This window comes from Acinetobacter sp. 826659 (assembly GCF_000588515.1).
Taxonomy (GTDB): domain Bacteria; phylum Pseudomonadota; class Gammaproteobacteria; order Pseudomonadales; family Moraxellaceae; genus Acinetobacter; species Acinetobacter pittii.
Window position 1 is genome coordinate 865068 of sequence record NZ_JFYD01000001.1, and the last position, 57671, is coordinate 922738.

48 protein-coding genes, 1 tRNA gene and 1 pseudogene (2 of these 50 cut by a window edge) are annotated in these 57671 nt (G+C 38.0%); 15 read left to right on the top strand and 35 right to left on the bottom strand.

Annotation, left to right across the window (positions count from 1 at the left end):
* Both J663_RS04045 and J663_RS04050 read right to left on the bottom strand, forming a co-directional pair.
* On the bottom strand, positions 1 to 296 hold the beginning of the coding sequence (locus tag J663_RS04045; RefSeq protein WP_017399231.1) for a DMT family transporter. 613 nt of this gene lie to the left of the window's left edge; only the first 296 of its 909 coding nucleotides appear in the window; the start codon lies at positions 294 to 296; the stop codon falls past the left edge of the window.
* A 7-nt stretch (positions 297 to 303) separates the two neighbouring features.
* Positions 304 to 792, bottom strand: a complete 489-nt coding sequence (locus J663_RS04050; RefSeq protein WP_078210287.1) for a YaiI/YqxD family protein — start codon at positions 790 to 792, stop codon at positions 304 to 306.
* A 246-nt stretch (positions 793 to 1038) separates the two neighbouring features.
* Here J663_RS04050 and J663_RS04055 point away from each other — a divergent pair, with 246 nt between their 5' ends.
* Positions 1039 to 1980, top strand: a complete 942-nt coding sequence (locus tag J663_RS04055) for a hypothetical protein (protein WP_002118998.1) — start codon at positions 1039 to 1041, stop codon at positions 1978 to 1980.
* A 238-nt stretch (positions 1981 to 2218) separates the two neighbouring features.
* On the opposite strand, the gene serC is transcribed toward J663_RS04055, so the two are convergent.
* Positions 2219 to 3298 carry a 3-phosphoserine/phosphohydroxythreonine transaminase gene (serC, locus tag J663_RS04060; protein ID WP_005067728.1) on the bottom strand — a complete coding sequence of 360 codons (1080 nt, stop codon included), beginning with the start codon at positions 3296 to 3298 and terminating at the stop codon, positions 2219 to 2221.
* 385 nt (positions 3299 to 3683) lie between these two features.
* Here serC and J663_RS04065 point away from each other — a divergent pair, with 385 nt between their 5' ends.
* From J663_RS04065 to J663_RS04080, 4 genes are read left to right on the top strand one after another with little or no spacing between them, the layout of a single operon-like run.
* The gene (locus J663_RS04065; RefSeq protein ID WP_033847910.1) at positions 3684 to 5171 is read left to right on the top strand and encodes a TolC family protein; all 1488 of its coding nucleotides are present in this window, start codon (positions 3684 to 3686) and stop codon (positions 5169 to 5171) included.
* 12 nt (positions 5172 to 5183) lie between these two features.
* Entirely contained in the window at positions 5184 to 6305 is a 1122-nt protein-coding gene (locus J663_RS04070; protein WP_033847912.1) for an HlyD family secretion protein, read from the top strand.
* 3 nt (positions 6306 to 6308) lie between these two features.
* Positions 6309 to 7439 (top strand): ABC transporter permease, encoded by a 1131-nt coding sequence (locus tag J663_RS04075; protein ID WP_212771398.1) that lies wholly within the window; start codon positions 6309 to 6311, stop codon positions 7437 to 7439.
* Entirely contained in the window at positions 7436 to 8533 is a 1098-nt protein-coding gene (locus J663_RS04080; RefSeq protein ID WP_033847916.1) for an ABC transporter permease, read from the top strand. The genes J663_RS04075 and J663_RS04080 overlap by 4 nt, the downstream gene beginning before the upstream one ends.
* 44 nt (positions 8534 to 8577) lie before the next feature.
* Here the strand turns inward: J663_RS04080 and gyrA are convergent, their stop codons facing one another.
* The 4 genes from gyrA to xerA form a co-directional block, all read right to left on the bottom strand.
* Complete coding sequence (gene gyrA, locus J663_RS04085; protein WP_032007057.1) at positions 8578 to 11292, bottom strand: DNA gyrase subunit A; 2715 nt, start codon at positions 11290 to 11292, stop codon at positions 8578 to 8580.
* A gap of 365 nt (positions 11293 to 11657) precedes the next feature.
* The gene (locus tag J663_RS04090) at positions 11658 to 12590 is read right to left on the bottom strand and encodes an electron transfer flavoprotein subunit alpha/FixB family protein (RefSeq protein WP_002118921.1); all 933 of its coding nucleotides are present in this window, start codon (positions 12588 to 12590) and stop codon (positions 11658 to 11660) included.
* A gap of 17 nt (positions 12591 to 12607) precedes the next feature.
* Positions 12608 to 13357, bottom strand: coding sequence for an electron transfer flavoprotein subunit beta/FixA family protein (locus J663_RS04095; protein ID WP_033847918.1), 750 nt, complete (start codon positions 13355 to 13357; stop codon positions 12608 to 12610).
* 461 nt (positions 13358 to 13818) lie between these two features.
* A complete protein-coding gene (gene xerA / locus J663_RS04100; protein ID WP_080973505.1) occupies positions 13819 to 14706 on the bottom strand; it encodes a site-specific tyrosine recombinase/integron integrase in 888 nt (295 codons plus the stop codon).
* Between the two features lie 165 nt (positions 14707 to 14871).
* Between xerA and J663_RS04105 the strand changes: the two genes are divergently transcribed.
* Positions 14872 to 15495 carry a LysE family translocator gene (locus tag J663_RS04105; protein WP_033847920.1) on the top strand — a complete coding sequence of 208 codons (624 nt, stop codon included), beginning with the start codon at positions 14872 to 14874 and terminating at the stop codon, positions 15493 to 15495.
* 45 nt (positions 15496 to 15540) lie between these two features.
* Here the strand turns inward: J663_RS04105 and J663_RS04110 are convergent, their stop codons facing one another.
* From J663_RS04110 to J663_RS04135, 6 genes are all read right to left on the bottom strand, one after another.
* Positions 15541 to 16146, bottom strand: a complete 606-nt coding sequence (locus J663_RS04110) for an alpha/beta fold hydrolase (protein WP_024433499.1) — start codon at positions 16144 to 16146, stop codon at positions 15541 to 15543.
* Between the two features lie 93 nt (positions 16147 to 16239).
* Positions 16240 to 17085, bottom strand: coding sequence for a diaminopimelate epimerase (gene dapF, locus J663_RS04115; protein WP_002118553.1), 846 nt, complete (start codon positions 17083 to 17085; stop codon positions 16240 to 16242).
* 5 nt (positions 17086 to 17090) lie between these two features.
* Positions 17091 to 18341, bottom strand: a complete 1251-nt coding sequence (lysA, locus tag J663_RS04120) for a diaminopimelate decarboxylase (RefSeq protein ID WP_005067709.1) — start codon at positions 18339 to 18341, stop codon at positions 17091 to 17093.
* Positions 18342 to 18363: 22 nt separating this feature from the next.
* On the bottom strand, positions 18364 to 18585 hold the full coding sequence (gene lptM, locus J663_RS04125) for an LPS translocon maturation chaperone LptM (protein ID WP_002118887.1): 222 nt from the start codon (positions 18583 to 18585) through the stop codon (positions 18364 to 18366).
* Positions 18586 to 18725: 140 nt separating this feature from the next.
* On the bottom strand, positions 18726 to 20132 hold the full coding sequence (locus J663_RS04130) for an amino acid permease (protein ID WP_031944988.1): 1407 nt from the start codon (positions 20130 to 20132) through the stop codon (positions 18726 to 18728).
* Between the two features lie 299 nt (positions 20133 to 20431).
* Complete coding sequence (locus J663_RS04135) at positions 20432 to 21955, bottom strand: alanine/glycine:cation symporter family protein (RefSeq protein ID WP_032036024.1); 1524 nt, start codon at positions 21953 to 21955, stop codon at positions 20432 to 20434.
* 344 nt (positions 21956 to 22299) lie between these two features.
* Between J663_RS04135 and radA the strand changes: the two genes are divergently transcribed.
* Together radA and J663_RS04145 are read left to right on the top strand one after the other, a co-directional pair.
* Positions 22300 to 23688: a DNA repair protein RadA gene (radA, locus tag J663_RS04140; protein ID WP_005073053.1), complete on the top strand. Its 1389-nt coding sequence runs from the start codon at positions 22300 to 22302 to the stop codon at positions 23686 to 23688.
* Between the two features lie 82 nt (positions 23689 to 23770).
* Entirely contained in the window at positions 23771 to 24742 is a 972-nt protein-coding gene (locus J663_RS04145; protein ID WP_033847923.1) for a Tim44 domain-containing protein, read from the top strand.
* A gap of 56 nt (positions 24743 to 24798) precedes the next feature.
* On the opposite strand, the gene epmA is transcribed toward J663_RS04145, so the two are convergent.
* From epmA to J663_RS04170, 5 genes are all read right to left on the bottom strand, one after another.
* Positions 24799 to 25773, bottom strand: coding sequence for an EF-P lysine aminoacylase EpmA (epmA, locus tag J663_RS04150; RefSeq protein ID WP_032036026.1), 975 nt, complete (start codon positions 25771 to 25773; stop codon positions 24799 to 24801).
* Positions 25770 to 26837: a 4-phosphoerythronate dehydrogenase gene (locus J663_RS04155; protein WP_033847925.1), complete on the bottom strand. Its 1068-nt coding sequence runs from the start codon at positions 26835 to 26837 to the stop codon at positions 25770 to 25772. Before J663_RS04155 ends, epmA begins: the two co-directional genes overlap by 4 nt.
* A gap of 106 nt (positions 26838 to 26943) precedes the next feature.
* Complete coding sequence (locus J663_RS04160) at positions 26944 to 27336, bottom strand: YkvA family protein (RefSeq protein WP_033847928.1); 393 nt, start codon at positions 27334 to 27336, stop codon at positions 26944 to 26946.
* A 119-nt stretch (positions 27337 to 27455) separates the two neighbouring features.
* A complete protein-coding gene (gene fdhD / locus J663_RS04165) occupies positions 27456 to 28247 on the bottom strand; it encodes a formate dehydrogenase accessory sulfurtransferase FdhD (RefSeq protein WP_033847932.1) in 792 nt (263 codons plus the stop codon).
* Between the two features lie 78 nt (positions 28248 to 28325).
* Positions 28326 to 30734 (bottom strand): FdhF/YdeP family oxidoreductase, encoded by a 2409-nt coding sequence (locus J663_RS04170; RefSeq protein ID WP_033847933.1) that lies wholly within the window; start codon positions 30732 to 30734, stop codon positions 28326 to 28328.
* A 400-nt stretch (positions 30735 to 31134) separates the two neighbouring features.
* On the opposite strand from J663_RS04170, the gene J663_RS04175 reads away from it, so the two are divergent.
* Entirely contained in the window at positions 31135 to 32292 is a 1158-nt protein-coding gene (locus J663_RS04175; RefSeq protein ID WP_033847934.1) for a glycerate kinase, read from the top strand.
* Here the strand turns inward: J663_RS04175 and J663_RS04180 are convergent.
* Entirely contained in the window at positions 32289 to 32855 is a 567-nt protein-coding gene (locus tag J663_RS04180; RefSeq protein WP_033847936.1) for a TetR/AcrR family transcriptional regulator, read from the bottom strand. The genes J663_RS04175 and J663_RS04180 overlap by 4 nt on opposite strands.
* A 122-nt stretch (positions 32856 to 32977) precedes the next feature.
* Between J663_RS04180 and J663_RS04185 the strand changes: the two genes are divergently transcribed.
* Together J663_RS04185 and J663_RS04190 are read left to right on the top strand one after the other, a co-directional pair.
* Positions 32978 to 33760, top strand: coding sequence for an SDR family NAD(P)-dependent oxidoreductase (locus J663_RS04185; protein WP_033847938.1), 783 nt, complete (start codon positions 32978 to 32980; stop codon positions 33758 to 33760).
* Between the two features lie 37 nt (positions 33761 to 33797).
* Positions 33798 to 34403, top strand: a complete 606-nt coding sequence (locus J663_RS04190) for a nitroreductase family protein (protein WP_033847941.1) — start codon at positions 33798 to 33800, stop codon at positions 34401 to 34403.
* A gap of 100 nt (positions 34404 to 34503) precedes the next feature.
* On the opposite strand, the gene J663_RS04195 is transcribed toward J663_RS04190, so the two are convergent.
* From J663_RS04195 to greB, 11 genes are all read right to left on the bottom strand, one after another.
* Complete coding sequence (locus tag J663_RS04195) at positions 34504 to 35058, bottom strand: TetR/AcrR family transcriptional regulator (RefSeq protein ID WP_033847943.1); 555 nt, start codon at positions 35056 to 35058, stop codon at positions 34504 to 34506.
* Between the two features lie 710 nt (positions 35059 to 35768).
* Complete coding sequence (locus J663_RS04205) at positions 35769 to 38231, bottom strand: S8 family peptidase (RefSeq protein WP_050598801.1); 2463 nt, start codon at positions 38229 to 38231, stop codon at positions 35769 to 35771.
* 3 nt (positions 38232 to 38234) lie between these two features.
* Positions 38235 to 39215: an AAA family ATPase gene (locus tag J663_RS04210; protein ID WP_033847944.1), complete on the bottom strand. Its 981-nt coding sequence runs from the start codon at positions 39213 to 39215 to the stop codon at positions 38235 to 38237.
* A gap of 210 nt (positions 39216 to 39425) precedes the next feature.
* Positions 39426 to 39788 carry a DUF2513 domain-containing protein gene (locus tag J663_RS04215; protein ID WP_033847945.1) on the bottom strand — a complete coding sequence of 121 codons (363 nt, stop codon included), beginning with the start codon at positions 39786 to 39788 and terminating at the stop codon, positions 39426 to 39428.
* Positions 39789 to 40256: 468 nt separating this feature from the next.
* The gene (locus J663_RS04220) at positions 40257 to 41045 is read right to left on the bottom strand and encodes a hypothetical protein (protein ID WP_033847948.1); all 789 of its coding nucleotides are present in this window, start codon (positions 41043 to 41045) and stop codon (positions 40257 to 40259) included.
* Positions 41046 to 41132: 87 nt separating this feature from the next.
* Complete coding sequence (locus tag J663_RS04225) at positions 41133 to 41471, bottom strand: hypothetical protein (RefSeq protein ID WP_081404620.1); 339 nt, start codon at positions 41469 to 41471, stop codon at positions 41133 to 41135.
* A gap of 454 nt (positions 41472 to 41925) precedes the next feature.
* Complete coding sequence (locus J663_RS04230) at positions 41926 to 42639, bottom strand: DUF4882 family protein (protein ID WP_033847949.1); 714 nt, start codon at positions 42637 to 42639, stop codon at positions 41926 to 41928.
* Between the two features lie 210 nt (positions 42640 to 42849).
* On the bottom strand, positions 42850 to 43770 hold the full coding sequence (locus J663_RS04235) for an aminoglycoside phosphotransferase family protein (RefSeq protein ID WP_033847950.1): 921 nt from the start codon (positions 43768 to 43770) through the stop codon (positions 42850 to 42852).
* 170 nt (positions 43771 to 43940) lie between these two features.
* On the bottom strand, positions 43941 to 44819 hold the full coding sequence (locus tag J663_RS04240) for a MetQ/NlpA family ABC transporter substrate-binding protein (protein ID WP_033847952.1): 879 nt from the start codon (positions 44817 to 44819) through the stop codon (positions 43941 to 43943).
* Positions 44820 to 45264: 445 nt separating this feature from the next.
* A tRNA-Ser gene (locus tag J663_RS04245) sits at positions 45265 to 45354 on the bottom strand.
* 89 nt (positions 45355 to 45443) lie between these two features.
* The gene (greB, locus tag J663_RS04250) at positions 45444 to 45938 is read right to left on the bottom strand and encodes a transcription elongation factor GreB (protein WP_033847954.1); all 495 of its coding nucleotides are present in this window, start codon (positions 45936 to 45938) and stop codon (positions 45444 to 45446) included.
* A gap of 372 nt (positions 45939 to 46310) precedes the next feature.
* On the opposite strand from greB, the gene J663_RS04255 reads away from it, so the two are divergent.
* Positions 46311 to 47423, top strand: coding sequence for a transglycosylase SLT domain-containing protein (locus J663_RS04255; protein WP_014207441.1), 1113 nt, complete (start codon positions 46311 to 46313; stop codon positions 47421 to 47423).
* 90 nt (positions 47424 to 47513) lie between these two features.
* On the opposite strand, the gene J663_RS04260 is transcribed toward J663_RS04255, so the two are convergent.
* On the bottom strand, positions 47514 to 47897 hold the full coding sequence (locus J663_RS04260) for an SCP2 sterol-binding domain-containing protein (protein ID WP_002118641.1): 384 nt from the start codon (positions 47895 to 47897) through the stop codon (positions 47514 to 47516).
* A gap of 204 nt (positions 47898 to 48101) precedes the next feature.
* The gene (ttcA, locus tag J663_RS04265; protein ID WP_016146199.1) at positions 48102 to 49007 is read right to left on the bottom strand and encodes a tRNA 2-thiocytidine(32) synthetase TtcA; all 906 of its coding nucleotides are present in this window, start codon (positions 49005 to 49007) and stop codon (positions 48102 to 48104) included.
* Positions 49008 to 49581: 574 nt separating this feature from the next.
* Between ttcA and J663_RS04270 the strand changes: the two are divergent.
* Positions 49582 to 50373, top strand: a pseudogene (locus J663_RS04270) (lytic transglycosylase domain-containing protein); the annotation flags it as partial.
* A 258-nt stretch (positions 50374 to 50631) separates the two neighbouring features.
* Positions 50632 to 51537 carry a protease HtpX gene (htpX, locus tag J663_RS04275; protein ID WP_002118851.1) on the top strand — a complete coding sequence of 302 codons (906 nt, stop codon included), beginning with the start codon at positions 50632 to 50634 and terminating at the stop codon, positions 51535 to 51537.
* 47 nt (positions 51538 to 51584) lie between these two features.
* Here htpX and J663_RS04280 read toward each other — a convergent pair whose 3' ends face one another.
* Both J663_RS04280 and J663_RS04285 read right to left on the bottom strand, forming a co-directional pair.
* On the bottom strand, positions 51585 to 52160 hold the full coding sequence (locus tag J663_RS04280; RefSeq protein ID WP_033847959.1) for a DUF4112 domain-containing protein: 576 nt from the start codon (positions 52158 to 52160) through the stop codon (positions 51585 to 51587).
* 72 nt (positions 52161 to 52232) lie between these two features.
* Entirely contained in the window at positions 52233 to 55328 is a 3096-nt protein-coding gene (locus J663_RS04285) for a multidrug efflux RND transporter permease subunit (protein WP_033847961.1), read from the bottom strand.
* Between the two features lie 263 nt (positions 55329 to 55591).
* On the opposite strand from J663_RS04285, the gene J663_RS04290 reads away from it, so the two are divergent.
* Positions 55592 to 56734 carry a glycerophosphodiester phosphodiesterase gene (locus J663_RS04290; RefSeq protein WP_033847963.1) on the top strand — a complete coding sequence of 381 codons (1143 nt, stop codon included), beginning with the start codon at positions 55592 to 55594 and terminating at the stop codon, positions 56732 to 56734.
* A gap of 44 nt (positions 56735 to 56778) precedes the next feature.
* Here the strand turns inward: J663_RS04290 and J663_RS04295 are convergent, their stop codons facing one another.
* Positions 56779 to 57671, bottom strand: partial view of an MBL fold metallo-hydrolase gene (locus J663_RS04295; RefSeq protein ID WP_033847964.1) — the 3' portion only. The gene runs 70 nt beyond the window's last position; the window shows 893 of its 963 coding nt (coding positions 71-963); the start codon falls outside the window, past its right edge — the gene reads right to left on this strand; the stop codon is at positions 56779 to 56781.

Consider the following 57671-nt stretch of genomic DNA (forward strand, 5'->3'; position numbering starts at 1 on the left):
ATAAGTGCAATCATGCCGGAACTTAAATATTGGGTCGCGGCATAAGTGAAAATTTGAGAACCAATTAAGCTAAAAGATCCGGCAATATAGCTATGAACTGCTTGTCGATGCGTCGGAAAAGGTGTTCTCAAAATTAGTAATATGATGACAGCCAAAGGCAATGCAATAAAAAAGCGTAATAACAATGCCCACATCAGATGTAGATCAGACACACTCCAGACAATTGCCAACGGAGTTGTTGCCCAGATAAACACTAACAAGGCATAGGTTAGAGCCAAATTGGTTTGCGATGGCATGCGATGCTCACTTAGCTGTTTTACGTTTTTGCTTTAAAATCGTTTGATCTAATGAACTTGAAAATTCACGTTTATCTCGTTCGGAAATAGGAGGCGGTCCGCCAGTTTGCACACCCGCACCACGAAGCGTATCCATGAAATCACGTAGATGTAAACGCGCTTTAACATTCGCCGTTGTATAGACTTCACCACGGGGATGAATAGCAACTCCACCTTTCTCGATCACCTGAGCTGCCAGTGGAATATCCTGCGTAATGACAATGTCATTTTCAACCATACGATCAACTATTTCTTTATCTGCCTGATCGGCACCACTTAAAACCTGTATTGATTTAATACGAACAGAAGGCGTAATCCCAACATTTTGATTGGCTACAAAAATGACTTCTAATTGATAACGATCTGATGCACGTAAAATCACTTCACGTAAAATTTTCGGTAAGGCGTCTGCGTCTACCCATAGCTTAAATGGCAGCACGTTATTCTCTATTTCCACTAAAAATATTAGTCTAACAGATGCTTTTCTAAGGTGAGTAAAAATAACGATTAAACTGATTTTTAATTTCAACATTTAAATTTTTTATAAGTTAAACGTACTTTTAACTTATAAATAGAAACGTTGCTTCCCCTTAAATGACTAAATACGCGCTTTTACAAGAGAATTTACATATGGTGACTTGAAAAATAGCAAACACCCTCGATTTAATATAACAAGTAATGTGAACCCAACAGCATCGTGCTTATGAAAAATCAAAACAGTCCAGAAGTTATTAAAGTAAATGACCAAAATTTTGGTAGTCATGGAGAACATTGGAATCTATTGACGTCCCATCCCGAAACAGATGTACCAAAATGGTTAGGACTGGCACTTGATGCACCTGTAATGCCAATGGGTTTGTGTGAACATGAAGAAGACATGGATCAATCTTTTTGGCTCATTCAAGGTCCACAAGACCAAAAAGTTACCATCAATCAAATTATTGCTGTTGAAAATCAAAAACCTCGTGCGCTTAAAACAGCCTTCCCAAGTTTTGAAAGTCCGTACCAATATAATGCAAAAATTGAACGCATCATTACTTGTGACTCTGCAACACAAGCCGTGTTAAGTTTAAGACTAAATAAAAATACAACTGTTTATGCATTTGATAATTTATTTAGTGTTAACTACTGTCAATATGACAAAAATCAAAACTATCAAGTCCAATTTAATGCATGGGCTTATGAATTAGAACCTGTTCCAGCAGGCGAAAAAATTATTGTTGATGACCCAGCTTCGATTAAACATCACCGTGCATTAAATGCAATTTTAACTGAACATAATGGTGTTGCTCCTGAAAACTTACAGGAACTCATTAATGAATGGCAACCAAAAACTCCAGAAGATCAAGAACCTGTAACCGTTGATTTTTCTAAAATGGTCGCCTATTTATATGGTGAAAATCTTGGTCAAGAAGATGAAGCATGGTTCCAAGGTAATATTGTTGGTAAAACTTCTATGACATTTATGGGGGCAGAATATACTCTTTATGATGTCACTTTGGTTTTAGAAGATGATCTTCCTGCCATATTAGTGCGCATTGCGACCAAAAACGATTTGTATAAAAACTTTAATATTGGCGAATATATTCGCGGTAATATCTGGATTCAGGCGACTATTTGTGCTAAAAAGGGTGAAACTAATTGAATTTCACTAATATTTTAATAATTAGGTTATTGAATGAAGATTATACCCGAACAAACTACCAGCCTCATTCAATCCAGTAGCCTGCGCGTAAAGGTCGATACTGGTGCGTTTTGCTTTTTTGTCTTGGGTATGTTCTTAGCTGCCATATTCATGCACCAGTTTGGTTTAGTGCCTTTTTAATTTATAACTTATTCAATAAATAAAGCCCTCATTTGAGGGCTTTATTTATTTGATTTGCTTAACCATTACGCTTTGCAAAATCATCCATAAAGTTGATTAAAGCCTGTACGCCTTCTAATGGTACGGCATTATAAATACTTGCACGCATACCGCCGACAGAACGGTGGCCAGCTAAATTCAACAAGTGATTAGCTTCCGCTTCTTTTAAGAATTGCTTTTCTAAAGCTTCATCTGCCAAGGTAAACGGTACATTCATAATTGAACGGTTTGGAATTGCGATCGGGTTATTGTAGAAATCGCTTGAGTCGATATAACCATAGAGCAATTGAGCTTTTTCAAGGTTCACTTTATGGATCGCCTCTACCCCACCCTGCTCTAGCAACCACTCAAATACCAAACCAGACAAGTACCAAGCGTAAGTCGATGGCGTATTTACCATAGAACCATTTTTGGCTTGGTCACCATATTTTAAAATACTTGGAATTTCTGGTTTAGCTTGATCAAGTAAGTCATCACGAATAATGACAATTGTTAAACCAGCAGGACCAATATTTTTTTGTGCGCCAGCATAGATTAAACCAAACTTGGTCACATCTAATGGAGCAGATAAAATACTTGATGAATAGTCACAAACAAGTGGAGCCTTTACATCAGGAATTCCTGCGAACTGTAAGCCACCAATCGTTTCATTATCCGCATAATGTACATATGCTGCATCGTCAGATAAATTCCATTCACTTTGTTCAGAAATTGCGAACTTGCCATCTACTTTAATGCCAGCTTCTACAACATTAATATCGCCATAACGTTTTGCTTCTTTTAATGCTTTTTCAGACCAGATGCCGGTGTGAATATAATCGGCTTTACTGTTCTTACCTAAAAGGTTTAAAGGAATCGCAGAAAATTGTAATGACGCACCGCCTTGTAAAAACAGTACTTTATAGTTTTCTGGAATATTCATTAACTTGCGTAAATCTGCTTCAGCTTTTTCAGCCACAGCAACATAGTCAGCACTACGGTGACTCATTTCCATGATGGATAGACCTTTACCTTGCCAATCCAACAATTCTTGTTGAGCTTTTTCTAAAACGGCAGTAGGTAATGCAGCAGGACCAGCACAGAAATTGTACGCGCGCATGATTTTTCCCTTGTATAAAGTCAAACACAATAAAAATGGCATTTAACCACAGATTGCTTAAGCTTGCAGCAGCTTCTCAAGTAAATATTTCAATGCTGGACTGTATTTAGCTTTATTTTTTCAATTATTGTTGTCGTTATTTCTTTAGTTTTAATGACCAGCTTCCTCATTTAAAAAAATTTTTAAGCAAAAAGATCAACTTGACTTGTGATTATCATTTCACATACCTTGATAGCTATTACAAAAATATTGGCTTAGTAAATTCAATAATTAAAGGAGCTAAAAACCACCATGTTTTTATACAAATGTATAATAAACAAGATGATAATTGAATTTAATAACAAGAAATTTAAACTATAAGGGATGCCAAAAATTGTTATTTAAAATGCCAACACATCGATATAGACATTCTATTTTTCCCTTTTCATTTAAACCAAAACATCTTGCTTTGGCTTTAGGCTTTTTTTTCACTAATCATTTATATGCCGGAAGCTTAAGTTATGCTGAAGCAGAACAACAAGCTTTGAAAAGTTCATATAGTACTCAAGCCAACCAAGCATTACAGCAAGCATCTCAATTAGAAGCTGAAGCAGTAAAGGGCCTCGGATTACCTAGAGTTGATTTAAATGTCAGAGCCTACGCTTTTCATAGTGAAACAGATGTTCCCCTTGGTTCTTTTAAACAAAAACTTGAGAATGATTTAAGCCAAGGGCTAAACGATAAACTTTCACAGTGGAACAATGTCATTCCATCAGATGTGCTGGGACAAGTTCAAGAAGGCGCAAACCAAACCATACATGATGGTATAAATCGCTTTCCTGATTATGCGAATCTAACTATCGAAGATCAGGTTGTACGCCCTTCTATTTCGGTCGTTATGCCACTTTATACAGGCGGCTTAACCAGCAGCGCTAAAAAAATAGCTAATATACAAGCACAGCGCTCTGAGCTTTCAAGCCAACAACAACAAGATATACAGCGATTTGAAGTAGTACAAAGTTACTTTAATGTGCAATTACAGCAGCAGCTGGTAGCAAGTAGCCTATTTAACTTTAATGCGATGCAAAAACATTACAACAATGCCCTAAAGCTGGAACAACAAGGATTTATTAGTAAAGGGCAACGCATGCAGTTTGAAGTAGCTCGTAATAATGCGGAACGTACTTTACAAAATGCTCAAGCTAACTTAAATGCCAGCCGCTTTAGCCTTAATAATCTTTTACATCAACAAAATAATGTCGATTTAAGTACCCCTTTATTTGTAAACAACACCCCAAGCCAGTCTCTAGAATCACTTTTAACCAGTTATTCACAACAATCTAGCCTTGTACAAAAAATGCAGATGGATACTCAACTGGCTAATGTCAATATTCAAGCTCAACAAGCAGCAAAAAAACCAAGTCTATTTGCATTTGGTGAATATGCGCTTGATGAAAATGAAAACTGGATTGTCGGTGTAATGGCAAAATACAACCTATTTTCAGGTGTAGATAAAAATAAGAATATTCACGCTGCCGAATTGAAGCGCTATGCCTCTGAACTCATGACTGAACGCACTAAACAAGAGATCGAAGGTCTTTTGAATAAGTCATATAACGAACTCAACTCTGCTCAGCAAAGTCATCAGCTCTTACAAAGAAACGTAAATGCCGCTCAAGAGAACTTACGTATTCAAGAACTTTCTTTCCGTGAAGGAATGGGTACAGCAACCCAAGTAATTGATGCACAAAATGCATTAAGCGCGTTAAAAACTGAAATGGCTTTAAATGCTTATAAATATGTCATGTCACTCGCGACTTTACTTCAAAGTCACGGCTCAATTGATGAGTTTAAAGCATACGTTAATCAACCACATACCGACTATATTCGTTAAGGGGAGTATAAAATGAATCAAGACTCAGCTCATTCAGAACAAGATGCTCCTGTTGCGGATACAGCAGAAACCAACCAAGTTCAAAAAGATGATCAAGCGAGTGATCAGCAAGAATCAAGCACAAATAAAGATGATTCAAAACCACCTAAAAATTCAAAAATTAAACTGATTATTGGTGTAATCATTATTGCCCTATTGGGTTTAATTATTTTTGGTTTGTGGAAAAGTTATCAGCCAAAGCCTATTGAACTACAAGGCCGAGTTGAAGCCGAAACTATTCACGTAAGTACAAAAGTTCCGAGTCGTATTGAAAAAATTTATGTACAAGAAGGCCAGAAAATTTCCAAAGGCCAGCCACTTGTTCGTTTAGTTAGCCCGGAAATAGAAGCTAAAAAGCAACAAGCTTTGGCTACCTTACAATCTGCTTTAGCATTTCAATCTACGGTAGATCGTGGTTCTCAACAAGAGAATATCGATACACTTTATGCCAACTGGCAAAGCACAAAAGCACAAGCAAACCTTGCAAAAACCACTTACCAACGTGGTGAAAATTTATATAGACAAGGTGTCATTTCACGTCAAAGACGAGATGAAATGCTCGCAGCACAAACTTCTGCCCAAGAGTTAAGTGAAGCCTCTTATCAACAATATGCTCGTGCAAAACGTGGCAGTACGAGCCAACAAAAATCTACCGCAGATGCACAGGTTGAAATTGCAAAAGCAGCTGTAGGTGAAGCAAAAGCACTAGAGGAAGAAACACGTTTACTCTCTCCTATTTCAGGTACGGTTTCAAAAACTTACGGTAAACCTTCTGAATTAGTCGCTATGGGTGTACCTGTTGTCAGCATTTTAGAAGATGATGATTTATGGGTAAGTTTAAACGTCGGTGAAAATCAATATGCCTCTGTTTATAAAAATAAAACCCTTGAAGGATTCATTCCAGCACTTAATCAGAATGTGAATTTTAAAATTAAGAATATAGATGCTGAAGGTGAATTTGCCACCATAAAAACGACTCGCCAAACTGGAGGCTATGATATTCGTAGCTTTAAATTGCATCTGGTGCCTGAACGTCCTGTCAAAGATTTAAAGGTTGGTATGAGTGTTCTATTTAAAATTAAAGAAGAAAAATAAAGCATGTTGGCCAGTATATTACGGGAACTAAACTATCTAAAAAGCAATAAATGGGATTTGTGTATGGTGACACTTATCCCTGCTTTTATCATTTTCATGTTTAGCAGCATGTTTTACGCAGGTAAAGCTGAACACTTACCAATTGCGATTATTGATCAAGACCAAAGTGAACTCAGCCGTAATATTGAAAAGTATCTTTCGTTGAATCATACAGTAGAGATTAAAACAATTACGGCAAGCTCTACAGAAGCGGAGCAACTACTCAATGAAACCAAAATATGGGGCTATGTTTTCATTCCAGACGGCGCTGAAAAACGCTTTGTGAAAGCACAAGATGCTCAAATCAGCATTGCATTTAACCAGTCTTTTTTTAGTGTCGGAAATACCATTTCTTCAGCAATGCTGGTCAGTACCCTCAATGCTTTAGCAGACTACGCAGGCCAGAGTTATTTAGCAAATAATATCCCCTATTTAGATGTTCCTACAGCTGATGTAAAAATCTCAACGCTTTATAATCCAAGCATGAGCTATGAGTTTTATTTAGAACCCTTCATGGTTCCTGCTGTATTGCACTTATTGCTGTGTTGCTGTGTTGCCTTTGCTATTGGACAAGAACTTAAACGTGGCACATTAACAGCATGGGTAAACCGAGAAAGTTTTATTCAAGGCTTATTGGCCAAAAATCTGCTTTATAGCCTTATATTTTGTGCATGGACATGGGTATGGATGTTTTGGCTAGTCGAAATCCGGGGCTGGTTCGTAGCAGGTTCTCTTAGTTTATTGTTATGCGCACAGTTTTTACTGTATTTTGCCTATGCTTTGATTAGTAGTACCGTCATTCTTGCAACCAAAAATTTAAGTAAAACTTTTGGTTTTATCGCGGTATATGGCGGGTCTTCTTTAAGTTTCGCTGGCGTTACGCTACCTTTAAATAATGCCCCTATTTTTACCAAATTTTGGTCACTCATTATTCCGTATACTCCTTATGCCAAGCTTCAAACCGAACAATGGGTGATCGGCAGTCCAATTTTCATTTCAATGATTCCTTTTTTAATACTCATCGGTTATTGCCTGATTTACTTCTTTTTAAGTTGTCTATTGCTTAAAAAATTAGTTCAAGGGGCAACACAATGAAAGAATTCTTTAAGGCTTATGGGCAAACATTTAAAGACATTGTAAGTAATAGCTCAGTTTTCACAACGCTAGTTTTATCGGTGATTCTTTATAGTTTTTTTTATCCTACCGCCTATAAAGCTGAGCGTGCAGAATCTATTCCAATTGTGATTGTTGATGAAGAACAAAGCCTCTTAACTTCTCAATTGATTGGACAAAGTGCAAATAGCCCCCATGTTCATATCGTTACAGTTACCAGCAATTTTTTACAAGCTGAACAAATGGTCCGTGAGCAAAAAGCCGATGGTATTTTACTTTTACCAAATAACTTAACCCAAAGCCTACGCCGCGGAGAAACAGGTGGAATCGGCTTATACTTAAGCACAACCAACTTTTTAAAAACTAAAGAAATTGGTTTAGGTCTAGCAACCTCAATTGAAACCACATTAAAAGAATACATTGAGAAATTTGGACAACGTACGCATTTCCAGCCAGCGCTTTCTATTCATCAAGTGCCTTTATTTAACCCCCTTTCAGGCTATGGAAGTTATATTTTTCCGGCTGTTGCCTCTTTAATTATCCATCAAACTATTGTGTTAGGTTTAGCGATGCTGATTGCAAGCTACCGTGAGCAACACCAAAAAATTACAGCTGTTCGCTTCACTGGAATTTTCGCAAGTATATTTACCATTGGTTGTTTAAGTAGTTTTTATCTTTTTGGTTTTACGCTGTGGTTCAATGACTATCCACACGGTGGAAATTTTATAGGTCTCCTCATTGCCGTTCCAATTTTTATTAGTTGTATTATTGGACTAGGCATGTTGATCGGTTCACTTTTAGATATGCCGGAACGTGCCGGACATATTATTGTGTTTAGCTCTGTACCTTTATTTTTACTAACTGGAGCTGCTTGGCCTCATCAAGCAATGCCTGAATGGCTACAATGGTTTGCGTGGTGTTTACCCTCAACACATGCGGTACAAATGTTTGTGCAACTTAATCAGATGGGTGTTCCATTAGCCACGGTTGTACCAAAGCTGATATTTCTTGGGACCCTTGGATTAATATTGGTGAGTTTATCTTATTATCGGCTTGTTAAAAAATCTTCTTCATAAAATAAAAAAGGAAGCTTATGCTTCCTTTTTTATTAAAGTTTTACTTAGTCTTCAGAAGCATCTTCATTATTTGATACAGCTTCTTCGCTATCAGTTTCAGTAGTATCTACTTCGCCTTCGAGAAACTCTTCTTCATCTTCGACAGCTTCAATAGACACAACGCCTACTAGAGTTTCTTCTTCGCTTAAGCGAATTAGACGTACACCTTGTGCATTACGACCAGTCATTGCAACTTCTGCTGCACGGGTACGAACTAATGTACCGCCATCAGAAATAAGTAACAATTCTTTGGTTTCGTCAATAGACACTGCACCAACAAGCTCACCGTTACGTTCGCTTGTCTTAATCGCAATGACACCCTTACCGCCACGTTTCTTAGTCGGGAAGTCATTTACTGGAGTACGTTTACCATAACCGTTGGCACTTGCACACAGTACTTCACCTGTTTCAGGTACAACTACAAGCGATACGATACGGCTTACTAAATTTGAATCTGCTGAATCGTCATTGTCATCTGATTCATCATTTTCAACATCTGCATCTTCTTCACTTAAAGTACTGCTTGCAAAGCTCACGCGCATACCACGAACACCTTTCGCAGTACGACCCATTGCACGTACGTCAGTTTCAGCAAAACGGATTGCCTTACCTTCGTTCGAGAACAACATGATTTGCTGATTACCATCAGTAATCGCAACACCAATTAAGGTATCTTCTTCATTGAGCTCAATTGCACGTAAACCATTTGAACGGATATTAGCGAATTGCTCTAAATCAACACGTTTAACCGTACCTGATGCTGTCGCCATAAATACGTAATGGTTTTCTGGGAACTCAGTCAACGGCAAGATAGCTGTTACTGTTTCATTCGCATCTAAAGGTAACAAGTTCACAATCGGACGGCCTTTGGCACCACGTGATGCTTGAGGCACTTCAAACACACGAAGGCGATATACTTTACCTACGTTGGTAAAGCACAGCACAGTCGCATGGTTTGAAGCTACAATCAGATGTTGAATAAAGTCATCATCTTTCATTGAAGTTGCAGACTTACCACGTCCACCACGGCGCTGAGCCTGATAATCTGAAAGTGGTTGAGTTTTTGCATAACCTGTTTGTGAAACCGTTAATACAACTTGCTCTTCAGGAATTAAATCTTCACGGCTAAAATCAATACGTGATTCAATAATTTCAGTGCGACGTCCATCACCATACTGTTGTAGTACCAGTGCCAACTCTTCGCGAATTACAGCCATCAATAAATTGAAATCATTCAAAATCGCAGTAAGTTCAGCGATTTGACCTAAGATCTCAGTATATTCTGCATGTAATTTGTCTTGTTCAAGACCTGTTAAACGATGTAAACGTAATTCTAAAATTGCGCCTACTTGTGTTGGTGATAAACGGTAAATCGATTCAGTTAAACCAAACGGACGATTTGGATCTTCACCTTCGATTTCATCTGGACGAACAGAAATTGCGCCAGCTTTTTCAAGCAATGAAACGACACCACCACCTGCCCACTCACCTGCAAGTAAACGCTCACGCGCTTCAGCAGGGTTAGCAGAAGTTTTAATCGTCTCGATAATTTCATCGATATTGGCTAAAGCGACTGTTAAGCCTTCTAAGATATGACCACGTTCACGTGCTTTACGCAGTTCGAACATGGTACGGCGTGTCACAACTTCTTGGCGGTGACGGATAAATGCCGCAATAATATCTTTCAGATTCATCAATTTTGGTTGTCCGTTATCAAGACAAACCATGTTGATGCTGAATGAGTTCTCAAGCTGGGTATTTAAGAATAAGTTATTTACAACGACTTCAGCGTTTTCACCACGCTTTAAATCAATTGCAATACGCATACCTTCTTTGTCAGACTCATCGCGAAGTTCTGAAATACCTTCAAGTTTTTTCTCTTTCACTAACTCGGCAATACGTTCAATAACTCTTGCTTTGTTTACTTGATATGGAATTTCAGTAAAGACAATCGTTGTACGGCCTGTCTTTTCATCTTCTTCGAAATGGTACTTACCACGAATATGTAAGCGGCCCTTACCTGTACGGTAAGCATCAACAATACCTGATTTACCGTAAATAATACCGCCTGTAGGGAAGTCAGGACCGGTAATATATTCCATCAATCCTTCAATCGAGATGTTCGGATTGTCAGCATAGGCTAAGCACGCATTCACAACTTCTGTCATGTTATGCGGTGCCATGTTGGTTGCCATACCTACGGCAATACCAGCAGCACCATTAATTAACAAGTTAGGAACACGTGTCGGAAGTACTTCAGGAATACGCTCAGATCCGTCGTAGTTATCTTCCCAGTCAACCGTGTCTTTTTCTAGATCTGCAAGAAGCTCGTGTGCAAGCTTGGTCATACGGACTTCGGTATAACGCATCGCAGCTGCGCTATCACCATCAATCGAACCGAAGTTACCCTGACCATCTACCAATAAATAACGTAAGCTAAAGTCCTGAGCCATACGTACAATGGTTTCATAAACAGCTGAGTCACCATGAGGGTGATATTTACCGATTACGTCCCCAACAACACGCGCAGATTTCTTGTAGGCTTTGTTATAGTCATTGCCCAATTCGTGCATAGCATAAAGCACACGACGGTGAACAGGTTTAAGACCGTCTCTCACATCCGGCAATGCACGAGATACGATTACACTCATCGCGTAATCTAAATATGAATGCTTGAGTTCGTCCTCAATGGCAATCGGTCGGATTTCCGATACGCTCATGCATACTCCTTCTTACAGATAGAAATTTCCATCTGCTTATATGTCTTGATCTTGCAAAAAATTTAGTTCCGGAAACTGAACTAAAATCGAAAAAAATATAGCTGTATACTATAGCATAAAAGCACTTTGTAATGTGCGGAATCTACACCGCTAATCTGGTGATATTTGTATAATTTAATTGCATATTATTCTTATCATATCGTTATAACGAGCACGTTCTATTCTTAATAAAACTATGTGATTTTTATTCTATAAAAATCAAACCTCAAATGAGATAAAAGTCTCAGTTATACATTTCAGATCACTATTCATAATAAAAAACCCCTAGTAAAAACTAGGGGTTTTTTAGCTTTAATCGGTAAAGATTAAAGTTTAGATACCAATTCAGGTACTACAGTGTTCAAATCACCAACTAACCAGTAGTCAGCAACACTGTTGATTGGCGCTTCTTCGTCTTTGTTGATCGCAACAATAACTTTAGAATCTTTCATACCAGCTAAATGCTGGATCGCACCAGAAATACCTACAGCAACGTAAAGCTCAGGTGCAACGATTTTACCAGTTTGACCAACTTGGAAATCGTTAGGTACAAAGCCCGCATCAACTGCTGCACGTGAAGCACCTTGTGCTGCACCAAGCTTGTCAGCTAATGGATCAAGTACTTTATGGTAGTTCTCACCAGAACCTACACCACGACCACCAGAAACTACGATGCGAGCCGCAGTTAATTCTGGACGATCAAGCTTAACGATTTCTTCAGATACGAAGTGAGAAATACCCGCATCTTTTACTTCGCCAACTGTTTCAACAGCAGCTGAACCACCTTCCGCAGCAACTGGATCAAATGCTGTACCACGAACAGTACCAACAATGATTGCTTCGTCAGATTGAACAGTTGCAATCGCGTTACCAGCGTAGATAGGACGCTTGAATGTGTTCGCAGATTCAACAGAAATGATATCTGTGATCATGCTTACATCAAGAAGAGCAGCAACACGTGGAAGAATGTTCTTACCAGTCGTTGTAGAAGCAGCTAAAACGTATTTGTAACCTTTAGCCAAGTCAGCAACTAGGCCAGCTACGTTTTCAGCTAATTGGTTTGCATAAGCAGCGTTGTCAGCAAGTAAAACTTTGCTTACACCAGCAACTTTAGCAGCAGCATCAGCAACTGCTTGAGCACCAGAACCAGCAACTAATACAGTAATATCACCACCGATTTTTTGTGCTGCAGCAACAACGTTTAAAGTAGCACCGTTAAGTACTTGGTTGTTGTGGTCAGCGATAACTAAAATACTCATGATTTTATCCTTCCGTATTAGATCACTTTCGCTTCATTTTTCAATTTTTCAACAAGCTCATCTACAGATTTCACTTGTACGCCAGCTTTACGTTCTGCTGGAGCTTCAACTTTAACAGTTTTAAGCTTAGTACCAGCTGTAACGCCATAATCAGCAGGAGATTTAGTATCAAGTGGCTTCTTACGAGCTTTCATGATGTTAGGCAATGCTGCATAACGTGGCTCGTTCAGACGCAAGTCAGTCGTGATGATTGCAGGAAGTGTAAGTTCAACAGTTTGTAAACCACCGTCAACTTCACGAGTCACCTGTACTTTACCGCCATCAACTTTCACTTCAGAAGCGAATGTACCTTGACCAGCACCTAATAATGCACCAAGCATTTGACCTACTTGGTTAGAGTCATCATCAATTGCTTGTTTACCAAGAAGGATAAGTTCTGGTTTTTCAGCTTCAACAACACCTTTTAAAATTTTAGCAACTTCTAAAGCGCCAATTTCATCAGTAGTTTCAACCAAAATACCACGGTCTGCGCCTAGAGCCATTGCAGAACGGATTTGTTCTTGAGCTTCTTTAGGACCAACAGAAACAACAACGATTTCTGATACTGTTCCTTTTTCTTTTAAGCGAATCGCTTCTTCCACTGCGATTTCACAAAATGGGTTAATTGACATTTTTACGTTGGTAAGGTCAACCCCACTATTGTCCGGCTTAACACGAACTTTAACGTTGGCATCAACCACGCGTTTTACAGCAACAAGAGCCTTCATGTAATCCTCGGCTGTTCTAGCAAAAGTAAATGTTGAGAAAAGTATATTAACTCTTCAATTAAAATTTTTTAGGTACCCTATCTTGCAATGTGTTTGGCATTTCGGTCAAGTCACAATTTTCTAGAACAGCACAAAAAAAATGAAATCATCAGTTCATAAAAAAATTTTATACTGCTATGAGGGCCTATTTTATTCTTTTTAAACTCTATTTTATACATTGATTTTTATTATCTTTTTATCTTATTTAGCATATTAGCTAGAAACATAACATTACTTTTAAAAACCTTAAATTTGAGGTTTTTTAGACCCAGTCGTCCACAAAATACCCAAAGATCAAAATGGTCAATTTGGCTGTTTTGACTATTTCTCTTAAACAAATTTGTAAAAAAATACAAATGATCTCTACATTCACCTAAAACTTCTCAATTTAATTATCTATTTATTGAGTCTATTTTTAAATTTTAGTTTTTATGAGCCCTTGGATGAGCTTGATCATATACTTGTGCTAAATGATCAAAATCAATATGCGTATAAATTTGTGTCGTAGATAAATTACTATGGCCTAGCATTTCTTGTACTGAACGCAAATCACCGCTACTCGATAGCATATGGCTAGCAAAACAATGTCTGAGTAAATGCGGATGTAAATCGACATTTACACCTGCCCTTTGTGCTTGAAGCTTCACACGTTTTTCAATTTGCCTTGGAGTGAGCGCCCCTCCTCGTAAGGAAATAAAGACAGAATCATTTTGATCAAAATGTCCTTTCCAAATTTTGTAAACTTTCAACCAGTTCAATAGGCTTTCTTTTGCTTTTTTCCCAAATGGTACTATACGTGTTTTATTTCCTTTACCTGTAATACGAACAAGTTGGCGATTAAAATCTACATCTTTAACAGTTAATCCCTGCAATTCAGCCAGACGTAAACCACTTGAGTAAAGTAACTCGAGCATCGCTTTGTCTCTTAACCAAAGCTGCTGATCAATTGGTTTTTCAGGCATAGGTTGATCTAAAATTTGATTAACTGTTTCTATGTCGATCATGCCTGGTAAAGGTCTAGGTTGGCGTTTTAACTTAAAATCGTCAGTAGGATTAATTTCTAGATATTTGCCTTGTTCAGCCCACTTCATAAACTGGCGAATTGAAGTGAGATGGCGTTGCATACTACTTGAACTTAACTGGTCCTGTTCGACACGCTGCGCTAAGTACTCTCTTAAATCTGAAGCTTCAATATTTCTCAAATCTAGTTGTTTGTGCTCGCAGAACTCAAGAAAGCTTTTAACATCTCGTTCATAAGCAGTAATCGTGTGCTCAGATTGATTCTGTATTTTTCTTTCTTTTAACCACATTGAGAGCAGTTGTAATGCAAAATCCAAATTGCTCTCCATTTATTTGCTCATTTTTTTGAGTGTATCAAAAACTATGTGATCATGAAAATTTGATACCGCACAACCTAATACTGATCTAATTTATATATTACAATTTAAACCAAGTATTCATTGGACCTTGCTGCCATGACCACCATACTTATCCCTTATTTAATTGCCATTACATTACTTACACTTACCCCGGGTTTAGATACGACTTTAATTATTCGTACAGCAACACTTGAAGGTAAATCGAAAGCGTTTCAAGCCGCTGTAGGCATTTGTCTTGGTTGTATTGTATGGGGAATTGTGGTTGCCTGTGGTCTAGGTGCTTTGCTCATGGCATCTGATCTCGCTTTTAATATTCTAAAATGGATGGGAGCAGCTTATCTAGCATGGTTAGGTTTAAATATGATTTTAAAACCACGTAGCCAACTTGCAGATATTCAAGAGAATAGTTCAAATACCTCTCCTTCACAAAATTGGTTTATTAAAGGCTTTTTGGGTAATTTACTTAATCCCAAAGTTGGTATTTTTTATATTTCATTTCTTCCACAGTTTATTCCACCACAAGCATCGGCCGTTACTTGGGTGATGGGACTGGTAATGATTCATGTGGTGATTGGAATATTATGGTCAACTTTATTAATTTTAGCTATGCAGCCACTGTCACGTTATCTTAAGCAACCCAAATTTGTGAAATATATGGACCGAATTACAGGCAGTATTTTTGTGTTATTTGCTTTGAAATTAGCTTTGAGTAAAAGATAAATTTAAAAAAAAGCGTGCTAACACATAGCACGCTTTTTAAAAGACTTACCTCATCTTTTTTAAATAATCTTTAATTTGTGTGGCCACTTCATCAGCATGTTTTTCTGCCAACTGATGATCTCCACCTTTAACAATATGCAGCCTTGAATTTTTAAATATCTGATTTAAGTATGTTCCCACTTCAACTGGACTCACTGGATCGTTATCACCCCAGATTAATAAGATTTCGACATTTATGTCTGACAGAAACTCTTCATAGTTGGCATTCGTCGTAATAAACCAATCTGGATATTTTAAAAATGCTTGGCGATATGCTTCACGCCAGTCTTGCACATTAAATCGCTTAAGGTTAATTCCACCAGAAGTTGCAATCAAAACCAGCCCTTTCACCAGTTGAGGTTTTTGTAACGCTGCGGCAACGGCAAAAATCCCACCCATTGATTGAGCAATAATTACAGACTCATCATGAATTTGATCGACCACATAATTTGTTAGGTCTTCAAAACTCTTCACTTCAAGGGATTCTGGTGTATCGCCAAAACCGGGGTAACCAATAATTTTTGTACGATACTGCTGAGGTAATTTTTCAATTAAGGGATGCCAAAATGTCGTACTGCCTGATGCACCGGGTAAGAAAATTAAATTATTCATATTTTTATAAAGTTATAAAATTATTCTACATATAAAAGAAAGTCTCTTTTATCATTTTAGATAATAAAAGAGACTTCTATTTTGGTAATGCGATTAGCCTTGGAAATAACGTAAATCCAAACGCCCATCATATACATGAGTTGTTGGACCAGTCATCCAAACCACATCGCCTTCTTGCCATTCAATTTGTAACTTACCGCCAGCAAGTTCAACTTCAACTGAGTTCGCAAGTAAGCCACGGCGCATACCACTTACCGCAGCCGCACAAGCTCCTGTACCACAAGCTAATGTTTCACCAACACCACGTTCAAATACACGTAAACGCACATGTTTTTCATCAATTACTTGCATAAAGCCAGCATTAACACGTTCAGGGAAACGTTTATGTGACTCGACTTGTGGACCAATGCCAGCAACATCTGCAGTTAATACATCTGGAACAATCGTTACGGCGTGAGGATTGCCCATATTGACCACATCAATATTAATGTTCTGGTCGTTAGCTAACTCAAGTGTATATAAAGCTTCTGGTTGTTCTGCAATGAATGGAATTTCATTCGGCAAGAACTTCGGGTACCCCATATTGACGCGAACCCAACCATTTTGTCCCAATTCAGGTTTTACAATACCTGCTTTGGTTTGGACAGTAATACTTGTTTTGGTCGTTAAATGGCGCTCATGTACAAAACGAGCAAAACAGCGTACACCATTACCACATTGTTCAACTTCAGAACCATCAGCATTAAAAATACGATATTTAAAATCTGCTTCCGGTAAATCTGGTGGTTCAACAATTAAAAGCTGATCAAAACCAATACCGAAATGACGATCGGCTAAGCGTTGAATTGTTTCTGTATCCAAATAGGCACGTTGGCTGATTAGATCAACCACCATAAAGTCGTTACCTAGGCCATGCATTTTAGTAAATTCTAACAACATTTCATTTACTCCTCAGGCAACAAGCGTTCATTTTCCCACAGAGATTCAACCGTTTCACGCTCACGAATCAAATGGGCTTTATCGCCTGACACCATCACTTCTGCGGCACGTCCGCGCGTATTGTAATTTGAACTCATTACAAAACCATAAGCGCCAGCGCCAAGAACAGCTAACAAGTCATTTTCTTTTAAAGCCAATGAACGATCTTTACCAATGAAATCACCCGTCTCACAGATTGCACCCACAAGATCCCAAGTTTTTTCTTCAGTATCTGAACTTGGCACTACAGGTTGGATATCCATCCACGCTTCATATAAAGCAGGGCGAATTAAATCATTCATTGCTGCATCAATAATGGCAAAGTTACGGTGGCTCGTTGGCTTGAGCAAATCAACTTTGGTTAAAAGCACACCTGCATTTGCACTAATGCTACGACCCGGTTCCATATAAACCTTGAGACCTAACTTTTCTAAAGCAGGTTTCATTGAGTTGGCATATTCTTCAACACTTGGCGGCGTTTCATCTTTATAACAAACACCCAAACCACCACCGATATCGATGTGTTTAAGAGTAATACCAAGTTTTTTTAGTTCTTCGATCATCAACATGACACGATCTAAAGCATCAACAAACGGTTTAGTCTCGGTCAATTGCGAACCGATGTGGCAGTCAATTCCAATAATTTCAAGGTTTGGTAAAGATGCAGCATATTGATAAGTTTCATAAACGGTATCACTTGGAATACCAAATTTATTTTCTTTTAAACCTGTTGAAATATAAGGATGAGTTTTTGCATCTACGTCTGGATTTACACGTAAAGAAATTGGCGCTTTTTTGCCTAGACGTGCTGCAACTTTTTGAAGACGGTCTAGTTCTGCATAAGACTCAACGTTAAAGCAAGCAATACCTACATTTAACGATGTTTCGATATCGGCTTCAGTTTTACCTAACCCAGAAAAAACAACTTTAGATGCATCTCCACCCGCTTTTAAAACGCGTGCAAGTTCACCACCTGATACGATATCAAAACCAGCACCAAGTTTTGCCAACACATTAAGAACAGCTATATTTGAGTTAGATTTCACCGCAAAACAGATTTGATGATCAATAAAATCAAAAGCACGGTCCATATCTAAGTAATGTTTTTCAAAAGCTGCTTTTGAATAAACATACAAAGGGGTGCCAAATTGCTGCGCAAGCTGCTCCATAGAACATTGCTCTGCATGCAATACTCCATTAATGCGAGTGAAACTCATGAATGTGTCCTTATTTCAAAGCTTAAGGTGAAGTTGTTTGGGTTGGGGCTGATGATTCAACTGGCTGTTCAGCCTGCTCATCCTGTTGAACAACTTGTTTCTGTTCTTTATTACGATAGAGCAAGTATTTCGCACGTTTGTCATAATTCGGATCAGAAGGTAGCTGTAATGCTCCTGACTGACCACAAGCGCTAAGCAAAATACTGCTGCTCAATAAACTGATGAGGCAAATGACACGACGCATCTGAGCACCTGATTTAAACAATTCGATGCAGTATACCGTGATCATGCAAGCGGCTAAAGAGTAAACTTAAAGAGAAAAACAATATGCATAAAAAACGCCAGCTTTTCAGCCAGCGTTTGATCATAAGCAAATAAATTTAATTACTTTTTATGACGTGGTTTATAGAAGAAGAAATAACCAATGATCAAGATAACAAACCAAATTGGGCTGACTTTAAGCGCTTTGAACGTATCTGGTTCTAAAGACAGCACATAAATCATGCCAATAAAGAAAATAATCGTGACCCAACATGTAAATAGACCACCCGGTAATTTAAATGTTGATTTTGCATGTAGCTCAGGACGCGTAGTGTAGTAACGGATATAACTCCAGATAATGAGTAACCACACGCAAATGAACAGAATCGTTGAAAGCGTCGTTGCAAGTGTAAATGCCTCAACTGTATTTGGAACAAAATACTGTAATGCCGCACCTAACAATAAACACGCAGCAGAGAAATACAATGCATTTGCCGGTACCGCACGTCTGTTCAATTTACCAAAAGCTTTTGGACCCTGATCTTCACGAGATAAACCGAATAACATACGGCTTGTTGAGAAGACACCACTGTTCATTGATGACATCACTGATGACAATACCACCAAGTTCATCAGGATGGCTGCTGCTGCCACACCTGCTTGACTAAACAAGTTCACAAATGGACTGATGGCTGGATCAATTTTATTCCAAGGTGTTACAGACATCACGATCAACAATGCCAATACGTAGAAAATAATGATACGGATTGGAATTGAGTTAATTGCTTTTGGTAAGTTACGTGCTGGGTCTTTGGTTTCCGCAGCCGTTGTTCCCACAAGTTCTACACCAACAAAAGCAAAGATTGCAATCTGGAAGCCTGCCAAGAAACCATGTACACCTGTTGGGAAGAAGCCACCGTTAGCCCAGAGATGAGTAAATGATGCAACTTCACCTGTACTTGAGGTAAAGCCTGTAAAGATCATCCATAGGCCAACAGCAATTAATATAATAATCGCAAGAATCTTAATGAGCGCAAACCAGAACTCTAACTCACCAAACAAGCGAACTGTTAACAGGTTTAAACCCATAATAAATACAATCGCGGCAACACTGATCATCGCCCCTTCAACAGGCGAGAAAGGTAGACCATTATTGAAGAACTGTAAGTAATAGATAATTGCAGAAAGGTCAGCGATACCAATCGTGATCCAACATAACCAGTATGTCCACCCTACAAAATAACCTGCCCATGGACCGATTAAATCTGTTGTGAAGTCAATAAATGATTTATAGGCAAGGTTTGAAAGAAGTAATTCGCCAAGCGCACGCATGACAAAAAACACCATCACACCAATAATCAAATAAATGAATAAGATCGACGGACCAGCAAGGCTAATTGTTTTGCCTGATCCCATAAATAATCCGGTACCAATTGCACCACCAATCGCGATTAGTTGTAAATGCCGATTGGAGAGGCTTCGATGGAGCTCACCTTGTTCATGAGGCTCGCTCAGATTTTGATTCGACATTTTATAAATACACTCCAGTAATTTTTTTAGTCCGTTAGCTAAATTCAAATCAAAAAGACGATATCGCACCATTTGCAGGTATCTTTTAAATGTATATTTTTTGACAACTTTTCAGCTAACCAATTTTGTCTGTATTGCTGATGATTCCAAGCTACATACAATTAAATCCGATAATACGCACAAGCCCCTAGCAATACAACGCACTTTTTTGGAACATCCAGTTTCTCATTTAATGATCAATCTCATATGAAAAAAGGTGGTCAATATGACCACCTTTTTAGCTATTTGGTTGTTAAACTCTAGCTTCCTGTTTTCTTAACTTGCGCATTCAGTTCTTGGTTTTTCTTCAAGCGCTCTTCCCAGAATGTCGCATTTTTAATTCCTAATTTAATAGGGTCAAATGTGTACTCTTTTACTCCCGCTTTTTGTTGTTCTTCGTAATCTTTTAATGCCTTAATCGTTGGTTTATAAATAAAGTACGTTACAACAATACCAATAATATTAATCCATGCCATTAAGCCGACACCAATATCACCAATACCCCAGATATAGCCTGTGGCACTCAGTAAACCATAACCTACAGCAAGAATGATTGAACATTTCACAATGAACAATAATGACGGTGATTTTGTAATGTAGCTCAAATAAGCAAGGTTTGTTTCTGCAATATAGTAATAAGCTACGATAGTGGTGAAAGCAAAGAAGAATACGGCTAAAGCAACAAAGATCTGACCAAAATTACCAAAAATAGTACTCACCGCCATTTGTGTAAATGCAGGAGAACCAATTTCAGTCGAGGCAGGAACATTTTGAACAATGAATTGACCTGCTTCTAAAGCCCCCTGAACATTATATTGACTTGTCATTAAAATCATAAATGCAGTAGCAGAACAAACAATTATACTATCAAAGTGAATTGAAAAAGATTGGACCAAACCTTGTTGAGCTGGATGTTGAACTTCTGCTGCCGCTGCTGCGTGTGGTCCTGTTCCTTGGCCTGCCTCATTGGCATACACACCACGTTTTCCCCCCCAACCGATTGCAGCACCAAGACCTGCCATTGGCGTAAATGCATCTGTAAAAATCAGGCTTAATACTTTTGGAAGATCTGAGATGTTAACCACAACAATGATAACAGCCATGAGGAAATAACCAATTGCCATAAAAGGTACAACCAGTTCAGCAAACTGAGCAATTCGTTTAATCCCCCCGAAGATGAGGATAGCCAGCAAACCAATCACGACGACCAAAGCAACGAGTTTATAGACACCAACATCACCAAAAACAATTGCGCCTTCACCTGTAATCTGTGTAAATGCCTTACCTACTGCATTTGCTTGAATACCTGGTAAAAACAAACCACAAGCGACAATTGCTGCAATAGCAAATACAATTCCTAACCAACGCTGACCTAGTCCTCTATCAAAATAAAATGCTGGGCCACCGCGATATTGTCCTTGATACTCAACTTTATAAAGCTGACCAAGTGTCGATTCTACATAAGCTGTACCAGCACCAAAGAATGCAACCATCCACATCCAAAAAACTGCACCGGGTCCACCAAAGCCAATTGCTGCTGCAACACCCGCAATGTTACCTACACCAATACGACCTGCTAAAGATACTGATAATGCCTGAAAAGATGAAACGCCCTGCTCTGAAGAAGTACCTTTTATTAAAAGTCTAGCCATTTCCTTAATTTGGCGGACCTGAACAAATCTTGTCAAAATAGAAAAGAATAAACCAACGCCTAAACATAAATAGATAAGCGCCTTACTCCATATAATACTATTTACCCAATCAACAATTTCTGCTGCACTCATAGATATCAACCTTTTGTATTTCTAAAAATACAATACTCATATTATTTTGTTCGTTTTCACTTCAGCAATATCCATGCCATATCTATAATAAACAGCTAGATACATACTCCAGTAAAAACACCTTCCTTGGGGAATAGATTAGATTTTTTATATCCATTGAAAACAAACTTTATCTGACTTGTAAAAATCCAATATCGTGTTATTTTTGATGTCTTTCCCTTATTAGTTCCTTAGAAGATCCCTTCAAATTTCCTCATTATCTTTTATGAAAATTTCAGGATACACAAATGAAGAACTTCCTAAGAACTATATTTATATAATATCGAGCAAAATTTCAATTTTTTATGAGTAAAGTCAAAACTGTTTACCGTTGCGAGCAATGTGGTGCCGATCATCTTAAATGGGCTGGTCAATGCTCAGAGTGTGGTGAATGGAATTCTCTGACTGAAGTTAAACTTGAGCCAACCACAGCTCACCGTGCACGTCCTAAAATTGGGGGCTATGCGGGTCAAGTTGCTAATATTACTACGCTAAATAAAGTCTCTGTTTCTCATGAAACCCGTTTACCTACAGGCATTAGCGAATTTGACCGAGTGCTTGGTGGTGGTTTGGTGACAGGTTCTGTTGTATTAATTGGTGGTGACCCCGGTATTGGTAAATCAACCATTCTTTTGCAAACCGCAACGCACATGGCAAGCGCAAAAAGCTCTGCACTTTATATTACGGGTGAAGAATCTTTATCTCAGGTGGCGCTTCGTGCGCAACGTCTTGATCTGCCAACTGACCAATTAAAAGTCATGGCTGAAACCTGTGTAGAACGCATTTGTGAGGTTTTAGAACAAGAAAAACCTGTAGTCGCTATTCTAGATTCGATTCAAACACTTTATACAGAAACTCTCCAATCTGCTCCGGGTGGTGTTTCACAAATTCGTGAATCTGCTGCTTTATTAACCCGTTATGCAAAAAATAGTGGCACAGCGCTATTCATTGTTGGCCATGTGACCAAAGAAGGTGCACTGGCAGGTCCGCGTGTTTTAGAGCATATGGTGGACTGCGTACTTTACTTTGAAGGTCAATCGGATTCTCGCTATCGCATGATTCGTGCTGTTAAAAACCGTTTTGGTGCAGTGAATGAACTTGGCGTATTTGGCATGACTGATAAAGGCTTACGTGAAGTGGCCAATCCTTCCGCTATTTTCTTAAGTCGATATGATGAAGCGATTCCCGGTTCAATTGTCATGATTAGCCGTGAAGGAACTCGCCCTCTTTTGGTCGAAGTACAAGCTTTAGTTGATGATGCTCAAGGACAACCACGACGTGTTGCACTTGGTCTTGAACAAAACCGTTTGAACATGTTGCTTGCTGTAATGCATCGTCATGGTGGCGTGCAAACCACTGGACAAGATGTATACGTCAACATTGTAGGTGGCTTAAAAATTACCGAGACAGGTTCTGATTTAGCTGTTTTACTTGCATGTGCTTCAAGTTTACGTACCAAAGCCTTGCCCCAACAACTTGCAGTTTTTGGTGAAGTTGGTCTTTCTGGTGAAATTCGCCCTGTCCCTAACGGTCAGGAGCGCTTAAAAGAAGCAGCAAAACATGGCTTTAAATATGTCATTTTACCAAGAGGGAACGCCCCTCAAAAGGCAATTCCGGGCGTACAAGTTATTGCCGTTGCTCGATTGCATGAAGCATTGACAGAAGCTATGCAACTCAGTGATGAATTGACATAAAAAAACATACTTTTATAGTTGAAATTTAGAGTAAAAGCCTGCATAAATACTATTACAAATTAACTTTAAACAGGAATTTCCTATGGAAGTACACCAGCGTGGCTTGATTACCGGTATTTTAATGGCTGGTTTAGCAATTTCTCCTCTTGCTGAAGCTAAACGTGCAGGTGGTGGTAAAAGCCACGGTATGGCACGTTCTACTACTTCAAGCCAGTCTTATCAACAACCTCGTCAAGTGACTCCAGTTCAACAAACCACTACAGCGCCTCAGAAATCTGGGCCAGGCGTTGGTTCAATGGTTGCAGCTGGTGTGGCTGGGGCTGCCGTAGGTGCTGTTGCAGCAAATGCTTTAGCTGATGACAAACCGACATCAACTGAACAGCAAGCCACTCAGGCTCAAGCTCAAGAAGAGAAAAAAGGTGGAATCCCAGGTTGGATCTGGGTATTGCTTGCCGCAGCTCTTGCTTTCTTTGTATTCCGTAAATTGGGATCAAAAAAAAAATTAGCAGGTAACAACCCTTACGCACCAAATAGTAACGGTCAAAACCCATTTGGCCGTTCTGCTGCACCACAAGCAGCTCCACGTAATGCTGGCGATAATACAAATATCTTTGGTCAATCTGTGGGTGGCGGTGCAGCAACGCAAGCGCCTTTTGGTGGTGTAACTACGAACAATGGCAATCAACTTCCAGATGGAAGTGAACCAGCTGCGTTCTTACGTATTGCACGTCAACGTTTTAATCATATCCAATCGATGAATACTGCAAGTAACATTGAAGAAATTCGCCGTTACTTAACACCAGAACTTTATAGTTCTATGTATAACGATATCATGGAAAACCAAGATCAAGACGTTGCTGAATTTAGCAACTTGAATGCGATGGTTGTAGACAGTGCAACTGAAAATGGTCAATACGTAGTAAGCGTACGTTTCACTGGTACAGTAAGTGAAGATCTAAACAGCTTGCCACAACCGTTTACCGAAATCTGGCACTTTGTTAAACCTGCTGGCTCTCAGCAAGACTGGGTTGTTGCAGGTATTCAACAAGCTTAAGCTAAATAAATCCTAAATAAAAAAGCCACAATATTGTGGCTTTTTTATTTGTCAGCTTAAGCAATTTCTGCTGGAAAGGTCACCACTTTTTCAATTTTGACCTGATCCATTGCAACCATGAGTAAACGGTCTACACCTAAAGCAATTCCTGAGCATTCCGGCATATGAGGCAATGCTGCTAACAAATGCTCATCTAAAGGCATAACATGAAGCCCTTGCTTAGCCCGCTCTGCATTATCTGCTTCAAAGCGTGAACGTAACACGTCTGCATCAAGCAATTCATCGTAGGCATTGGCTAGCTCTAAGCCTTCAATATAAACCTCGAAACGCGCCGCAACTTCTTCCCCGTCGTCATCTACTTTCACTTTTGCCAAAGATGCCATTTCTGGTGGAAAGTCAGTTAAAAAAACTGGAGCATCAAATCCTAAACTAGGTTCAACAAAATGAGAAAACAACAAATCCATGTAAGCTAGACGATCATCGCCCAAGTCGAGGTTTAACCCCACACGATTTGCGGTATCTTTGAGTTGCTTCAAAGTTGCTTGCAACGGGTTGATATCAAGTCGATCTTGAAAGGCATGTTTATAACTTAAAATAAACGGACGAACTTCACCAAAACGATGCTGCAAACAGGTTTGCAATAAATCGGCTGTTTCATGCATTAACGCTTTTAAGTCTAGACCGGGGCGATACCATTCAAGCATGGTAAATTCACTGTTGTGTTTACGCCCGTGTTCATCATCACGGAACACCTTACAGATTTGATAAATCGGCCCACTACCGCTCGCCAATAAACGCTTCATGGCAAACTCTGGTGAAGTCTGTAAATATTGAGTTTGCAATTTGCCGTTAATATGACGCAAAGCCTGAACTGAAGCTAAATGCACATCGGTGACCCCTGCCTGTGAAACGATCGGTGTTTCGACTTCCATGACACCACGTTCAGCAAAAAACTGACGAATTTGGGTATAGAGCTTGGCACGAGCTTTTAAGGCATCAATTGAACAAGTAGGTTGATAGCTTAAACTCATGCCTGTGGTCCCCCATGTGCTGCCCATTCACGGCGCAGCGGATAATTTTTACGTAATAAATCAAATGCTTTTTGCTCTACTTTGCCGTCTTTAATACAAGCACGGATGTTGGCATCATCTTGAGCAATATCATAAATCTGAGCTAACTTTTGCTTTAACACAGCTTTTAAATCATGTCCTGAAAAATAGTCTTCGCATGCAGGTAGTTGAGTTTCAAACCGCTTATTAATGTCGTATCCAAATTTTTGGCAAAACGCTTCATAAATCATTTGTGTACCGCGGGCTTTTCCTTCAAGGCTATAACCAGCAATATGCGGTGTTGCTAAAGCCAACATGTCTATGAGTTCTTCTGATATGACTGGTTCATGCTCAAATACATCAAGCACCACTTTACGCTGGGTACGTTGAATGTCTTCCATTAAAGCGGCTTCTTTCACGACTGGACCACGTGCACTATTAATTAAAATTGTGTCAGGTTGAAGCGCTGCGAAAGCTTTTTCATCAAACAAATGATATGTAGGATGTTCACCGTTTTTGGTCAGCGGCACATGAATTGAAATTGCGTTGGCTTGTTGCAACAAAGTTTCTAAGCTTACATTTTCAATTGTGTCTAGTTTCACATATGGGTCAAAGCCAATTACATTCCAACCAAGTAACTGAGCCATATAGACCAAACGCTTACCGACGTTGCCAAGGCCAACAATACCTAGGGTAAATTTTTCTTGTTGTTCTAAAAGGTTTGCATCTAAATGAAGTAAAGCAGTAATGACATATTCAGCAACCGCTTGGGCATTACAACCAGCCGCATTTGCCCATGTAATTCCTTGTTTTTCTAACGCCGCAATATCTAAATGATCGGTCCCGATTGTGGCACTGCCCACATATTTTAATACTGTGTTTTCAATTAAACTTGCGTTAACTGCAGTAACCGAACGAACCAATAAAGCTTCAGCATCTTTTACATCTGCATGGGTTAAAGTACGCCCTGCTTTGTGTTGAATATCGCCAAATTCTGAAAAAAAGTAATCGGTAAATGCCAAGTTTTCATCTGCGACGATTTTCATTGTCTGCAACTCATAGCTTATAAAAACGTTATTATCCTTTGAGTTGTAGCAAAGCACAATGTTAATGCCTTTAAATTCACGATTCTAAACTTTGACGGTTTGCAAATTACAAGCCACCACCAAAGTAGAAATAGGCCATCAAGGCCAGTGTGATCCAAACTAGAATAATCAACACAGCAACCAAATAATTTTGAGGCCGACGCTCCTGTTGATCTAGCCATTCTTCAGCTTGTTGTTCCGCATCTAAAATGACTTGTTGAGGTGTAAAACGAACAGCTAACCAAATGAGCATCGGTAGAATGATGGCCTCATCTAAAAGGCCTAAAATAGGAATAAAATCTGGAATTAAATCGATTGGACTAAAGGCATAAGCCACAGCCACCACAGCAATAACTCTTGGGAACCATGGCATTTGAGGATGCTTTGATGCAAACCAAAGCATAATAATCTGTTTTTTTAGACGTTTTGCCCATTCTTTTAGTGATTGTAACCAAGACATTTGGACAGACTCTGAACCTTTAGAGTTTTATAATAATCCATAAAACCTATCCTTAGCTTAAAAGCCAAAGAAATGTTAGATGAGCTTCATTTTAGGTCCATCATCTTGAACAATATATTTTAAATTTCTGTATATAAAACAAATCTGTCTCCCCTACAAAAACTTGCCAAAGTCAGGCCAGATTGCTTGGCTAATTGAATGGCCATGCTGGTAGGTGCTGAAATTGACGCCAATAGGCTGATGTTCAGCTGAGCACATTTTCGTATAAGTTCATAACTTGCCCGACTGGTCATCACCACAAAACCTAAACTGGTGTCGTAGTTTTCTTGCGCTAAATAACCGAGTAATTTGTCTAGGGCATTATGGCGGCCAACATCTTCAAATAAAGCGACGATGTGCCCATCAACCACCCATGCTGCCGCATGTGCGCCACCCGTTAAAGCGGTAATTTCTTGTTGGGCTTTTAAATGGGAAATAGCACTCGGAATTTGCTCAAGCCATATTTTTGATGCATGCGTTGTAATTTTAGGAACGTCTAACTGAAACTGCTCTAAACTCTCAATTCCACACAAACCACACCCTGTACGACCGACCATCATACGGCGATGTTCCTTTAAGGCAGCAAATGCTCTCGATGAAATAGTCATTTCTACCGTAATGCCCAGTTCATTTTGATGTACATCAAGTGCATATAGCTCTTTTAAGCTGGTTAAAATGCCTTCTGAGAGACTAAAACCTTTGGCAAATAATTCGACATCTGTTGGTGTCGCCATCATCACCGCATGCGAAATGTCGTTATACACCAAGGCAATTGGGTACTCTTGCACAATATGATCTAAAACATTTTCAGAGTCGTTTTTGTTAAACCGCTGTACTGGTAATGTTTCAACCCCATAGGAATGTGGTGTCAAAATTATTTCCTTTATTTCAAAATGGCGCTTGTTTAGAGCGCCATTTGTTTGGATGATATTTTTTAATATTGCCTTTGATTAAAGGTTGCTTACTTTCTTATCGGCATCTTCAGGGGCTACTGCCGTTGCCAAGTTAAAATGCTCTGGCGCATTTCCGGGATGCAAAATCACAGGAACACTTTTTGAAGCAGGAATCTTGGCATATTTATCATGACTGCTTAATGCCACCAAAGGATTAGTTTCCGGATAGTAAGCGGCTAAACTGCCTCGCGGAATGTTGTACGGCACAATACGGAAACTATGCACGATACGTTTCACACCGTCTGAAAAAACACTTTCAATATCGACCCACTGGTTTGCTTCAAAACCAGCTTCATCAATATCAGCTTGGTTCATAAACAACACACGGCGCTGACCGAACACCCCACGGTAACGGTCATCTAGACCATATAGAGTAGTGTTGTATTGGTCATGAGAACGCGTGGTCATTAAGGTATAAACCTTACTGTCGGTATATGCCGCAGCGTACTGATTTTCCTTATCGGCATACACCTCACTCAGCGGTGTAATCATAAACTGCGCTTTACCACTTTTTGTATTCCAGATGTGCTGATTGGCTGGATGCTCTAGATGAAAACCGCCCGGTTTATAGACGCGTAAATTAAAGTCATGGAACTCATCAAATACATCGGCAATAGAGTCACGAATACGGTCATAGCTTTCGATATACCATTTCCATTTAATCTGACTGTCTGGAAGCACTGCTTCAGCCATTCGGGCGACAATATCTGGTTCAGACAAAATATTGTCAGAAATTGGAGCGTTACGCCCTGCTGACAAATGGATATTACTCATCGAATCTTCGACTGAAATTGCCTGTGGGCCATGAAGCTGCTCATCAATTTCGGTACGCCCTAAACATGGCAAAATAAGTGCATCTTTACCACACACCAAATGGCTACGGTTTAACTTGGTTGCGACATGAACGGTTAAATTACACTTTCTAAGTGCTTCTTGGGTATACGGTGTATCTGGCGTTGCAACTGCAAAGTTCCCACCCAAACCAATAAAGACTTTGACCTCGCCTTCGGCCATGGCTTTAATGGTTTCAACGACACCATGCCCATTTTTTCTCGGTGATTTAATACCGAACACACGGTCAATGTTGTCGAGTAATTTAGGGCTAGGCAGTTCATTAATACCCATGGTTCGGTCGCCTTGCACGTTACTGTGTCCACGAACTGGACATAGCCCTGCACCAGGCCTACCAATTTGACCACGCGCCAACAATAAATTTGCCAGCATATGTACGTTAGCTGTGCCGTGGCGGTGTTGCGTAATACCCATTCCCCAACAAAAAATTGAACGCTCTGAATCTAAAAAGAGTTTGGCAAGTTTTTCTAAATGTTCAGGCGATAACCCTGAGTGTCTATAAATATCTGCCCATTCAGTTCTTTCAACCTCAGCAATCATCTCATCAAAACCAACGGTATTCACCGCGATAAAGTTTCGGTCAAAAACACTCGGTTTACCTGAGGCAAGTGCTTTTTTATCCCACTCATTTAAGTGCTTTAACATCCCTAACATGAGTGCATAGTCGCCCCCAATTTTAGGTTGGAAATAATAACGACTAATTGGCGTACTGCCGTTGGTCATCATTTCAAGCGGTGCTTGCGGGTCTTGGAAACGCTCAAGACCTCGCTCTTTAATTGGGTTAATCGCAATAATGTTGCCGCCACGTTTAGATACTTCACGCAAAGTACCTAACATACGTGGATGGTTGGTGCCGGGGTTATGACCAAAACTAAAAATAGCATCGGCTAGATCAAAGTCGTCTAGAGTGACTGTGCCTTTTCCTAAACCAATCGAGTCGAGCAAGCCGACACTTGTGGTTTCATGGCACATGTTCGAACAGTCTGGAAAATTATTTGTACCAAAGCTTCGCACAAACAATTGATATAAAAATGCTGCTTCATTACTGGCACGGCCAGAGGTATAAAATGCCGCTTGGTCTGGGTTGTCTAGCGCATGTAAATGTTGAGCAATGAGTTTAAATGCATCGTCCCATGAAATAGGCACATATTTATCGGTTGCAGCATCGTAGCGAACAGGGTCGGTTAAACGGCCCAAGTCTTCTAGAAAAAAGTCACTTTGCTCTGACAGCCAACTGACGGTATGACCTGCGAAATATTCAGGGGTTACTGTTTTACTGGTTGCTTCAAAGGCAACTGCTTTTGCACCATTTTCACAGAAGTTAAATGCGTGAGCATCTTTCTTTTCTGGCCATGCACAGCCGGGACAGTCAAACCCTGTAGGCTGGTTAATGTTGAGTAAGGTAATTGAACCTTTACCTAAAATATCTTGTCGCTTTAAGTTTCGAGCAACACTTAACAGTGCGCCCCACCCGCCAGCAGGATGAGTATATGGCTCAATTCGCGCAAAACCGTTATTTTCCTGTATGTGCTTTTGTTCTTCTGAATTATCCACTTTGTCATCCTCTTAATTCTTCTTAGGCATTCAACAGATCCAATAAAACCACAAATTTAATTATGCTTATATTAAGAATCGCTGCTGTCTAGCTTGGGGGTAGAGTCCGCTTGGTATGTTATTCACCATATTTTAAAAAGCTGGCTCAACTGTTCTTATAATATGTGCCATATTTTTTACAATTACAATCATTCAAGCCAACCACGCTATTTATAGAAAAATATATAAAACAATGAGTTAAAAAGATAGAAACTCCGCCTTTTACAGATCAAAACATTATTAGTTTTCATTCTGAACAGAAGAGAAACTCTTTAAAATTGATGCTTACATGTCTTTATGTATGGTTTTTTTGGATTAAGCAGTATAAAACAATTAAAAATCTATCCACATTAGAGCACTTATGAAGGTTGTGATCGCTCCTGACTCCTTTAAAGACAGCTTATCTGCTTTAAACGTAGCTCAGGCCATTGCCCAAGGATGGCAAGAAGTTTTTCCTCATGCAGAAACGATTTTATGCCCTATGGCCGATGGCGGCGAAGGAACCATTGAAGCTGTTTTAGAAGTCTGCGAGGGGCAATGGCGTGAAAAAACTGTAGTCGGGCCATTAGGTCAGCCTGTTCAGGCCAAATGGGGATGGTTAGAAAAACAAAAAATCGCCATCATTGAAATGGCTCAAGCGAGCGGCATACAGTTAATCCCACCGTCAGAACGTGATGCTTGCCACAGCACAACATTTGGAACAGGCCAGCTCATTCTGAATGCTTTAGACGCAGGCGCAAAAGACATTATTTTAACTGTGGGTGGTAGTGCTACTAATGATGGCGGCACAGGATTACTGAGTGCTTTAGGTGCTGTTTTGCTCGATGCCAACCAAAAGGTTTTACCCGCAGGTGGTCTCGCTCTAAGCAATCTATCACACATTGATTTAACATATTTCGACCCACGTATTCAGCAGACGAGGTTTTTACTGGCAGCCGATGTGACCAATCCGCTTTGCGGTCCAAACGGTGCATCTCATATTTTTGGCCCACAAAAAGGGGCTTCCCCTACTCAAGTAAAGTCACTCGATGCAGCCCTTGCCCATTTTGCCGATGTCTCGGTACAACTTTTAGGTTTCGACAAACGAGATGAAGCTGGTTCTGGTGCTGCTGGTGGTTTGGGCTTTGCAGCCAAAAGTTATTTAGATGCAGACTTTAAAGCTGGAGTCAAAGTCGTGGCTGAACTGAATCAGCTTGAGCATAAAATTTCTGACGCAGATTGGGTCATTACCGGTGAAGGTAAATTTGACCAACAAACCTTAAGCGGTAAAACCGTTTTCGGGGTAAGCCAAATTGCCAAAGCCCACAATGTTCCTGTCGTTGTGATTGCAGGAACTTTAGGCCAAGGCTATCAAGCGCTTTATGAGCATGGCGTTACGGCTGCTTTCTCATTAGCAAACGGTCCCATCACATTAGAACAAGCCTGTGAACATGCAGCAGAACTCATTTATGAGCGAACAGTGGATATTGCGAGATTAATTCAGCTTAGCCAAACCAGTTTGAGAGATAAAAAAGTTTAACCGCCTAACTTTAAAAGACTCTCTTTACAGCTTTCCAATATTTCATCGCTAAGCACAGATTGGTCTGGACATGCGCGAGACAAGGCAATTGCCCCTACAGACTGAGCAAGAATATTAATGGCTTGCTTTCTTAACTCTGGTGTTTCCAAAGAAACTTGTTTTGCTCGTTCATTTATAATGAACTGGATAAGTTGCTCAATGCCCTCTTCAAATTCGACTTTTACTTCGTCTGGCTGTCTTGCGGCATCACAAGATAGCGCTGTTAAGGTGCAGCCCAAATCTCGATTGTCTCGATGAATACGAGACACATAAAGCTGAATAAATTGAGTTAAGTTTAAGCCTTCTATTCTTTTTAAAACCTGCTCAAGCCCATGTTTAACAGTAATTGAGACAAGGTCTGTTTTCGAACTGAAATGTTTATAAAACCCACCATGAGTAAAGCCTGCGCTAGACATTAATTCAGCAATGCCGACACCGTCGTAGCCTTTGTTACGAAACAGTTGAGTCGCCTTTTCGACAATTTTTTCTCGGTTTTCTTTTACCTGAGTTTTACTGACTTTCATGTTGGCCTACCCACTTTTACTCACCCTACTCGTCATAATTATACATTGATTATGATTGACATCAAAACTTGCATATTTTAGATTATAGTCATAATCTAAAAATTAAAGCGTGGAGACATCACATGTCAGCTCAATCAAAAGTACTTATTACAGGAGCTTCGTCAGGAATTGGTTCTGTCTATGCAGACCGATTTGCTCAACGTGGCCATAACTTAATCTTGGTTGCACGAGACACAAACCGCCTAGATAAAATCTCAAAAGATCTTCAAGAAAAATACGGCGTACAAGTTGAGTTCATTAAAGCCGATCTATCAAACGATCAAGACATTAGTAAAATTGAAGATGTACTCAAAAACGATGCTGATATTGAAATTTTGGTAAATAATGCTGGCATTGCACTAAACGGAACCTTTTTAACCCAAGATATTAAAGATATTGAAAAACTCATTACTTTAAATATGACTACGGTTGTTCGTTTGTCTCATGCAATTTCACAATCACTTATACATAAAGGTAGCGGTGCTATCATTAATTTAGGCTCTGTGCTTGGCTTAGCGCCTGAATTAGGTTCTACCATTTATGGCGCAAGTAAATCCTTCATCCAATTTTTTAGCCAAGGCTTACATTTAGAATTAAAAGATCATGGTGTACATGTTCAAGCCGTATTGCCTTCGGCAACTAAAACCGAAATTTGGGAGCGTTCAGGCATTGACTTAAGCCAAGTCCCACCATTAATGGATGTCAATGATTTGGTCGATGCGGCTCTGATTGGTTTTGACCGCAAAGAAACGATTACAATTCCTGTGCTGAAAGACGAAAATCAATGGAATAATTTTGAAAAATCACGTATCACATTACTACCAAACTTTTCTTCGGCTGATGTAGCCCAACGTTATAAAAACTAACGAGTACCGCTACCCAACTCTTAAGTAGGAAAATCTTATGAATGTTATTGATGCCATCCGTAACCGCCGCGCAGTTAAACGCTTCGACCCTGCTTTTCAACTCTCTGACGATAACAAAAAGCAGTTATTACAAGAAGTTTTAGCAAATGCGCCAAGCGCTTTTAACTTACAACATTGGCGTCCAGTCATCATTGAAGATACTGAGTTAAGACAAAAAATTCGCACCATTGCTTGGGATCAACCACAAGTTACAGAGTCATCTTTACTGATTGTGTTGTGTGCAAAAGTAAATACATGGGAAGTTGATGCTAAGCGTGTATGGGATGGCGCGACTCCAGAAGTTCAAAATATTATGGTTGGCGCAATTGACCAATATTACCGTGACCGTCCACAAACCCAGCGTGACGAAGTTATGCGTAGTGCAGGTATTTTTGCTCAAACTTTAATGTTACTTGCTCAAGAGCATGGTTTAGACAGTTGCCCTATGGATGGTTTTGACTTTGACGCGATGGCGAAGCTCATTAACTTACCTGAAGACCATGTGGTGTGTTTAATGATTGCTGTTGGTAAGTCGGCTTCCGAGCCGTACCCACGCGTGGGCAAACTTCCTTACGACGATGTCATTATTCAAAATACATTCTAAGTTTTTAGTCAGATTTTAGGCTTTCATACTATTTGTTCTTTTTTTATAAATAGATGGAAGCCTTTAATTTGGCATGCATTTTAAATGCGGACTTTGAATCCTATTTAAACTGCTTCAAAAAACATTCTAATATCATCTCTCTATCCCCTACCTGACCCGAGCTTAAAAGCTGAATAATGGTTCCTTCAATCATATATAAAAATAATTTGGCGTCCTGAAAAGAAGCATCTTTTTTTAGTTTTATTAACTGACTATAGATTTCATTAAGCAACCATGTTCTATATCTCATTGCGGTTATATAGGCTTTTGGATAGGTCAGTTTGATTTCAAAAATTGCTTTAAATAATAGATAGTAAAGCCCCTCCAAATCGATGTGTAAGACATAAAGTTTCTTAAGTTTATCCACCACACTTGTTTGACTGGTGTACTCAACCATTGAAACTACTTTTTCTTTTAAACGTTCTTTTTGCACGATCATGCAGATTTCAATGAACCGTTCTTTAGAGTGAAAGTAATGATAAAAAGTCGCTTTTGGAATTTGAGACTCTTTCACAATTCTGTCGACTCCAACCGTATGAAATCCGTGATGGTGAAACAGATCAATCGACTTATTAATGACTTGTATTGCACGCGTTGAGAGAACTAAATTTGGCATAGTTTTACCGTTATAAATTCTTGTTGTTTCTAAATGAGATACTTTTTTGGGAGAAAAAAGGCACAGCAAAGCCCGTAAGACTGTGCTCGGCACATCTCAAGTTTTATTGTTGATTAATTTTTAAGACGAAAAAATTTAAAACCTGAAAACCTTACGGCGATCAAACTGCTTTAAACGTTTAAGCTGTGTCGTTATAGCTTTTGGCAAGGGCTGCCAAGAAATAATGGATGTGCAAAGCCAACTCCTTTTTATTGGGAGTTCTGCCAGACATTAAAATTATGGTGGCAGAACGGAAGAGGGTTCGCGGACTGGTTTCGACTCCAGCACACCCGAAGGTGTCCCTCTCCCGTCCTACCGCTACGGGAGGGAACGAGGAGATGCTCACACAAGACTATTCCTCAGAAGAAATAATCCTGATGTGGTCGAAAAAAGCGGTCCGCGACGACCGACTGGCAATGTGGCCAGCAGGCGAAGAATAATATTCAGTCCTCTTTCAGTCAAGCACACAAATTGACATTTGTTTTAAAATAGATCATTAAAAAGTAAGGATAAATAATGAGTGAGTTATTGTTAAATTGGGGTTTATAAAATAAGGAAACAAATTACTCATATATTTTTTATTAAGTAAAATAATTTAGATAGAGAATAATTATTTAGAAGAACAAGACAGAGAAAACTTTAAAAATTTTCCCTGTCTTCTTAAAAAAACTCTATGCTTCAACTGAGACTAAGGTTTTTGCTTGTTGTTCTACCGCAATAAGGCTCTCTATCCCATTATAAATATCTATCTCAGAATCACTTTCTACACTTATTATCAAACTGTATCTAACTTTATAATCTTCACGAATTACTTTAGAGTTTTTCCCCCAGCCATAAATAGGAAATACTACTACAGTATCCATAGATACAAGATCCGCTATAGACCCTTCCCATGTATCAGAATGGATAGAACCTAAACGACGAAAATCATCTTTGAACAGCCATCCCTCATAAGAATTCTGAGAACCTGTATAATTTTCATCAACAGCTAAACTATTAATAGTTGCTAAAAAATTCTCTTCGCTCTGTGAAGGGCTTTTTACATTAAATCCTAGACCAAATGATCTGTATGCATATTTAGTAGCATATTTATTACTTGTAGGGTTAGGTTCAATAAAGTATGAGAGTGTAATTTTCAACCTTCCTAAAGAGGTTGGATTCTCAGTAACTGCTTTCAAAATTAATTCTTTTGGTATAGGTACTTTATGATGATGTAATTCATCGAATCTAATATCACCATCTTTCTCAACTTTTAATATATTTAATTCCCGCTCAACTACTATTGTGGCCGAATTATTTTGACTATTTAAAGCTCTTTGCAAATGAGGAATACCGTATCCAAATGTTCTTAAAGCTGACATAACGTTGGTCTTTTCAGCATAGGCTTTCATCTTATCATTCCATTCTGCGGAATGAATTAGTAAGCCTCTTAGCGTCTCAGGCCAATAATTTGGATATTTATGAGTTATCTCCGCTAAAAACTTACTTGCTAAAGCAGTTGCAGCACTTGTATCTTTATGCACAGTAAAATCATTTTTAACACCGGCAGTCGTTAATAATAAAAGGTCTTCAGGATAATCGAAATCTGTTCCACAAGGCGAAATAGCATAATTTCCACCTTCAAACACTACTTCTGGTTTAATCGGGCTATTTTTACCCCATATCCAATTGACTGAACTCGATGTCGCAGGACTTACTTCGCCAATGTCACTAAATATTCGCCATCCTTTGTAGGTTGGATTTTTAAGATTGTAATGTTCAGTATAAGCTCCAACTGTAATAGCATTCCATGATTGAGCAGGATCTTGTATTTTACTTAGACTTGCATTATCCCATGCATCTAGATTTGGAAAAATTTCTGGATTATTCCCCGCAGAAATAACAAATAATCTTTTCGAATCTTCGTAAGTAAAATTATCAATTGAGGCTGACCATGATGATGGTTTTCCGTCCGTAGATTCAGCAGTAACGGCTAAACTGTAAACTCTTTTTGCATAAGGCTCTCTAATCTCCAAATCTAAACACACGCTTTTCGTAACATATCCATAGAGTAAAGGGTCATTATGACCAAACTCTGGCAAGATTCGCCCTGACTCTAAGGAATAATTAATTGATATAGGGTCAGTACTTTCAAGGCAATTTACCAAATTTCCATATAGAACTAAGCCTGCTTGCAAAGAACCATGATGATGATGATTACCCAATGTAGAATACAAAGGCCAATGACCTACTACACTATCACCATAAGAACTACTACTACTTGCAGATATAAAAGGACTTAGCAAATTATGATTATAATTAATTCCAGTATCTAAAATTGTAACTCGAATATCACCTGGATTCTTGCTAATCACTCTTGACTCTAAATTATTTATCCAATCACTATGCTCAGAACTTTCTAAATCCAAAAAATCATTAGCTGTAGTTGTCGGATACTTAATCTCCAATAAATTTGAAATTAAAAAAAGGGACTTTTCCAAGGATTGAATTGATGCTTTTACTAAAATAATACTAGTATTAGGTAAATCAATTCTCTGTTCATTAAAATTAGCATCTAATGAATGACAAAATATACTTATCATTTCATCATCGACTCGATCTCTTTGGAGCCATAATTCAAACCACATTGGATCAGAAATGTTATCTGGGAAATCTTTTTTATCTGTCCAAAATGACTTTAAAGTGGCTAAACGAATATAATCAATTGAGTTTATTAAAATATAGTTTTTAGGTTTAACGTTATCAGCAGTTTCAATGTACTTTGATATTTTACTTATAAATTTTTGTCTTTGATCCATTGGGATAAAAACTGTTGCCATTAAATTATCATTAGATTCACGAATATTTCTAAAGTGAATCTGAGTATTATCTAAAGATTCAACAGGGAATGGATAATCTTTATCTCCAAATATTTCTAAATAGATTCCATCTTCTTGATTTAATATTGGATTTAATTTTGAAGTCTTTTTTACACTACTAAAATTTTGAAAAGCTAAATCAATACTTTTCAAAAGAAAAGCCCCATGGGAATTATGGTTCCGACTTGGTAACTTTTTAGCAGCGCCCCCTCGTTTTTTCGTTTTATATGCTTGATTTGTTGTAAAGTATTGCAAGTAAATATGGTCTAAACTCATTAATTATTCCATTTTGTTTTCTTTACGTCGCCTTAATGAATTACAAATATATTCAGTAGTAATAACACCCTGATTATTAAAAATTGCATCTTTAGCGCCATCATCAAATGCTTTCTCTATATCCCCCAAACTTAGATTTGAAGTGAAGTCTGCTATTTTTTTCCAGTCAAGTTGAGTATCAGGAAATATTGAAATTCTGTTCTCTAAATAACTTTTCACTTCATCAAAAGTTGGTAAATCAAAAGATATTATATCATCAAATCTTCTATTTAATGCATTATCCAAAAGTTGGGGATGATTTGTAGCTGCAACAACTATACTCTCAGATTGAAGTTGTTCTAACAGAATTAAAAATGAGTTTAATATTCTTCGACTCTCTCCTACATCATTTTTTGCTGTTCTGTTAGAGCCAATTGCATCGAACTCATCAAAAAGATAAACACCTTGATTATTATTTATAAAATTAAATATAGTTTTTAGATGCGTTGCTGTATCACCCATATATTTTGAAATCACTGATTCAAGTACAATTTTATATAATGGTAATCTTAACTCAGAGGCCAATACAGATGCTGATAATGTTTTCCCTGTACCTGGTGGTCCAACAAACAACAATTTTTTTCTAGGAGAAAGTTCATATTTTTTCAAATTATCTTTTTGTCTATGTTCTTTTATAATCAAATTTAATCTAGTTTTAGTTTGATTATTTAAAAAAAGCTCATTCATTCGGTGATGAGGTAAATATAATTCAATGAGCCCTTGCAAATCTTTATCAGCCGATAACCCTTGCTCATAACGATTTGTATTTACTTTTTTCTTAAATTGGTACTTTTTTACTTTATCAGATAAGTCCTGAGCTATTTTATTGTGCCCAGCTCTCGCTTCTTTTGCAGCCATTTGCAAAACTGTAGTATAAAAACGGTGATCATCACTTTCTGCATGACTTTCGACTAATGCAAGCACTTGCGAAGCTGAGATAGCCATGCTTATTTCCTCCATATACTTAAAAAAATTTAGATCTTTATTTATCTATGTAATTATTCTACTATTTTTCTTATTTTTAAAGAACATATTTTCTTTAAGTATCTGTTATTTATAAACTTAAAAAATCAGGCCTTTAAAAACAACTCTGTGATTATACATCCTTAGCAGAACAGATGCTTACGCGAATTTAATATTTTTACTTCAAAAATTTTAAGTCAGTAAACTTGTCAAGGCTAAACCTAACATGATCTTAATAGACTCAAAAGTTATATCTACACCTTTTTCTTTAGAAATTTCTTTGATACGACTCCAAACATTTTTATCTCTAAGTGTATCCAATAATTCATGTCCATCCCATGTAAGTTTCAGATTACATAGATATAAATTACCATCAAGATATAAAGTTCTTTCCCCTGTAAAGAATCCTTTAGCAAGCAATAAGTCTGCCATTTCTACTTTTATTATTTCTTTTGAATCTTCGAATTCAATAGAATCAAGATCATAACTTTCAAAATAAGTTAATTCTTCTATCTCTATTAATAAATTACGAATTACATCCCAATCTCTTTTCATTGTAATTAGCTCATATTGATTTCTTAATTTAAATTAACATTTAATTTTTAAATAATTTTAATACTATTCATATTTAACGACACAAAATGACGCTAACTGTCGATTTGACTCTAAATTTGAAGTCTCAACTGCCGATCTTATCTAAATTGATCATAGCAAATAAAGTTGTAAATTCTGTTCTTTCCGACATTTCATCTAATAATATTTTTTAAGTTTTACTTTTGCCCCTTTTTATTTTAAATAAGAGTAAAAACTTAGACAATATTTTCAATTCAACACAGAATTATTTATGAACCCAAGGCAAGGCTGGTGAACCAATCCAAGCAGATTTAGCCGAGATATTTTCATCTTTAATGACCAAAAATTAAAAAATCATTAACTCTATTAAATTCTAAAAATAAAATTGAGAGCAATACTACAACTGAGAATTATTAGAATAAATAAAGGTTTTTTAAACTTGGGTTATTATCAGTCTGATAGTTGAAACCAAGCTTTCTTTGGTGCAGTCCCAGTATATGCTGGACTAACTTTAATTGGCCCCTGACCTTTTTCGCATTCTTGAACACCCCACTCACTCGGACGAAAACGCGCATTAGGTCCATCGGGTTCAGGTTTACCAAACTCTTTTGCAATATCATAATGAATGGATGGAATTTCAAACAGTACGATGTCCCCACGAGAACAGGCGATGGTGGGACGCTTCGTATCGTAAACCCATTTACCATAACCATTTTCCTCATTAGGGTCAAAGCGCATAACTGGACCTATTTGCTGATCCCATGCCAATTCCATTCGAGGAGGTTCTATCGCAGTTACCCACATTCCTGCGACTTGTACAGGATGAGGGAAACGTACAGCTTGTAATCCCCGTAAACTCAAGAGTAATTGTGGCTCACCATTATCAAAAGCATCGTAACGACTAATTAAGCTCCCTTTGGGAATCAACAGTTCTCCATATTGGGCATCTTGAGATAAAACGAAATGGCTGCGACTTTCTTTATAATGTTGCTCAAGTGCGAACTCATACTTTACCGATGCAATCATATAAAATAGATAAGCAGCCCACAGATCACAAATCAATGCCAACAGCGTAATGAATAATGTCTTTCGAGAAAAAAACCTAACAGGCTTTTCAGCCGTCTTTAGCCAAAAGAGTATTACTTTCACCAACAAGCCTAGTGTTAATACAATTCCAATCAATGGAATAATAAATAACAGAAAAATTGCGAAAAAAGAGAATGGCTGTACTGGTATCATAATTTTTAAATCTTTAACTTCATATATTTTTATATGCACCCATTATTATAGATACTTAATTCATTTCATACGAGGTGTATTGATTTTTTAGGAAAATTCAAAAATATTTAGGCCCAAGATAGATTCTCTAAAGGGATCAAAAAGAATTTTTTCATTACACTCAATAGCTTTTTCTAAAAAGCTTATTATTTTAGAAATTTCATCTATAAAAGCTGTATAAATTTCAATTAGTTTTTTAAATTCGTTAATTAATTGATAAAGCTGTCTGTCACTATATAAATCGTAATCTACATATGAAAGATCAGAAATAAATGGAAGTGTTTCCTGATCAAAAATTGAAACTAAAATATCTGCAAATTCTTTTTGTATTTGGTAGGCGAATAAAGATTCCCCTTCTTTCATAGACTTAAATGTCCAAATATGCATTAAATACATTCTTAAAATTTTTCCTAAAGCTTTCCAATTTTCATAATTTTATAACAATATCTTATTATGTATTTAATATATTAGATATTAATGAATGTATAAATTATTATAGTTTAGCTATAAAAAGCCCCTGTTCTATAGAAGCATTTTCAATTAAATTATTTATAAACCCAAGGCACGACCAGTGAACCAATCTAAGTAGATTTAGCCGAGATATTTTCAGATTTACGAACACAGCAGACATCAGCACCACTACTCTAAAAATATAATCTCACTCCTGAAATCTATGAATATTTGCAAGAGTTTAACTATTTATTGAGTATAAATGGTAATACCAATATGGATGACCGTAGAGCTTGAATGGATGCTTATTGAAAAAAAATAGATTACTCAATAGCCCCTTAAAACTGCCTAACCGAAGTAGTAAGGCAGCATATTTAATATGTAATTTATTTTAAAGAGGTGTGCCACAAATATCTGTGGTGCCTACTGGATAAGTAAATTGTAGTTTCGAATGATCAGATACTATTTCATATGATATTTCTTTACCTAAAGCACTAGAGTTGGAAGTATAAAATCCTTCTTCAATAGCAATACCAAATTTCATTTTGCTTAATGGGGTTGTATAACTCCATGTATATCCCCTATCTACACCATTTACAATATAACCAATTTTCTTGCTGATTTGATTGTAATAAATCCCCACTCTAACTGTTTCATTTGCTAAAACTTCTTTTTGTGTCTGATTTGGGGTTATGTTTCCAGAAATAGAGCTCATGAACAAATTTTGCTGTGAACCATACGCACTTCCAAAACTTGGCGCGGCAAAAACAATACCGTCATAATTACTTGTTCCTGTGATAAATCCTGAAGCTAGTTCATTGGAGTTTAGATTTATTGGTTTCTTGAAAATATATTCAAAAGCAATCACATTAGACTGAGCAATATTGGTATCAGTTTTAGTTTTTATCAGTGTTCCTATGTTTATATTAGCCAAAGCCTTAGTTAACACTTTCTGTCCAGTTATTGTTATATAGTTGCTTGGATTTGGTGTCCCTTCTGGTGTTTGTGAAGCGCTTGGATCAATCTCTAAATCACCAATTTTACATTCAGCCCAGCTCTGTGCACTGACAATTAATAAGCTAAGAATCAATATATTTTTTCTCATTATTTCACCTTAATTTTATTGTGATTTTTGATTGTATGGTAAAAGTTTAAGGTTTAGAAATTTTTCAGATAAAGAGACAATAGGTTAGACTTTATAGTAATTTGTTAGATAGATATTTTTCTAAAATCAAAATAATAGGTATTAAATGAAAATAAAATCACTTAACAATCCTCAGCAATATTTATGAATGAAACTAAAAATCTACTAAAACTATATCTGCAACTCTTCTAATACTATTTTTAATGTTTTAATTGCTGAAGTTCTAAAGATAGTATTACCGTCCATATGCTTATTTTTATCTGTCCAAGCTATTGCAGCAAGGCATTGAATACCGACATAGCACAAAAATTCCCTTTGAGGAACTTTTTCCTCATAAGTCATTTCCCAACCTCGTATAAATGAATTTCTTAATTCTAAATCAGAGAAATCTATATCTAACCAAACGATCTTTGCTAAATCATAAACAGCATCACCAATACGAGCCGCTTCATAATCTAAAACACCAGAGATTTCATTACAGCTAGTTGCAAGAAGGTTTCGACCAATATAATCACAATGCAAAAGACTAAATTGGGTTGGTTCCCGCAAGTCTTTACAATATAAAAGTAACTCACTCAACTCATAACTAAATTCTTTGTAGTCGGCTTTAGTTGGATCAATACGTGACATCCATTTTGTTGTCATTAATTTTAGATGCTCATTCCATAAAGTTGGATCTTTTGAAGAGTCATCTCGCCCCTTCCAGAATTTCATCTCAAATAAACGAGAAGAACTAATAGCTCGATGAAAACGTCCTAAAGATGCGCCTGCCTCTTTTAGTAAGGATAATTTTTCTGTTCTCGAACAATTTTTTAAAATGTTATTTACTGGCTGCCCTTCTAAAGCACTCATTACAACAACAAAATAATTTTCCCATTCAAATTGATTTAATAGTCGCGGTGCCAATGAAAATGCTCTAAGCTCGTCCAATATTTCACAATATCTTTCATGCTCCATTTTACGTGTATACATTTTTACAAAGACATATCCTTGAGTAGTTTGTGCTTTGTATACAGTAACCCCTTCTCTATCAGTAACTAAACTCAATGTCTCGGCTTGAATTCGGCTGAGTAAGCCATCTAAATTGCGCATAATATTTTATTAAATATATAAAGTTATAATCTCTATTCATTATATGATAAAGAATATATAAGAGGACCTGTTTTATAAGGACTATTAGAACTTCCAAAGCTCTAAATAAAAAAGCTAAGCCCCATCACCGAGACTTAGCTTTTAAAAATAATTTTAAATTAAAAAATTACTTATTTGATGTCTGCAAATTCAGAAACAGGTTTGTTCACTTCAACTTTTGTTCCACCGAATTTTTCGCTCACAAACTTTTGAACTTTAGGTAAGTGGTAAAGTTCGCCAAGTTTTGTATAGATCGGGTCGTTTTTGTTTGCTTCAGCAACACCTAACAAATTCACATAAAGCTTGGTAGACTGATCAATAGGCTCACGGAAGATCGCATCTTTCATTACATTTAAGCCGCCTTCAAGCGCCAATGTATTACCCAACACAATCGCGTCTACATCGTTTTTAACACGAACTGCTGTAGTCATTTGAATTGGTTTTAATTGTAAATTTTTCGGGTTTTCAACGACGTCATTGGTCGTCCCTTTTACAGGGTCAAAGTCTGGTTTGAGTTTAATCAGTTTAGCAGACTGTAATAATGTTAAAGCGCGCGCTTCGTTGGCAGTATCGTTTGGAATCGCAATAGTTGCGCCTTGTGGGAACTCTTCAACAGATTTAACTTTATTTGCATAAATACCCATTGGCTCTAGGTAAGTTGTCGCAACAGCAGCAACTTTAGCGGTATTTGAAGAGTTATAAGCTGCCAAATAGTTAAATGACTGGAACGCATTTACGTCTTGTTCGCCACTTGCTACAGATGTATTCAATACAACATAGTCAGTCAGGTTAGTAACTTCGAGTTTAATGCCCGCTTGAGCAGTTTCAGGAAGTGTTGCAACATATTTCCATACGTCAGTGTCTGAACCTGTAGAAACCAGTTTAATAGTTCGAACTGACTCAGTTTTATCTTTAGCTGATGCGGTGTTTTCAGTTTTTGCAGGTTCTTTATTACATGCAGTCAGTGTTAGAACAGATGCGCTGAACAGAACACTAAATAATTTTTTCATAGATACATCCTAAAATAGGAAATGCCTATCTTACAAAAGAGTCAGGCATTGCCAACCAATGGGTCAAAATACAATTTTGGGGCGGAAATAATTTCCAGATATCGGGTTTAGAAAACTGAATTCAGCATCATTCCTTCCTTGAACTTGCTCGCTGAACAATAGAATTATGTTTTGAAACAGTTTCTAAATATTGGCTCATCATATATCAATAAATGAATATTCTACAAATAACTTGTTCAATTCTGATATATAGAAGCTTAATAGGTAAGATATTGAAAATAAAAAATATATTATATAAATATAGTAATTTTGATTAAAATATATACTTGTTTGATTTATATGAAATTTTCAGGATTTATTAGCAGTATTTAAGCTAAATCTTACTGTAATGTAGACACTAGGTATAAAAAAAGCCCTTGTCATTAACAAGGGCTTTTTAAGAATCTGGCGGAAGCGGTGAGATTCGAACTCACGGAGGACTCACACCCTCGTCGGTTTTCAAGACCGGTGCATTAAACCGCTCTGCCACGCTTCCAACGAGCGCTATAATATAAATAAAAATTGAAGTTGGCAAATCTTTTATTTAATTTTTAATTCAACCGATCAAAATAAACACAAATCCGTTTAAATTTCTGAGTTTTCTGTCTTTTCATAGCGAATTGTATTGATATACCACAGCTTTTTTCCTGATGGCGTGTGTACTTCAATCTCATCGTCAACTTCTTTGCCGAGCAATGCGGGAGCCATAGGTGACTCAATCGAGATATGTTGAGGGTGATGATCATAAATTTCATCAATTCCAACAATACGTAAAGTTTTTTGCTCACCCTCTTCGTTTTCAATCTCGACCCAAGCGCCAAAGTAAACTTTGCCGTCTTGCTCAGGAGAGTAATCAACAATTTTTAATTCTTCTAAGCGTTTTCCTAAATAACGTACACGTCGATCAATTTTTCGAAGGAGCTGCTTATTATATTGATAATCCGCGTTTTCACTGCGGTCACCTAAGCTTGCAGCCCAGTTTACTTTTTTGGTGATTTCCGGTCGTTCTTCATGCCAAAGTTGTTTTAATTCAGCAACTAATTTGTCATGCCCTGACCGAGTGATTAAGTTAGATTTCATGATAAAAAACCACTGTTCAACAACATATCGCTTACAAGATGTAGCATTTTATACCCTATTTTCTCACATCAGAAGTGTATAAATTTTCTTCCTTAACAAATTCATGTGTTTATGATGATATATCGAAGTTTTAATTGTACAAAATTTGACATTACTTTTTTTCAATATTATGATGCGCGCAGTTTAAATGTTGAGCATTTTTTAACCCATTCGAAAACTATGTAGATTTTCTACACAGTTTGTTTTTTTCATTTCATGTCATTTTGAATGACGTCATGACTGCCCACCCCTTATTGAATTTATCAACTTTTAGAAGTTATGGCAGCTTTTTGTCTGACTTTTAGGGCATAAATTATCTGTAGCGGAGACAACATGCACAGTAATTCAAGTTCTGGGTCGAGGCTTTGCCTTAACTCTTTATTTTCTTCTCTCCCGTTAAAAGCTCTTGCACTCAGTACTATACTTCTCCCATTTCATAGTCTTAATGCAGGAAAAACCCTACAGTACAATACTGTAGTTAACACAAATACTTTAACTGTTGTTGCGGTAGAAAGCCCGACAACCGTTTTCAAAGAAGATCAGTTTTTACACGGTTTTGGTTACGACTTAGCACGTAACTATGCACAGAACCTAAATGTAAAGCTGGACTTTAAAATCGTGGCAGACAATGCCACTGCACTTAGATGGGTTCAGCAAGGTAAAGCAAACTTTGCGATGACTACAGCAGGTTTAAGCACAATCGAAAACAAAGGTTTAATGTCGTTTTCTGCAACTTGTGGTGACACAGCGAATTTGCAAAAAAATGGCTTAAATCCTGAGTTGAGTTGGGTATTTAAACAGGCTGATGACCCACTCACACAGACCGCCAGCGGCTTTGTATGCCAAAGTAAGCAAAATGGTGTGACCCAACAACTTGCCTCTTTTTATAACCGCAATGTGGTGAAACCAGAAGCATGGTCAACCATTCAACGTGACTTAAGCACACGTTTACCGATTTACAAAGCGAGCTTTAAGCAAAGCGCAGCGAAGTATGATCTAGATTGGCATTTACTTGCCGCAATTGGTTATCAAGAATCATATTTAAAGCCAGAATCTGTTTCTCCCACAGGTGTTCGCGGCTTAATGATGTTAACCAATAGCACTGCTCGAGCAATGGGTGTAAGTAATCGTAGCGATCCTGCTCAGAGTATTCAGGGCGGCGCGAAGTATTACGATCTGATGCTAACTGAATTTGATAATATTCCGTTCCCTGATCGGAACTGGTATGCGCTTGTGGCCTATAACATGGGACCGGGTGCGGTAAGTCAGATTCAAAAACGCTTGCAGTCTCAAGGGAAAGATCCGAACAAATGGGTCAATCTCTATGACTATTTGCAAAGCAATAAAACGCGAAATGGTCGATATAAGCAAGCAGTTCAATATGTCACTCGTATCCGTGCTTATCTTGAACATATCAAAACGGCGCAAACACGAATCAATATCTAATTTTTATTTTTAAAAGTTGATAAATTCATTGTTTGTACAAATAAAAAGCTTACCTCTTTGGGTAAGCTTTTTATATGAATTCTTTTAGATTTAAGCAGTATGCTCTAATACTTTCTTAAACAAATCTTTTTGTTCTTGGCTTGGCTTAGCTGTTTGTAAAGCCATTAATTGAGACATGTCGCCTTGAACTTTAATTTTACCAGTCATGAATGCCTGCATAGCAGCAGCCATATCAAACTCTAAGAATACTTTACGTAAAGTCTCAGCATCCATATTTAAAGTTGTTTTGGCATTTGAAGACAAACCTTTTTGGATTTTACCCCCATCTAAAGCTAATTCGGTATTTCCAGAAGCATCTGTCACTACTAAATTAATTGCCAAGTTCGCAAGAGCGGGCGGCAAATTAAGATCACCTGCTTCAGCAGTTAATTTTTCGACAGTCGCAAACCAATCTTCAGTTAAAAATGCAGGCATGATTCTTCCTCAAATTTATTTGTTCAATTTCTCTGGTTGTCTATCCAGACAACATCATGTGAAGCAATTCTGCTTGTGGCTTGTTATAGCATGTAATTTAAATTTTGGGCTATGACTTTTTGTACGGAACATTCATTTTTTAGTATTTTGATACATTAAAGGCACTTGTTTATAAAGTGCCTTTAACATTCTTTATGCTAGCGTTTATTCAGCAGCGAAGCTTAAGTTCACTACATCTAAACGTTTCTTAAGCTCTTCCGGATCTTTAATATCCAACTCACGCTGAGAGTCTAGAGCTTCAAAATCGAACAGTTCACGGTCCGCTAACTGAGATGGAGATACGTTCTGCAACGCACCGAAAATGCTGTGTAAGCGCTTCGGATATTGTTTATCCCATTCACGTAGCATTTCATTAAGCATGGCACGCTGTAGGTTTTCCTGTGAACCACAAAGGTTACATGGAATGATTGGGAACTGACGCAACTCGGCATATTTAATAATGTCTTTTTCTTCAACATATGCCAAAGGACGAATCAAAATGTTCTTTTTATCTGACGATAAAAGCTTTGGCGGCATCGCCTTTAAGCTACCCCCATGGAACAAATTCAAGAAGAACGTTGCAATGATGTCATCACGGTGGTGACCTAAAGCAACTTTAGTCGCACCGATCTCTTGTGCAAAGCCATATAAAGAACCACGGCGTAAACGTGAACATACTGCGCAGTAAGTTTTACCTTCCGGCGTTAAACGTTTAGTAATGGTATAGGTGTCTTTTTCTAAAATGTAATATGGAATGTTGTTCTCTTCCATATAACGAGGCAAAACATCTTCCGGAAAGCCTGGTTGTTTTTGGTCAAGGTTAACCGCAACCACATCAAAATTAATCGGTGCGATACGCTTAAACTGCAACAAAATATCGAGCAAGGTATAACTGTCTTTACCACCAGACACACACACCATGACCTTATCGCCATCTTCAATCATATTGAAGTCACGAATAGCATGCCCAACTTGACGGCGAAGCTTCTTGAGCAAACGGTAATAGGCCGAGCTTGTTGGAAGTTCAGGCTTAAAATTAAATCCCTGATTGGACTCAACTGGCGCGTACATAGACGAGGTATACCCATAAATAAAAATACCGCGCAATTTTATATGATTCAGAAGAGAATCGCATCAAAAGAATAGTTTCAATTCTTGAAGTCGTCACATTGCTCGTGCATGATGCAAAACACATGCTTTATTTTTGACTCAAGCGTTCAAATTTTGTGCAAAATGCTTACTTTTTGGACTTTTCCACAGTTTTCCACAAAACCTGTGGATAAAATTGTGGATTTCTTCGTACTTGACAAACTGTTTTGGCCTTCTGTTAAGGGTTTTCTTTAAATTGATCATTTTTTAACCAATGTTTTTTATTATTAACAATCAATAAGTTAACCATGTCAATAGAATCATTTTAAAAAAATTTTTTAATTTTTTTTGATGAGCATTCGAACAAATCAGCTTGATTTTTTGAAAGAGTCGAAATAAAAAAAATTACACAAATCTTCTTTAAGTAATATTTTTTGATAAACTCTTTTCCAAGTTTTGAGTACCTAAAAATTGTGAATAACATAAAATGAAAAATTCGGTTCAATTTCTTGTTTCTTGTTTGCTGGGGATGACCACTTTTACGGTCGGTATAACTTCAAGTTCAGCAGGTCAAATGTATATTTACCAAGATAAAAACGGTAGTACATTGCTCACCAACCGAAAAAGCTATGACCACTCTCTTAAAAAAGTAAAAGTGACCTATTACCCTGATAGTAATATTCATAGTTATACAAACTGGGGAGCATCAGAAGCTTCTGTTCTGCCAAGCTACAATAAAAATAAGAACGCTTTCGACCACATTATTAGACAAGCTGCACAGCAACATGGTGTATCCGAAGGTTTAATTAAAGCCGTTATGCACACCGAATCAGGATTTAACGTAAGAGCTCGTTCGCCAGTAGGTGCTCAAGGCTTAATGCAGCTTATGCCTGCGACGGCCCGTCGTTTTAATGTCTCCAACGCTTATGACCCGCAACAAAATATTTTTGCTGGTGCAAAATATTTAAGCTGGTTACTCAAGCGTTTTAATGGAAATACGCAAATGGCGCTTGCGGCTTACAATGCTGGTGAAGGTAATGTCGACAAATATGGCGGTATCCCCCCTTTCCGTGAAACACAAGATTATGTGCGCCGTGTAACAAGTCGATACCAAAACCTATATGCATCGGGTTCAGGTTTTTCATCTTTTACCAATGCTTCAGTACAAACCGTTTCACATCCTTCTAATTTGGCAGAAAACACGACAGCTCAAATCACGACTCAATCACCTAAATATTCATCTTCTCGTCAAATCGTGACTTTATCTGACGGTACCTATACCGATGCACCAACAGGCACATATGTCACCAATAATGCCACCGCAATTGCCCATATACGAATTGAATAAACAGTAAAGAAGAACGGCGGCTCGCAGTTCTATTTAGGTAAGTTCAGATGTTTTAAATTGTAATGATCTATTACCTGATCTTTACCATTTTGACGAATTTAGCCAATTATTCTTTAAATTTAGGTACATTCTGCTACGTGAAAGAATGTATCAATTCCTTATTTTTTTCTTGAATTTTTCCCCCAAGCCCCGCATATTAGCTTCATGATTTCGAATTTGTAAATCAGATAACATTTTATTTATAAGAGGATTTTCTCAATGATGCGGATTGGTTTGTTTTTGCTTACCAACCTCGCGGTACTGGTTGTAGCTGGCATTATTTTGTCACTCTTCGGTGTCGGTAGTTACCATGGCGCGGGTGGCTTGAATCTAGGCAACCTTTTAGTGATCTGTTTTGTGTTTGGTATGGTGGGATCTTTAATCTCGTTATTCATGTCAAAATGGATGGCTAAGAAAACGACCGGTACAGAACTGATCGACCCGAATGCTCCTCGTAACCAAGCTGAAAGCTGGTTATTGCAAACAGTCGCTGAACTTTCTCAACGTGCTGGTATTAATATGCCAGAGGTTGGTATTTTTCCATCATATCAATCCAATGCCTTTGCAACAGGCTGGAACAAAAATGATGCCTTAGTTGCCGTTTCATCTGGTCTACTTGAACGTATGAACAAAGATGAGCTACGTGCAGTGCTTGCGCACGAGATTGGTCACGTTGCGAATGGTGACATGGTTACCCTAGCGCTCATCCAAGGTGTTGTGAACGCCTTTGTTATGTTCTTTGCTCGTGTCGTTGGTGACTTTATCGACCGTAATGTCTTTGGTCGTCAAGACGATGAAGCCCCGGGTATGGGTTACTTCATTATTACCATGGTATTGGATATCGTCTTTGGTATTCTCGCTTCTGCCATTGTGATGTGGTTCTCTCGTTATCGTGAATACCGTGCTGATGAAGCAGGTGCACGTTTAGCAGGTAAACAAGCAATGATTTCTGCATTATTACGTCTCCAAGCTGAAACAGAAATGCCAGATCAAATGCCAAAAGAAATGAAAGCCTTCGCAATTGCGGAAGGTAAAGAACAAGGTTTCAGCTTAGCTGCTTTGTTCCAAACCCACCCAACAATTGAACAACGTGTGGCAGCTTTACATCAATTAGATTGCCCATAAAACGTGTAATAAAAAATAAAGCCTCCAAATGGAGGCTTTATTTTTTATTACATTGTTTGATAGAGACTCCAAAGATAACTTGCGCCCCACCAAACAGCTAAGCCAATTAAAAGCAGTACAAACGCACCTACTAAATCGGGAATATGCAACCATAACCAACTGACAACAGGATTTCGCCAGAAAGCTGAATGCTGCTGCTTCTTTTCGAGCTTTTCATGTAAATATGGATGAACGACATGAATATCACTCTGAATCGCATATTCTTGCCGTATATGCGTATGAACTACATCTAGTGCTTTTCGACTCGGTCTTATAAAAATATCAAAAATAGTCCCAGCCACAGGAACAAATCCGACTACAGCATCTACAACTGCTAGTTTGATGACTGGAGTCAACTTATGCTGAGGTACACCAATTTGTTTGGCTTTATAAATCGCATAACACGTCAATGCAAAACCAGCGACATCACCGGCAATCGGAATAGTACTCAGTGCAGCATCGGCACCAATACCCTGTTTTGTAAAGGGAATGCGAACCGCACTATCCATCATGGTTGCAAACTTAGCCAGATCTCGTTCTAGTGCGATGACCTGTTGCTCTGTTAATTTTTTTTCTTGAGGCATTTAAATCAAATATATGAAGAGTAGTTAATCTTAATATACTTGATTTAATACCTGTTTTTAAATTGTTTACTTTTAACTAGTAGCTTTCGATCTAAACAATGAACGCAATAACACGTACATGACTGGAATAAAGAACAGAACTAGTACTGTACCAAACATAACGCCACCTAAAATACTAATACCGATTTCTTGACGGCTTACAGCCCCTGCCCCTTGCGCAAAAACAAGAGGAATCACACCTGCACCAAAAGCCAAAGAAGTCATTAAAATCGGTCTTAAACGTAAGCTCGCGCCTTCTAAAGCTGCTTCATTTGCACTCTTACCTTTTTCTTGCGCCAAGGCAGCAAACTCAACAATTAAAATTGCATTTTTACAAGACAATCCAATTGTAGTTAATAGCGCAATTTGGAAATACACATCATTGGGCAGTCCAAAAAGATAAGAGAATATGACACTTCCTCCGACCCCTAGCGGAATAGAGGTCATCACGGCTGCAGGAATGCTTAAGCTTTCATAGAGTGCGGCTAAACATAGGAAAATAAAGCCTGCCGAAATTAAATATAACCAGACGGCCTGATTTGTCGACTTCTGTTCTTCAAAAGATAGACCGGTCCATGCCAAGCCAACGTCTTTTTGCTGATTTACGAGTTGTTCAACATCTTTCATTGCCTGACCTGAACTGCTGCCACTTGCAACATCTGCTTGAAGCTGTAAGGCACTATACCCCATATAACGTTTTACAATTTCAGGAGCACCGCCCCAACTGAAGTTAGCAAATGAGCTAAAAGGTACCATTTCATTTTGGTTATTACGTACAGACCAATTATATAAATCTTCCGGTTTTGATCTGAACTGGGCATCACCTTGAATCATAACGCGCTTGATACGACCACGGTCAATAAAGTCATTCACATACGTTCCACCCCACGCACTCGACAAAGTGTTGTTAATCGCGGGGAGCTCTAATCCATTTGCTAGTGCTTGCTTCTGGTCAATTTTGATATTGAGGTTTGCTTTACTATTAGTAGATTGCTTATCAAAGTTTTCAAAACTTGAATAGCTTTTGCTCTGCGTTTGCAACTGACGGAAGGTGTTATCTAGAAAATCTTGCCCTTGCCCATTCAAATCTTGAATCCATAAATCCAGACCATCGGTTTGTCCTAAACCATTGACTGAAGCGGGTAATGTCACATTAATTTGTGCATTATTGAACTGATTAAAATATTTCATCGCACGCTTTTGTATAGCGTCAGCTGAGTTTTCCTTACCTGTCCGTACATCCCAAGGTTTTAAGGCAATAAATCCCTGTGCCAAGTTCTGGCCTGTACCAGAATAATTCCGGCCATAGCGGATTAAAACCAAATCCACATTCTTATCTTCTTGAGTTAAGAAATATTGGCGGACTTGTTCTCCAATTTTCTGACTTTGCGATATCGGAGCACTATCAACAAGCTTAATTTGAACACTTAAAATGCCTTGGTCTTCTTTAGGAATAAATCCACTTTTTAAACCACTATAGAACAGTGCAAAAACAGCAATCAAAGCCACAAAAATCACGATAACCGATTTACTGTAGCGAATGCTTGTTTGGACAATCTTGATATATTGATTTTTAAGTTGATCAATTTTTTTGTTAAACCAAACTGCCCAGCGCATAGGCTCTGGATTGGGTTTTAAAATTAAAGCGCATAACGCAGGTGTTAACACTAATGCCACGACGAGTGATAACGCCATAGCGGCAACTAAAGTAATAGAAAACTGACGGTAAATCACGCCAATTGAGCCACCTAAAAACGACATTGGAATAAAAACAGCGGTTAAAACCAATGTAATTCCGACTAAGGCACCACTAATTTCTCCCATCGACTCAATGGCTGCTTCTTTCGGCGTTAAATGCTGTTCATGCATGAGCCGTTCAACATTCTCAACCACCACAATCGCATCATCTACTAGCAAACCAATCGCGAGCACCAATGCAAACAGCGTCAAGGTGTTAATACTAAAACCGAGCACATATAAAACAGCAAAAGTTCCCAAAATAACAACTGGAACGGTAATACTCGGAATGAGTGTAGCGCGCCAGCTTTGCAAGAATAGGAACATCACCAAAATAACTAAAATAATGGCTTCAATAAGCGTCTTTACAACTTCTTTAATAGACTCTTGAACAAACGGCGTATTATCTCGTGGATAAACAATTTTATAGCCAGCAGGTAGCTTGGTTGTAAGCTGATCTAGAGTTTGATGGATGAGTTTAGAGGTCTGAATCGCGTTTGCACCAGAAGATAGTGAAATGCCTAAACCAGCGGCCGGATAACCATTAATGGTGTTAAAAGACTGATAATTTTCTGCACCCAACTCGACTCTAGCAATATCTTTTAAGTAGACATAGCTCGCTGTTTGATTTGCTTTCACTACAATATTTTTAAAATCTTCGACTGTTTTTAGTCGAGATCCTGCGGTGACTTTCGTATTTAAATATTGTCCATCAATGACAGGTAAATCACCGATTGCACCTGCGGCAACTTGTGTATTTTGAGCAGTGATTGCATTCGCTACATCACTTGGCATTAAATTATATTGTTTTAATTTCTCTGGATTTAGCCAGATTCGCATCGCATATTGCGAACCGAAAACATCAGACTCACCCACCCCTTCAATACGGTTCAGGTCATCTACCACATGCGTAGTTAGATAGTCCGATAGCTCAATATTGCCCGATTTACCTGTAGAGTCATATAAGCCTACCACCATAAAAGTATCGCCGAGTGACTTACTCACGGTCACCCCTTGGCGTTGTACTTCATCGGGTAAACGTCTTATGACGCCACTAATACTATTTTGTACTTGGACCTGTGCTGTATCTGGATTTGTTCCATTATCAAAACTAATGGTAATTCGGCTACGTCCTGATGAATCACTGGTAGAGCTGAAATAAAGTAAATTATCAATACCTTGTATTTGTTGTTCTAAAATCTGAGTAACACTTTGCTCAACCGTTTGCGCATCCGCACCACTATAACTTGCCGATACTGTAATTTTAGGAGGGGCAATATCAGGATAGCGCTCTACGGGTAAATTCAGCACCGAGAAAATACCAAATGCCATAACAATAATTGCGAGTACACTGGCAAAAATGGGACGCTGAATAAAAAATTTAGATAGCATGGCTGCTCAGAATTAGGTCGTCAATTAACAGATGGCAATACCAAATTTGCCCTCTTGATCATCAACGAGCGATATAAAAAAGACAAGTAGAATTAACACAATAAATGCAATTAGAACAAAAACAAAGCAAGAACTGGCATTTCCTACAAACCCATAAACAAGGTTTTAACAAGTGTCACTGAAAATTCATGAATTCTTCATGATCACGTCAAGTTCAATCATCAGACTAAATACGTTTCGACTAAAACAATATGAGTAGAATTATGTTTAAAAGAGCACTTTTATGCTTAAGTTTAATTAGCTTGGTTGGTTGTAATGATGACGATAAAACTGAAAACTCACCAACCACACCAGAATATCAACTTCCTAAAATTTTAGTGGTAGGACACCGCGGCGCGAGTGCTTTACGTCCTGAACACACATTAGCTTCATATCAAAAAGCGATTGATGATGGCGCAGATTTCATTGAACCTGATCTAGTCTCTACAAAAGATGGCGTATTGGTTACTCGCCATGAAAATGAGATTGGTGGAACAACCAATGTAAGCACTTTAAGCCAGTTTGCAGATCGTAAAACAACAAAAAATATTGATGGTAAAGACTTAACAGGCTGGTTTACAGAAGACTTCACTTTAAGTGAATTACAGCAGCTTAAAGCGCGTGAACGCATTCCAGAGTTCCGTCCAGCAAACACAGCCTATAATGACCTCTACCCTGTCCCAACTCTAGAGCAAGTGATTGAACTGGCTGAAGCAAATTATAAGAAAACGGGAAAAATTATTGGTTTATATATTGAAACTAAACATCCGACTTACTTTAAAAACCAGAAACTGGCAATGGAAGATACCCTTCTTAAAACCTTAGCCAAATACGAATATACACGTGATATTGCACCTGTCTATTTACAGTCTTTTGAAGTGAGTAATTTAAAATATTTAAAAGATCAGCTCGACCTTCATAAAACGATTAAACATGCACAAATCATTCAATTATATGATGCTAAAACCTCTCAACCAGCCGACTTCGTTGAATCTGGCGAAACTAAAACTTATGCCGATTTAGCCACAGCACAAGGCTTAAAAGACGTGGCTAAATATGCAAACGGTGTAGGACCAAGCAAAGGCTATATTCTTAACTTTAATGACAATGGCTCGGTTCAAACGACTTCGTTTATTACTGATGCACATACAGCTGGCTTGAAAGTACATCCTTATACTTTCCGCCCAGAAAATAATTATTTACCAACGCCTTTAAAATGTAGTCAAGATAAGCCAGCTGAGCGCTGCCCATCTGGTGCTTTAAAAGAGTTTGAAGCCTATTTTAAAGCTGGTGTTGATGGAGTCTTTACAGATGACCCTGCACTTGGCCGTGAAGCCGTTATTAATTTTGAAAAAGCCACAAAATAATTAAAGTTTTTAATAAAAAACAGGGCAATAAATGCCCTGTTTTTTTATTTCTCTACAACATTATCAAAATAAAGTGGGATCCACTGATATTGCTCAGCATTTACTTTATAAACATGGCCAATACCCGGGAATGGTAAATGTGGTGCGGCAACCCATTGTTGCTTATTTGAAATTTCAGCAAACATTTTTAGACGGGTATTAATTGCCTGCTCAGAATTCACATCAAAATCTACCCCAGTTTTTGGAGCATCAAATTGCAATGAATGTGAGTGGACAATGTCTCCAACAAAAATGATTTGCTGATCATTACTTTTTAAGCGGAAGCTATGATGACCTGGTGTATGACCACGAGTATCAATCACCTCAAAACCTTGAATGACATTACCGTCTTTAAATGTCTTGAATGCTTTTTTTGCTTGGTATGGAGCAAGAGCAGTTTTTACGTTTTTAACAGTGCCCAAATAATTTTCTTTTTTGTCTGCTGGTACTGTTTTTTCAGAAGCTGGATTTAACCAGTAATCAGCTTCACGCTCATGTGCATATACAGTTGCATTTGGAAATACAGCTTTTCCATTTTGAGCAATACCACACACATGGTCTGGGTGTAGATGAGTAAGTAAAACAGTTTTTACATCAGCAAGCTTATAACCTGCTAATTCAATATTTTTTGCAATCGAGCCAAGTTGCGGGCCAAAACAACTTGCTGCACCACTGTCTACAAGCGTTAAGCTTTTTCCATCATCAACTAAAAATGCATTTACCGAGGTTTGAATCCCTTTCTCATTAACAGCAGCATATTTCGTTAAGATTTTAGTTTTCTGAGCCTGATTTAAGTTTTTGAATAAATCAGGATTTAAATAAATCGTACCATCAAGCAAAGAAGTTACGCGGTAGTTTCCAAATTGATGGTGATAATATCCTGGTACTTGCGGGGTTG

Coding starts and splice junctions, on each gene's coding strand:
- J663_RS04180 (WP_033847936.1), bottom strand. CDS start 32,855: ATGAAAGTCAGTAAAACTCAGGTAAAAGAAAACCGAGAAAAAATTGTC.
- xerA (WP_080973505.1), bottom strand. CDS start 14,706: ATGTGGTTAAAAGAAAGAAAAATACAGAATCAATCTGAGCACACGATT.
- J663_RS04230 (WP_033847949.1), bottom strand. CDS start 42,639: ATGAGAAAAAATATATTGATTCTTAGCTTATTAATTGTCAGTGCACAG.
- J663_RS04255 (WP_014207441.1), top strand. CDS start 46,311: ATGCACAGTAATTCAAGTTCTGGGTCGAGGCTTTGCCTTAACTCTTTA.
- J663_RS04285 (WP_033847961.1), bottom strand. CDS start 55,328: ATGCTATCTAAATTTTTTATTCAGCGTCCCATTTTTGCCAGTGTACTC.
- J663_RS04210 (WP_033847944.1), bottom strand. CDS start 39,215: ATGGCTATCTCAGCTTCGCAAGTGCTTGCATTAGTCGAAAGTCATGCA.
- J663_RS04240 (WP_033847952.1), bottom strand. CDS start 44,819: ATGAAAAAATTATTTAGTGTTCTGTTCAGCGCATCTGTTCTAACACTG.
- J663_RS04290 (WP_033847963.1), top strand. CDS start 55,592: ATGTTTAAAAGAGCACTTTTATGCTTAAGTTTAATTAGCTTGGTTGGT.
- J663_RS04175 (WP_033847934.1), top strand. CDS start 31,135: ATGAAGGTTGTGATCGCTCCTGACTCCTTTAAAGACAGCTTATCTGCT.
- lptM (WP_002118887.1), bottom strand. CDS start 18,585: ATGCGTCGTGTCATTTGCCTCATCAGTTTATTGAGCAGCAGTATTTTG.
- J663_RS04090 (WP_002118921.1), bottom strand. CDS start 12,590: ATGAGTATTTTAGTTATCGCTGACCACAACAACCAAGTACTTAACGGT.
- J663_RS04215 (WP_033847945.1), bottom strand. CDS start 39,788: ATGAAAAGAGATTGGGATGTAATTCGTAATTTATTAATAGAGATAGAA.
- J663_RS04280 (WP_033847959.1), bottom strand. CDS start 52,160: ATGCCTCAAGAAAAAAAATTAACAGAGCAACAGGTCATCGCACTAGAA.
- J663_RS04055 (WP_002118998.1), top strand. CDS start 1,039: ATGAAAAATCAAAACAGTCCAGAAGTTATTAAAGTAAATGACCAAAAT.
- J663_RS04065 (WP_033847910.1), top strand. CDS start 3,684: ATGCCAACACATCGATATAGACATTCTATTTTTCCCTTTTCATTTAAA.
- J663_RS04110 (WP_024433499.1), bottom strand. CDS start 16,146: ATGAATAATTTAATTTTCTTACCCGGTGCATCAGGCAGTACGACATTT.
- J663_RS04220 (WP_033847948.1), bottom strand. CDS start 41,045: ATGATACCAGTACAGCCATTCTCTTTTTTCGCAATTTTTCTGTTATTT.
- J663_RS04095 (WP_033847918.1), bottom strand. CDS start 13,357: ATGAAGGCTCTTGTTGCTGTAAAACGCGTGGTTGATGCCAACGTTAAA.
- J663_RS04225 (WP_081404620.1), bottom strand. CDS start 41,471: ATGCATATTTGGACATTTAAGTCTATGAAAGAAGGGGAATCTTTATTC.
- J663_RS04070 (WP_033847912.1), top strand. CDS start 5,184: ATGAATCAAGACTCAGCTCATTCAGAACAAGATGCTCCTGTTGCGGAT.
- dapF (WP_002118553.1), bottom strand. CDS start 17,085: ATGTTGTTAGAATTTACTAAAATGCATGGCCTAGGTAACGACTTTATG.
- J663_RS04130 (WP_031944988.1), bottom strand. CDS start 20,132: ATGTCGAATCAAAATCTGAGCGAGCCTCATGAACAAGGTGAGCTCCAT.
- lysA (WP_005067709.1), bottom strand. CDS start 18,341: ATGAGTTTCACTCGCATTAATGGAGTATTGCATGCAGAGCAATGTTCT.
- J663_RS04135 (WP_032036024.1), bottom strand. CDS start 21,955: ATGAGTGCAGCAGAAATTGTTGATTGGGTAAATAGTATTATATGGAGT.
- J663_RS04105 (WP_033847920.1), top strand. CDS start 14,872: ATGACCACCATACTTATCCCTTATTTAATTGCCATTACATTACTTACA.
- J663_RS04160 (WP_033847928.1), bottom strand. CDS start 27,336: ATGTCTTGGTTACAATCACTAAAAGAATGGGCAAAACGTCTAAAAAAA.
- radA (WP_005073053.1), top strand. CDS start 22,300: ATGAGTAAAGTCAAAACTGTTTACCGTTGCGAGCAATGTGGTGCCGAT.
- J663_RS04205 (WP_050598801.1), bottom strand. CDS start 38,231: ATGAGTTTAGACCATATTTACTTGCAATACTTTACAACAAATCAAGCA.
- J663_RS04260 (WP_002118641.1), bottom strand. CDS start 47,897: ATGCCTGCATTTTTAACTGAAGATTGGTTTGCGACTGTCGAAAAATTA.
- J663_RS04080 (WP_033847916.1), top strand. CDS start 7,436: ATGAAAGAATTCTTTAAGGCTTATGGGCAAACATTTAAAGACATTGTA.
- J663_RS04235 (WP_033847950.1), bottom strand. CDS start 43,770: ATGCGCAATTTAGATGGCTTACTCAGCCGAATTCAAGCCGAGACATTG.
- serC (WP_005067728.1), bottom strand. CDS start 3,298: ATGCGCGCGTACAATTTCTGTGCTGGTCCTGCTGCATTACCTACTGCC.
- gyrA (WP_032007057.1), bottom strand. CDS start 11,292: ATGAGCGTATCGGAAATCCGACCGATTGCCATTGAGGACGAACTCAAG.
- J663_RS04155 (WP_033847925.1), bottom strand. CDS start 26,837: ATGAAAATCGTCGCAGATGAAAACTTGGCATTTACCGATTACTTTTTT.
- J663_RS04190 (WP_033847941.1), top strand. CDS start 33,798: ATGAATGTTATTGATGCCATCCGTAACCGCCGCGCAGTTAAACGCTTC.
- J663_RS04185 (WP_033847938.1), top strand. CDS start 32,978: ATGTCAGCTCAATCAAAAGTACTTATTACAGGAGCTTCGTCAGGAATT.
- J663_RS04195 (WP_033847943.1), bottom strand. CDS start 35,058: ATGCCAAATTTAGTTCTCTCAACGCGTGCAATACAAGTCATTAATAAG.
- greB (WP_033847954.1), bottom strand. CDS start 45,938: ATGAAATCTAACTTAATCACTCGGTCAGGGCATGACAAATTAGTTGCT.
- J663_RS04145 (WP_033847923.1), top strand. CDS start 23,771: ATGGAAGTACACCAGCGTGGCTTGATTACCGGTATTTTAATGGCTGGT.
- ttcA (WP_016146199.1), bottom strand. CDS start 49,007: ATGTACGCGCCAGTTGAGTCCAATCAGGGATTTAATTTTAAGCCTGAA.
- J663_RS04075 (WP_212771398.1), top strand. CDS start 6,309: ATGTTGGCCAGTATATTACGGGAACTAAACTATCTAAAAAGCAATAAA.
- epmA (WP_032036026.1), bottom strand. CDS start 25,773: ATGAGTTTAAGCTATCAACCTACTTGTTCAATTGATGCCTTAAAAGCT.
- htpX (WP_002118851.1), top strand. CDS start 50,632: ATGATGCGGATTGGTTTGTTTTTGCTTACCAACCTCGCGGTACTGGTT.